This is a genomic window from Novosphingobium sp., from assembly GCF_041915465.1.
GTDB lineage: Bacteria > Pseudomonadota > Alphaproteobacteria > Sphingomonadales > Sphingomonadaceae > Novosphingobium.
This window is the reverse complement of record NZ_JAYSBK010000006.1, coordinates 1-55336: the sequence shown is the minus strand read 5'-3', so window position 1 is coordinate 55336 and position 55336 is coordinate 1. Positions and strand designations below refer to the sequence as shown.

Genomic DNA, 55336 nt, shown 5'->3' with positions numbered 1-55336 from the left:
GTCGCCTCGCTGCCGCTGATTTCGGTGCTGGGGATGATCTGGCTGTGGCGCGACCGGCCCGATGCCGCGAACATGGCCGCCCATGTCGAAGCCACCTTCTGGTTCGTGCTGCCTTCGCTGCCGATGTTCCTGCTGATCCCGGCACTGCTTAACCGCGGCGTCGGATTCTGGACGGCGCTGCTCGCGGGCTGCGCGCTGACGATCGCGCTCTACTTCCTGATGCTGGCAGTCGGTCCGCGCTTCGGGCTGCGGCTTTGATTCCCTAGCCCTTGAACCCCTGGGCGATCACGTACCATTCCGACGAATCCTTGCGGCTCGCTGGCGGCTTGGCGTGCTTCACGGTGGTAAAGTGCTGCTTCAGCAGGGCGAGCAGTTCAGTGTCGGTCCCGCCGGCCAGCACCTTGGCGATGAAGCCGCCGCCGGGGGCGAGCGTTTCGATCGCGAAATGCGCGGCGGTTTCAACCAGGCCCATCGTGCGCAGGTGATCGGTCTGCTTGTGGCCAACGGTGTTCGCGGCCATGTCCGAGATGACGAGATCGGGCGCGCCGCCCAGCGCCTCAATCAGCGCGTCAGGGGCCTCGTCGGCCATGAAGTCCATCTGGAAGATCGTCACGCCTTCCAGCGGATCGGTCGGCAAGAGGTCGATCCCCACGACCGCCGCCTTGGGCGCACGCTGGCGCACCACCTGGCTCCACCCGCCCGGCGCGATGCCAAGGTCCACCACCCGGTGCACGCCTTTCAGCAGGCCGAACTTGTCATCGAGTTCGATCAGCTTGAACGCCGCGCGGCTGCGCCAGCCTTCGGCCTTGGCCTTCTTCACATAAGGGTCGTTGAGCTGGCGGGTCAGCCAGCGCGCCGAACTGGTCGAGCGCTTCTTGGCCGTGCGCAGGCGCTCGTTCGGGTTCTTGCCGGACCGGGTCATGACTGGTTCCTTCGCGCCTGGCGCAAGGCTGCGCGGCTTTTTTCGGCGGCGTCGCCCGCGCTCATCAGGCTGCGCAGAATGCCTTCGCGAATGCCGCGATCGGCCACGCCGAGCCGGTCCGCCGGCCACAGGTCGAGGATTGTCTCAAGGATCGCGCAGCCCGCCACCACCAGGTCCGAGCGTTCGCGCCCGATGCAGGGCTGGGCTCGGCGTTCTTCTGGGCCAAGACCGGAAAGCCGGACCGAAATGTCGCGCATCGCGCTGGCTGGCACGATCAGGCCGTCGACCGCGCGCCGGTCGTATTGCGGCAGTTCCAGGTGCAGGCTGGCCAGCGTGGTGACCGTGCCGCTGGTACCGAGCAGGCGCAGCGGATGCGATTGCTCCGACCGCGCGAGATGTTCGGTTATGCGCTTGGCAAAGGGGGCCAGGCTATCGCGCACCAGGCCGCGCATTTTCGCATAACGCTCGGCCCGCGCGATTTCGCCTTCCGGCTCGTCCCCGCAGGTCTCGGTAAGCGAGACGACGCCCCAGGGCACGCTCTGCCAGTCATGGATGCGCGGGATCGTCCCGTGCTGGTTTTCGACCAGCACCAGTTCGGTCGAGCCACCGCCGATGTCAAAGATCATCGCCGGGCCTTCACCCTGTTCGAGCAGCAGATGGCAGCCGAGCACGGCGAGGCGGGCCTCTTCCTTGGCGCTGATGATGTCGAGCATGATGCCGGTCTTCTCGCGCACGCGCTCGATGAATTCGGGACCGTTCTCGGCCCGGCGGCAAGCCTCGGTCGCGACCGAGCGGGCGAGGTAGACGTTGCGGCGGCGCAGTTTGTCGGCACAGACCTGCAACGCGGAAAGCGCGCGGTCCATCGCCGCCTCGCTCAGCCGTCCGGTCTGGGCCAGGCCCTCACCCAGCCGAACCACGCGGCTGAAGGCGTCGATCACCACGAAGTTCTCGCCGCTCGGCCGCGCAATCAGCAGGCGGCAATTGTTCGTGCCGAGGTCGATGGCGGCGAAAGCCTGCCGATAACTGGACGTGTAGGGCTGGTGCTGGTTCTGCCGCTGGTCGGTGCGGTTCGCGTCTTCGCGCGATCCACGCTCTTCAGTGCGGCTGCCGGGCAGGCGCCGGGGGCTTGGCGTTGCGGTGCGGGAAGGCGAATCGCTGCGCTCCTCCTGCTGTCCGTTTCGCTCGTACTCAGCCTCCTTGCGCAATTCCGGCGGAAGTTCTTCCGCCATTACTCAATCACTCTTCTTATCGTTTTCCCGCCGAGCGCGGCGAGTACCTGACGCCGATGGTAGACCTGCTTGCGCAATCGGGCAAGAGCGCCGGGTTCACGCGCTAGCGCAGGGCGTAACTCCAGGCCTGTTCGCGGCGGAAGCGGCTGGGTTCACGCCCGGTGCGGGCCTTGAACAGGCGTGAGAAGTAGGCTGGATCGACAAAGCCCAGATCGTGCGCAACCTGGGCAACGCTGGCGGTTGAAAACATCAAGGCGCGCACGGCCTCGCGCAGCAGGCGATCCTGCGCGATCTCGCCAGGCGGCTTGCCCACCGCATAGCGGCAGGCGCGGGTCAGCGTCTGGGGTGTGGTGCCGAGCGCGCGGGCATAGTCGGCAACGCTGGGATGCTCGCGGAAGCGCCCTTCGACCATAGAGGTAAAGCGCCGCACCAAAGCGATCCGCCGATCCGGCGAGACGCTGCGGGCGGCCTGCTGCTGGCCTGCGATGCGTTCCGCCGCGGCGAGCAGCAGGGCCAGCGCGGTCAGCGCGAGCGGCCCGCCGCTGCCCGCCTCACCCGCCAGCAGCGCCATCAGCGGTTCGGTGAGTTCGCCAAGCGCGCCCGCCGGCAGCGACAGCTGGCGGGGCGATCCTTCACGCAGGGCCGCCGCCGCGCCCAGGCCGGCAATACGCGGATCGGCCAGCAACGCATCGGCAACCGAAAGCACCCACCCCTGCGCATCGGGCGGAAAGCGGAAGGCATGGACCGCGCCGCACGGAATGATCACCAGGCAGGGCGGATGGAGGGCCTGCCGCGCTTCGTCGGTGACCAGTTCGCTATCCCCGTCGCTCAGCAACAGGATCTGGAAGATGCCGGGATGAAGGTGCGGAGAAATGGTCCATTCATACAGGCTTGATCGTTCGGCAATCCGCTCCACATGAATGAATTCAGCGGCAACATTACGCTCTTCTTCGCCGTAAAGCGCGAAATTCGGCATATCCGGAGCGGGTGGGCGAGCCATTGCCGCATTGTGCCAGTTTGATCGAAAAGTGCAAATCATTGCGCGAAACGTGGATCGGCAAGGCGACCGGATTGGGCCATCATCGCGGCCATAAGTGCATTGGAGAGGAGGTGCGGCAATGTTCCGCTTCGATCCCTATGACCCGGCTTTCGATGCCGATCCGTTCCCGGCCTACAAGGTGCTGCGCGACGAATATCCCTGCTTCTGGTCGGAAGAAGCCGGGATGTGGGTGCTCTCGCGCTATGACGACGTCCTGAACGCGCTGACCAACTGGCGCACCTACAGCTCGGCCAAGGGCAACCTGATCGACGAGTTCCCGGGCCGCGCCGGCTCCACGCTGGGCAGCAGCGATCCGCCGCGTCACGACCGGCTGCGCTCGCTGATCCAGTCGGCCATGACCAAGCGCGCGCTTGACCATATCCTCGAACCCGCTCGCGCCGCCTGCCAGGCACACCTGGTCGAAATCCGCGACAAGGACGTGTTCGACTTCGTTGGCGATTACGGCTCCAAGGTTACGGTCGACCTCCTGTTCTACCTGTTCAACCTGCCGCGCGAAGGCGCCGAGCAGGTGCGCGACAATGCCGTGCTGATGGTCCAGACCGACGCCAAGACCCGGCAGAAGACCGAAGAGCACCTCGGCGCCTTCCGCTGGATGGCGGACTATGCAGAAAACCTGGTGCAGGAGCGCAAGAAGAACCCGGGCGATGACCTCCTCTCGAACTTCATCACGGCCGAGATCGACGGCGAAAAGCTGCTCGACAAGGAAGTGCAGTTGACCGTCACCACGCTGATCATGGCGGGGATCGAATCGCTTTCGGGCTTCCTCGGCATGTTCGCCTACAACCTCGCGAACGCGCACGATGCGCGCCGCGCAGTGTCGGCCGACCATGGGCTGATCCCCGATGCGATGGAAGAATCGCTGCGCTTCAACACCTCGGCCCAGCGCTTCAAGCGGTGCCTGCAGGTCGATACCGGGTTGCACGGGCAAACCATGAAAGAGGGTGACTTCGTGATGCTGTGCTATGGCAGCGCCAACCGCGACGAGCGGATGTTCGCCGATCCCGACAGCTATGACATCACGCGGCGGCCCAAGCGCCACCTGGGCTTTGGCGGCGGCGTCCATTCGTGCCTGGGGGCGATGCTGGCGCGCGTGGCGACCGAAGTGGTGTTCAGCGAATTCCTGAAAGCCGTGCCCGATTTCACCCGCGTCGATCAGACCTTGCCGTGGGTGCCATCGTCGAACTTCCGCAGCCCGCAAGTGCTGCGTCTCGCCCGCGCCTGACGCGCCGGGCAGGGGCCGGGCGGGCCCACCCGCTCCATGCCCGCCCGGCGCCATGCCCCAAACCGGCGAATCCCCCTTGACCCTCCGGGGAGCGGCGGTTAGAGGCGCCCCCTCATTGCCCCGTCGTCTAATGGCAAGACTACGGATTCTGATTCCGTCTATCGAGGTTCGAATCCTCGCGGGGCATCCACCTTACAATTCGGTTACTGTTTTGGGCGGCGCGTCATCATGGTGTCGCGCATCGCGGGCATCTGTGCCGCATGACCGACCAGCGCCTCGACTCGCCCTTCGACTTCAACCTCTGGCTGACCACGATTCCGGGCATTCCCGCGGATTGGGGCAGGCCCGCCAGCGACATGCCGCGGCGCATGGGCGGGCAGGCTTCGCTGCTGCGCCGCCATCGCGGTTTGCCCAAGGGCCGTTGAGATCGCTTTGCCGCCGTCCGCGCTGACCCTTTGACAGGCGGCGCGGGGAGGGGCAAGTAAGCGGAAATGACCGAAGAAGAACAGGAAAAGCGCCTGCATCGCCGCCGTTTCTACAAGGCGGAACAGGAAGCAGGCTTCGTCGAACGCTACGACCGCTCGACCCCGCAGACCCGCAGCCCGGCCTACAACCTCGCGTTCCGCGACACCGACTTCCTCCTGCGCGAGGAACTGCGCCCGGTGCGGTTCCAGCTGGAACTGCTGAAGTGCGAAATGCTGCTGGATGAAGCCAACATCGGCTCAACTCTGGTGTGCTATGGTTCGGCGCGCATTCCGTCTCCCGAACAGGCCGAGGAAATGGTCGCCAATGCCCCGCCCGAAGGCAAGGCCGTGGCCGAGCGGCTGGCCGCCAAGTCCAAGTATTACGAAGAGGCGCGCCGCCTGGCGCACATTGCCTCAAGTTGCGCGATCGTCGAACAGGGCAAGCGCCAGTTCGTGGTCTGCTCGGGCGGCGGTCCCTCGATCATGGAAGCCGCCAATCGCGGCGCGGTGGAAGCGGGGGCGGAAACCATCGGGCTCAACATCGTGCTGCCGCACGAACAGGCACCCAACCCCTATGTCACCCCGCGCCTGGCGTTCCAGTTCCACTACTTTGCGCTGCGCAAGATGCACTTCCTGCTGCGCGCCAAGGCCGTGGCGGTGTTCCCCGGCGGCTATGGCACGCTCGATGAATTCCTTGAGCTTCTCACCCTGATCCAGACCGGCAAGATGAAGCCGATCCCGATCCTGCTGTTCGGCAAGGAATTCTGGAGCCGCGTGATCAACTTCGAGGCGCTGGCCGAAGAAGGCGTGATCAACCCGGCCGACCTCAACTTGTTCCACTGGGTCGAAACGGCGGAACAGGCGTGGGACCGCGTGGTGGAATTCTACGACCTGGATTGAGTTCGGGTGCGTTGACCGCGTTTGGCAAAGCCGAAAGCTCGCGCGGCACCGGCCGTCAGGCGGACAAGGAACCTACCCGCGCGCCTCGGTATGTCCCAGCGGCCCTGAGCCTGCACCAAATCCCGGCGCGGCGCGCAGGGCGGAGCGCACGAACAGCCGCGCCCGATCAACCGCTTCGGGCAGCGGCAAGCCCTTGGCCAGCCAGGTCGCGATGGCGCTCGAAAGCGTGCAGCCGGTGCCGTGGGTGTGGCGCGTGTGGATGCGGGTTCCGGCCATGACGTGCGGCGCCTCGCCGGGGACGACCAGCACGTCTTCCACGCGCTCCCCTTCGGCGTCACCGCCCTTGGCGAGATAGGTCACGCCGCGCGCTGCCATCCCATCGTGTCCGCCAAGCGCCACCAGTTCCGGCACATTCGGGGTCGTGAGCGTGGCAAGCGCCATCAGCCGCTCGAAGGCAGCAATCGTCTCGTTGTCGGCCAGCGCCGCGCCGCTGGTGGCGATCATCACCGGATCGAACACGATCGGCACGGTCAGGGCCCCAAGCCGCTCGGCTACCACCGCCGCAATTTCAGCCGAGCCGAGCATCCCGATCTTGACCGCGTCCACACCGATATCGCTGACGCAGGCGTCGATCTGCGCCGCAACCATTGCCGGGCTGGCGGCCTCGACCATGGTGACGCCGAGCGTGTTCTGGGCGGTGAGCGCGGTGATCGCAGTCATCGCATAGCCGCCCAGCATGGTGATCGTCTTGATGTCGGCCTGAATACCCGCGCCGCCCGAGCTGTCCGACCCGGCAATGGAAAGGATGCGTGGCAAGGTCATTGGCGCGCCGCCATCAGCCCTTGAACTTGCGCTCGCCAGACGGCGGGAACTTGGCGTGGAGGGCCTTGGCCCGCGTCGGGCGGTCCATCAGTTCGCCGCTGCAGTTGGGGCAGCGTTCGTCGAGCGCATCGGCGCAGTCGGTACAAAAGGTGCACTCGAAGCTGCAGATGAACGCACCGGGCAGGTCGGCAGGAAGGTCCGCGCCGCACTTTTCGCAATCGGGGCGCATTTCAAGCATTGGCGGCTTCCTTGACGGCGTCGCAGATCGCATCGACGACCTGTTCGACCTCGGCCGCATCGTCGCCTTCGGCCATGACGCGGATCACCGGTTCGGTGCCCGATGGGCGGATGACGAGGCGGCCCTTGCCCGCGAGCTGCGCCTCGGCGGCGGCGATCACGGCCTGGACCTTCGCGTCCTCCAAGGGCTTGCCGCCAGCAAAGCGCACGTTCTTCAGAAGCTGCGGCACCGGATCGAACAGGTGGAGCAGTTCGCTCGCCTGCTTGCCCGATTTCACCAGCGCGGCCAGCACCTGCAGCGCGGCGACCGTGCCGTCGCCGGTGGTGCCGTGATCGAGCAGGATCATGTGGCCCGACTGTTCGCCGCCGACGTTATAGCCGCCCGCCTTCATCCCTTCGAGGACATAGCGGTCGCCCACCTTGGTACGGATCAGGTCCAGCCCCTTGCTGGCGAGGAAACGTTCGAGGCCAAGGTTCGACATCACCGTCGCCACCACCCCGCCGCCGCGCAGCTGTCCGCGCGCCGCGAGTTGCGTGCCGATCAGCGCCATCAGCTGGTCGCCATCGACCGTCTCGCCCTGTTCATCGACTACGATCAGCCGGTCCGCATCGCCATCGAGCGCGATCCCGATGTCCGCGCCGCTGGCGACCACGGTTTCCTTGACCAGTTCGAGGTGGGTCGAACCGCAGCGGTCGTTGATGTTGGTGCCATTGGGCGAAACGCCCACCGCGATCACTTCCGCGCCCAGTTCCCAGATCGCCGATGGGGCGACCTGGTAGGCCGCGCCATTGGCGCAATCGACCACGATCTTCAGCCCGTCGAGCCGCACGTCATCGGGCAGCGAGCTTTTGACCGCGTGGATATAGCGCCCGCGCGCGTCCTCGATCCGGCGCGCGCGGCCGATATGGGGCGAGGGGGCAAGCGGCAAGTCCTGGCTCAGCATCGCCTCGATCGCGAGTTCGTCCTCGTCCGAGAGCTTGAACCCGTCCGGGCCGAACAGCTTGATGCCGTTGTCCTCGTACGGGTTGTGGCTGGCCGAGATCATCACGCCGACGTCGGCGCGCAGTTCGCGGGTCAGCATGGCAATCGCCGGGGTGGGCAGCGGGCCGGTCAGCACCACATCCATGCCGACGCTGGTGAAGCCGGCAACCAGTGCGTTTTCAAGCATATAGCCCGACAGGCGGGTGTCCTTGCCGATCACCACGCGGTGGCGGTGTCCGCCGCGCAGGAAGCGCGTGCCGGCTGCCTGCCCCACTTTCATTGCGATTGCGGCGGTCATCACGCCGGCGTTGGTCTTGCCCCGGATCCCGTCGGTGCCGAAATATTGTCTTCCCATGCCTCTCTCGTAGCATGATTTTCCCGATGAATTGCTATGTCGCTTCACCGCGCTAATGTCACGCGATCATACGGCACTTCAGGAGCGAACATGGCAGAAGCGGGCAATTCCGGCGCGGGTACCTTTCCAGAGATTCGGGTACCTGCCGCGCTGACCTTTGCCGCGCTGCTGGTCGGGTTTGCCGTCGGGATCGCATTGCGCGGCTCGGCGCTGCTCGATCCGGTGCTGGCGGTGGCGGAGCCTGCGGGCAGCCTGTGGCTGCGCGCCCTGCAGCTGACCATCCTGCCGCTGGTGATCGGGCTGGTCGTGACCGGTATTTCCCAGACGCTGGCCGCGGCCGGAGGCGGCGCGCTGGCACGGCGCGCGGTGGGGCTGTTCGTGGCCGTGCTGCTCGCCTCGGGCATGATGGCGGCGTTGCTGGTTCCGGCGCTTCTCGCAATGTTCCCGGTGCCGCCCAGCGCGGCGCAGGCGCTCGCCGGTGGCGGCGTGCCCGATCCCGGCAAGGTGCCCGGTTTTGCCGACATCCTTTCGGCAATGATGCCCGAAAACATCTTCGCCGCCGCTGCCGAGGGCAAGATGCTGCCGGTGGTGGTCTTTGCCTCGCTGTTCGCGCTGGCGCTGACCCGGATCGGAGCCGAGCCGCGCGCGGTGATGACGCGCTTTTTCGAGGCGCTGGCGGCCGCGATGATGGTGATCGTCGGCTGGGTGCTGCTGCTCGCCCCGGTCGGGGTGCTGGGCCTCGCCATTTCGCTGGGCGCCCACACCGGGGCCGAAGCGATCGGCGCGCTGGCGCACTATATCGTGGTGGTGAGTTCGGCCGGACTGGTGGTGCTGATCGCCGGTTTCGCACTGGCGGCGGTGCTGGGCGGCCAGCGCATCGGCGACTTTGCCCGCGCGATGGTGCCGGTCTTCGCGGTGGCGATCTCCACCCAGTCCTCGCTTGCCAGCCTGCCGGCGATGCTCTCCGCCACCCGCCGCCTTGGCGTGCGCGATGCGACCGCCGATTTCGTGCTGCCGCTGGCCGTCGCGATCTTTCGCGGAACCAGCCCGGCGATGAACATGGGCGTGGCGATCTATGCCGCGCACCTCACCGGTACGCCGCTGTCCGCCGCCGCGCTGATGGCGGGGGTGTTCGTGGCCTTCCTCGTTTCGCTAAGCTCGGTCTCGCTACCCGGCACGCTCAGCTTCGTGATCTCGGTCGGGCCGATCGCCATGGCAATGGGCGTGCCGATTGCCCCGCTCGCGTTGCTGGTCGCAGTCGAAATGCTGCCCGACATCATGCGCACACTGGGCAATGTCACGATGGACGTGGCGGTAACCTCGGCGGTGGACCGGGGGCACGACTAGACCGGCTTACAGCGTCTTGGCGTAGATCCGGTATTCCTTGTTGACCTTGCTTTCGATCGCGTCGGCGATGGCGTTCATGCCCTGGTTGTCGTCGAGCACCCAGCCGATCTCGCCGCGCTGACCCTGATAGTTCGCCACGGCCGCGCGGCGGATATATTCGATCATCATGAAGGCCAGCTGGCTGGCAAGCCGGCTCGATTGCAGGCGCTTCCTGACCCCCATCAGCGGCACACGCATGTCGGCGTGCTTGGGCTTGAGAATCCACAGCCCCAGCTTGATCCAGCCGAGCAGCGAGGGCTTGCCGTTCTTGCCGACAACGCGCTTCTGGATCGAATTGAGATCGGGCAGGGTCATCATGAAGGCCACCGGCTCGCCTTCCAGTTCGGCGATCATGATCAGGTCTTCGCGCACCAGCGGTTTCAGCTTCTTGCCGGTGTGGGCGATTTCGGCGTCGGTGATCGGCACGAAGCCCCAGTTATCGGACCAAGCATCGTTGAGGATGTCGAGGATCGTCGCGGCTTCGGCGTCGAACTTCGACTTGTCCACCTTGCGCACGTTGATGCGCCCGTTCTTCTCGCCCGAGGAGACGATCCGCTGGATCAGCGGCGGGAACTCTTTCGTGATGTCGAGATCATAGGTGTAGAGCGTCTTGGCCTGTTCATAGCCGCGCGCCTCGATCCAGCCCTGGTAGTGCGGCTTGTGGTGGCCCATCATCACCATCGGCGGGTGATCGTGGCCCATCACCAAGAGACCCGGCTCTTCCCAGACCGAGAGGTTCATGGGCGCGAGCACGCGGGTCATGCCCTGGCTGCGCAGCCAGTCTTCGGCCGCGGCGATCAGAGCGGCGGCGGTGGCCTCGTCCTCGGCTTCGAGCGCGCCCCAGTTGCCGGTGCCGGGGCCCATGCCCTGCTCCACCGGCTGGGTCAGCGCCAGTTCGTCGATATGCGCCGAAATACGTCCCGTCACGCGCCCGCCCCGGCGCGCCAGCATCAGTTGGACGCGCGCATGTTCGAAGAAGGGATTACCCTTGGGCGTGAACTTGGCGACTTCTTCTGCGCGCAGCTGCGGCACATAATTGGGATCGTCGGCGTTCAGCCGATAGGCCAGATCGATGAAGGCGTCGAAATCGGCCTTGGTCGTGACCGGAGTGATGGAAATTTGGGATTGAGCCACGATCTTGCCTTTGTTCGGTTCTAGCGGGAGCGGGAAACGCGAAGTGCGTAACGCGGTGCTGTCTTGTCAAGCGGCGCAAGCTACGCCACTTCCATGGCAATAACCGCCGGAATGTTTTTCTGGTAGCGGGTCACACTGGAATATTTGCATGACTGTGCAGAACAAGATCGAGTCGGCCGAGGCGGCGAAAGCCAAGCTGGCGCGCATTCCCGACGATAAGGAAATGCTGCGTTCCGCGGTCGAACTGACCAAGGACATCGCCGAGGCGCGTGCCGACATCTACTGGCCGGATATGCTGGCATCGGCGCTGGTCGGCTATGTCGCGCTGGCCGGGGCGATCCTGGCCCAGAGCACGGGCGCGGCGATCGCCTGCGGCGTGGTTTCGGCGCTGGCGCTCTACCGCGCGCTGCTGTTCATTCACGAGCTGACCCATATCCACCGCAATGCCCTGCCGGGCTTTCGCTTCGTCTGGAACCTGCTGGTCGGGATCCCGCTGCTCACCCCATCGCTGATGTACGAAGGCGTCCACACTCTGCACCATGCGCGCACCCGCTATGGCACGGTGGAGGATCCCGAATACCTGCCGCTGGGGCTGATGAAGCCATGGTCGCTGCCGGTGTTCATCCTGCTGGCCGTGCTGCTGCCGGTGGGCCTCATCATCCGCTGCGCGATCCTCAATCCGCTGGGCGTCATCATTCCGCCGCTGCGCAAACTGGTGTGGGAACGCGCCTCGTCGTTGTCGATCAACCCCGATTTTCGTCGCCGCCCGCCCGAGGGTGACTTTGCGCGGATGGTGTTCTGGCAGGAACTGGGCGCGTCGCTCTGGGCGATCTTCCTGCTGGTCAGCGGCTATCTCTATGGCTGGCGGCCGCTGCTGATCGGGATTGCGGTGGTTTCGCTGGTGGCCGTGCTCAACCAGGTGCGCACCTTGGTCGCCCACCTGTGGGTCAATGATGGCGAGGCGATGACCGTGACGGGGCAATACCTCGATTCGGTCAACGTGCCGCCGCCGGGCATGCTTGCGCCGCTGTGGGCGCCGGTGGGACTGCGCTATCACGCGTTGCACCACCTGCTGCCCTCGATGCCGTACCACTCGCTGGGCGAGGCGCATCGCCGCCTGCTGGCGCACCTTGGCGGCGGATCGACCTATGACAGGGCGAACTATCCGGGCCTGCTGCCGCTGGTGGCAAGGCTTGCCAAGAGCACCATGACGAAGCGGTAAGCCCGCTACTCTTCAGTCCTGACCAGCACCGTTTCGCCCAGCAAGGCAAATAACAGGAACGGCGCCCAGGCCGCGATCATCGGCGGGTAGGCGCCGAAATTGCCCATCGCGAGGGCGGCATTGTCGACCACGAAATAGGCAAAGCCCAGCGCCATGCCGATCACCGCGCGGACCAGCAGCTGGCCCGACCGCGCGAGGCCGAAGGCCGCCACCGAGCCGAGCAGCGGCATCAATATTGCCGAAAGCGGGCCGGACAGCTTGTGCCACCACTTCCCGTCCAGTTCGCTGGTGCGCCGGCCCGAGGCATCGAGCGCGGCGATCGAGCGGCTGAGTTCGAAGATGTTCTGCCGGTCGGGATCGACCTTGGTGATCGCGACCTGCGCCGGGGTCACCCCCTGTGCCACGATCTGGGTGCCAAGCCTGGTCGTCTCGGTCTTGGCAACATCGAACCGGACCGGAGATTCAAGCTGCCAGCCGGGCGAGGCGTAGGTGGCCGAAGGACTGCGCACCTCGGCCAGAATGATGCCGGCGGCGTCGCGCTGATACCAGGTCACACCTTCCATCTTCGTGTCCTTGCCACTGCCGCTGACGGTAGCGGCGGCAAGGATGTGCGGGCCATCGGGCAGGTAGACGCTGTTCCTGACCGCCGGGTCCTTGGGTACCGGGCCATAGCCGGCGGCTTCCCAGGCCTTCAGGGTGCCCGTCGCGCGGGTTACCACGCGTTCGTTGAAGGCCAGGCTGAAGGCCGAGATCGCGAAGGCGGTCAACAGCAGCGGGGCCAGGATCTGGTGCGCCGAAAGTCCGGCCGCGCGCATCGCGATCACCTCGCTGTTGGTATTGAGCGGCCAGAAGGTGAACAGCGTCGCCAGCAGGACCGAATAGGGCAGGAACCGCGCGATCAGCTGCGGAATGCGCAGCGTCATATAGTGCCACAACTGCGCTTCGCCATTGCCCGGATAGGCCAGGATCTTGCCGCTTTCGGACAGCAGGTCGAGCATCTGCAGCACGATCACCAGCAGCAGCAGCACCCCCAGGATCCGGGTGACGAACAGCTTGGCGAGGTAGATCGCCAGGGTGCGCGAGGGGAAAAGTTCGATCCGCATCAGGCTACCTTCGCCGTCCGGTTGAAGCGCCGGGTCAGCGCCTTGCCCCACTTGCCAAGGTTCGCGGCAAAGCGCTCAAGCGCGCCGATTGCCTGGCCGCCGGGGACATAGGCGACGCGCCAGTACATCCACAGGATCAGCAAGGCGAAGACCACGAACGGCCCCCACAGCGCAACGATCGGCGAGATCCGCCCGAGCGCGGCCACAGCCTGGCCGTATTCGTTGACCTTGTGATAGGCCACCACCATCACGATCGAGACGAATACCCCAAGCGCCGAGGTCGATCGCTTGGGCGGTACGGCCAGCGATACGGCCAGTAGCGGCAAGAGCAGCATCATCACCACTTCGACGATGCGGTAATTGAAGCTGGCGCGGATTTCGTTGCGCTGTTCCACGCTGACATCCTTGGCCCAGCCGAATTTCAGCAGTTCGGGAAGGATATATTCGCGTTCCCTGCCGCCGCGCTGACGGAACTGTTCGATCGCGGGCAGGTCGATCGGCAGGTCATGGCTCGAGAACGAGAGGACGCGCGCGGTCTTGCCCGGTTGGTCCTGGATGATCTGGCCGTCGGTCAGGCGCAGGATGATCGTGTCTGGGCTGTCCTTCAGCGCCAGGAACCGCCCTTCGCGCGCGGAAATGGTCAGGACCTGGCCCTTTTCACTGGCGATGCGGGCGAAGATCCCGATCAGGCGGTGGCCGTTATCCTCACTCTCCTCGATCCGCAGCGCCATCTTGTCCTGCAGGGTGGTGAATTCGCCCACCTTGATCGACGCGCCCAGCGCGCCCGAGCGCAGTTCGAATTGCAGCTGTTCGTAGTAATAGCGCGAGAGCGGCTGGAGATAGCCCACGATCAGCAGGTTCACGGCGGCGAGCACCAGCGTGATCATGTAGGGCACGCGCAGCAGCCGGGTATAGGACAGGCCCACCGCGCGCATCACGTCGAGCTCGCTGCTGGTGGCAAGTTTGCGGAAGGCCAGCAGGATGCCCAGCATCAGCCCCAGCGGGATCGCGAGGCTGGCATATTCGGGCAACAGGTTGGCCAGCATCCGGAACACGACGCTTACCGGTCCGCCCTCGGTCGCCACGAAGTCGAACAGCTTGAGCATCTTGTCGAGCACGAGCAGCGACGCCGCGATCAGGAACACCGCGAACATCGGCATCAGCACGAGCCGCAGGATGTAACGATCGATGGCGGGAAGGGGTTTCACGAGGGGTGCGGGGTGCCGGTAATTGCTTGTCCAGGGTTCCATAACGGCCCTTCTGCGCACGCGAAAGGCGCAATTGCACTGGCGCGGCCGCGCGGCTGCGGGCAAGATGGGCGCAAGCTATCGAAAAAGGGGGGCAAATCATGGCGACTATCGCGGGAAAACCGGCAGAAACCCACGCGGTTGAGCGGATCGGCTGGCTGCGCGCGGCGGTGCTCGGCGCGAACGACGGGATCGTCTCGACTGCCAGCCTGATTGTTGGCGTCGCGGCCTCGGCGGCGGACAAGGCGCCGATCCTGGTTGCGGGCACGGCAGGCCTCGTGGCGGGAGCGCTGTCGATGGCGGCGGGTGAATATGTCTCCGTCTCAAGCCAGGCCGATACCGAAGCGGCGGACCTCGCGCGCGAAAAGTCAGAGCTGGCGACCATGCCGGAGCTGGAACTGCAGGAACTCGCCGGGATCTACCGCCAGCGCGGGCTGGACGAGGATCTGGCGATGCAAGTGGCCAAGGCGCTGACCGCGCACGATGCTCTGGCTACCCATGCGCGCGACGAACTGGGCCTGGCCGAAATGCACCGGGCGCGTCCGATCCAGGCGGCGCTGACCTCGGCAGCGACATTCGCCGTGGGTGCGGCGCTGCCGATGATCGCCGCGCTGCTGCTGCCGCTGGGCGAACTGGCACTGGGCGTATCTTTCGCGGCGCTTTGCTTCCTGATGCTGCTCGGCGCGATCGGCGCGGCGGCGGGCGGTGCGCCAGTGGTGAAGGGCGTGCTGCGCGTGGGGTTCTGGGGCGTGATCGCGATGGCCGCGACCTATGCGATCGGCAGCCTGTTCGGGACGTCGGTGGCTTAGGTTGGGCTAAGCCCACCCCGCTGCGACTAGCCGAACCTTCGGTTCAACAAGTCTCGCTCCCCTCTCGCAGGCGGGAGGGGCCGGGGGTGGGTTTTAGCCAATCGCTGATTCAGCCCGAACTACGCCTTTTCCAGCGTGCACTGCAGCGGGTGCTGGTTCTGGCGGGCGAAGTCCATCACCTGGTTCACCTTGGTTTCGGCGATTTCGTAGGGGAAGATCCCGCAGACGCCGACGCCCTTCTGGTGGACGTGCAGCATGACCCGCGTGGCCTGTTCCAGGTCCATGTGGAAGAAGCGCTTGAGCACCATCACCACGAATTCCATCGGGGTGTAATCGTCGTTCAACAGCAGCACCTTGAACTGGCTGGGCTTCTTCGGCTTGGCGCGGGTCTTGGTGGCAAGCCCGGTCTGTCCCTGACCGCCAGTGCCGCCGCCATGCGAATCGTCGCCCTCGTCCGCGGCGCGGGGCGCGCGGACTGCGTCATCGATGGGGACAAATTGGCTGTGCATGGCTGTGAAATATCGCATGGGAGGCATCGGCGGCAAGTCTTTCGCAGCCAGGCCTTACGAAATACCAAACGGGCCGACCAGTCCGAAGACCGATCGGCCCGCTCTGGGGACTCACTTTCCCGGCGAGGAGGAGAGGAGAGGGTGCCGGGAAAGCGAGGAGTTGGTGTACCGCTCAGGCGGCAGCCTTGACCTTTTCGATCGCCAGGCTGACGCGGGTCGAAATCGGGGCAAAGCTGTCATTGGCCAGCTTGACCAGCGCTTCCGAGTGCTTCGAACCGGTCGCGACGGCGGCATCGAAATTGCGGCGCAGGATTTCACCCTGCAGCTTGAAGAAGTCGGCCGGGGTGGCAGCGGCGGCGAGTTCCTTGGCATCGGCGGTCATGGTTTCGAAGGCCGACTTGCCTTCTTCGACATAACCCTTGCCCAGGTCCTGCACGCCGGCGGCAAAGATCTTGCCCGATTCGACGATGGCTTCGACGTTGCCCTTGCTGAATTCGCCAGCTTCGGAGACGAGCGCGGTGCCCTTTTCATAGGCGGCCTTGGCCTTGTCCTTGGCTTCGGTAGCGACTTCCTTGAGCTTGGCGGTAAAATCGGTGGTGGTCTTGGTCATGATAAGGTCCTTGATCTGCGAAACGGTGGTGAGCTTGGCCGGGGCGACCTTGGAGACGATGGTCTTGGCGACCTTCACCTTGGGCGCGGGGGCGGCCTTTGCGCTCTTCTTGATGACCGCCTTCTTGGGAGCGGCCTTGAGGGCAGTCTTCTTTGCCACCACCTTGGCCTTCACCGGCTTGGCAGCCTTGGGCAGGACAGCTGCCGCCACCGGGGCGGGAGCGGCCACCACTTCGGGCGCGGCCTTGGGCTTGGGAGCGGCCTTCTTCTTGGCCTTGGGGGCAGGAGCTGCTTCAGCTGTCACGGCGGGCACGGGTTCGATCGCTTCGGCTGCGGCGGCATAGGCCTGTTCCGCGGCCACTGCATCGAGCGCCTCGTCGATCTTGCTGTCAGTGGCTTCGGCCATCGCAAGGTTCCTTCGCAGTGTTCCGTCCCGACTGTCGGCACGGATCATGTTGCACTGCACAAAATAGGTTGTGCAGCTGCGAAGTCAAGTCAAAATTGTGCAGTGCAGCATAGACCTGCAAGAACCCTGTCGCTTCTATGCCTTACCGCGTCTTGACGTAGCTTCCGGGGGCGTCCTCGATCACCTTGTCCCCTTTACCGCCGGGCACGCGCTTGCCCTTGGCGGGGACTTTGGTGCTGTCCTGCGCGTTGAGCCATTCCAGCCAGTGCGGCCACCAGCTGCCGGGGGTCTCGTTCGCTCCGGCAACAAAGTCCTCGTAAGTGTCGACCGACCCCGGATTGGTCCAGTATTGGTACTTCTTGGCGGAAGGCGGGTTGACCACGCCGGCGATATGGCCCGACCCTGCCAGCAGGAACTGCCATGGACCGCGCAGGTGCCGGGTCAGCCGCCAGACGCTTTCCGCCGGTGCGATATGGTCCTCGCGGCCCGCCTGGATGAAGCACGGGGTCTCGATCCGGGTGAGGTCGATCGGGGTCCCGTCGGCGCTCAGCGCATCGGGCACCACCAGCTTGTTGTCGCGGTAGAGGTCTTTCAGATAGCTCTGGTGCCACTTGGCCGGCAGGTTGGTGACATCGCCATTCCAGTGGAGCAGATCAAAGGCTGGGTATTCATTACCCAGCAGGTAGTTGTTGACGACGTAGTTCCAGATCAGGTCGTTGCCGCGCAGCAGGTTGAATGTCGCCGCAAGATAGCGCCCGTCGAGATAGCCGTTTTCAGCGGAGAGCTTTTCCAGCGCTTCGAACTGCTGGTCGTCGATGAACACCTTGAGCTCGCCGGCCTTCTCGAAATCGACCTGGGCGGTGAAGAAGGTGGCGGACTTGACCTTGTCGGCCTCGCCCCGGCGGGCCAGGATCGCAAGCGTTGCGGCCAGAGTGGTCCCGGCCACGCAATAGCCGATGGTGTGGACGCTCTTCACGCCCAGCCGTTCACGCACGGTGTCGATCGCGTCGATCTCGGCGCGAATATAGTCGTCCCAGACGATGTCCGCGATCGAGGCGTCGGCCGACTTCCACGAGACGACGAACACGGTAATGCCTTGTTCGGTCGCCCAGCGGATGAAGCTCTTCTGCGGGGTGAGGTCGAGGATGTAGAAGCGGTTGATCCACGGCGGAAAGATCACCAGCGGCACTTCAAGCACGGTTTCGGTTGTCGGGCTGTATTGCACCAGCTGGAACAGTTCGGTCTGGTAGATCACTTTGCCCGGCGTTGCAGCCAGGTTTTCGCCCAGCTTGAAAGCTTCGGGATCGACGTGGGTGAGCTGCCCGCGCTTCAGGTCGGCCAGCAGGTGTTCCATCCCTTTGACCAGGCTTTCGCCCTTGGTCTCGACCGCCTTTTGCATCACCAGCGGGTTGGTCAGCGGGAAATGCGCGGGGCTGAGCGCCTCGACCAGGGTGCGGACCGCGAACTTCAGCTGGTCCTTGCGCGCGGGATCGCCGGCGTCGATTTCCTCGGCCATGGCCATGATCTGCTCGGCCAGCATCAGGTAGGTCTGGTGGACCAGCGCATAGAACGGCTGCTCGCGCCACCGGGGATCGGCAAAGCGGCGATCCTTGCGCGGCAACTGGGGGCCGTCCTCGCTGGCCGAAGCCGCCTTGGGGCCGATGCCGTACTGGCCCAGTACGCCTTCCCACAGGGCAAGGCTGTCTTCCCAGAGCTTTTTCTGGGTATCGGGATTGCTGAACGGCAGCGCCTTGAGCCAGCCCTGCATGATCCCGGCGAAATTGCCCGGATCGGAGAACACCTTGGGCAGGTTCGAAGTGGCCTGCGCGGCCTGTTGCTGCTGGAATTCGAACCACATTTGCTGCAGCCGCTGGGCCACGCCAGCCCACTGGGCCAGATCGGCCGCGCCCGAGGCGGCGCTTGCACCCTCACCAGCCATGAACTGACCGAACAACTGCTGGGGTGCCTTGAACATCGCATCGAACAGTGCGGTCTGGTCAGGTGTGGTCTTGCCGTTGTCGGCCATGCAGCGTTTCCCTTGCGGCGCAGGTAATGGTTTAATGGTTTGGGGCACTCTAACCCATTTGCATGCGCGGCATAAGCACCCTAGAGACGCTTCTCGCGGTAAACCTGCCGCGTGACCATATCATGAAAAGTCCTGAGCCAATGGAAGACGAGTTCTACCGCATCAAGCGCCTGCCGCCCTATGTCATCGCCGAAGTCAACGGCATGCGGGCCGCTGCACGCGCCGCCGGTAGGGACATCATCGACCTGGGCATGGGCAACCCCGATTTGCCGCCGCCCCAGCACGTTATCGACAAGCTGTGCGAAGTGGCGCAAAAGCCTGATGCGCACGGGTATTCCGCGTCCAAGGGGATTCCCGGCATCCGCAAGGCCCAGGCCAATTACTATGCCACCCGCTTCGGGGTCGAGGTCGATCCGGAAACCGAAGTGGTGATGACCATGGGCTCGAAAGAAGGTCTTGCCAGCCTCGCCACCGCGATCACCGCGCCGGGCGACGTGGTGCTGGCCCCCAACCCGAGCTACCCGATCCACACCTTCGGCTTCATCATCGCAGGCGCGACGATTCGCTCGGTCCCGACCACGCCCGACGAACGCTATTGGGCTTCGCTCGAACGCGCGATGGCCTTCACCGTGCCGCGCCCCTCGATCCTGATCGTCAACTATCCCTCGAACCCGACGGCCGAGACGGTCGACCTTGCGTTCTACGAACGGCTGGTGGCCTGGGCGAAGGAGAACAAGGTCTGGATCCTGTCCGACCTCGCCTATTCCGAGCTTTATTACGACGGTAACCCGACCCGCTCGATCCTCGAGGTCCCGGGGGCCAAGGACGTCGCGGTTGAATTCACCTCGATGTCGAAAACCTTTTCGATGGCCGGTTGGCGGGTCGGGTTCGCGGTCGGCAACAAGAAGCTGATCGCGGCGCTGACCAGGGTGAAGAGTTATCTCGATTATGGCGCTTTCACGCCCATCCAGGCGGCAGCCTGCGCCGCGCTCAACGGGCCGCAGGATATCGTCGAGGCGAACCGCAATCTCTACCAGAAGCGCCGCGACGTGATGGTCGAGGCGTTCGGTCGCGCCGGGTGGGAAATCCCCAGCCCCAAGGCCTCGATGTTCGCCTGGGCCCCGCTTCCCCCGGCGCTCAAGCACTTGGGAAGCCTTGAATTTTCCAAGCAGCTCCTCACCCAGGCCGAAGTCGCGGTCGCGCCCGGCGTTGGCTATGGCGAGGAAGGCGAAGGCTTCGTCCGCATCGCGATGGTCGAAAACGAGCAGCGCCTGCGCCAGGCCGCGCGCAATATCAAGCGCTACCTCTCCAGCATGGGGGTTAATGCCTCGGCCGCCTGAGGCCGGCCCGGTTCCGTCCTTTCCCGGGGTGCTAACGCATTGATCCAGTAGCATGACCGCTTGCGCCGGCGCGCGATTCGTGGCCACTGGCAGCCGGGCTAAGTCATGGCGGTCTGGGGGGTGGCTTGCGGGTATTTCGGTGGCTTGCGGGGGGGGGGCGATTCCGCAGCGTTATGATCTGCGGAAGCTGGGATGGCACTTGCAGGAGCACGGTCAAGTCGGCGCAAGGCCTGCGCTGCCGCAGTTGGCCTGCTATGCCGATTTGTCGCTGGGGCGATGGCTTGCGCTCGCCGGCGCAGCCTGGCCAGAGCGGCGATTGATGCTGCTGGTCGGAGTCGATGCGCCCGGTGAGCGGGCGCGGCTCCTGCGGTTGGGGTTCGGCGATGCGTTATCGTCGGAGAGCTCGCTTCACGAAATCGAAGTGCGTGCCTTGCGGGTGGTCGACCAGGCTGCGGTATTGCCGCGTCACCGTCAGCTGGGCGCGCTCACGCTCGATCTGGTGGCACGCGATGCGTTCGTCGCGGGGCGGGCGGTCGGGCTGCACCCGCGGGAGTTCGGCCTGCTCTGGCGGCTGGCCGAATCGCCCGGCGTTCCGGTGCGCCCGGAGGCCCTGCTCGCCGATGTCTGGCGATTGTCTTTCCGGCCCGAAACCAACACCCTGGCGGTTCATGTCAGCCGCCTCAGGGCCAAGCTGCGGCTGGCCGGGGTTGACGGCCTGATCCGGACCGGAGGCGATGGGTCCTATTGCGTGGTGGTAGGCCGTGCGGTCGCCTTGCCTGCAATTGGGCTCCAGGAACGGTTCGGACAATTCGGACTGGACGATCACGTTCGATTGGGCAAGGAACGCAGCCGAGACAGGATGCAGGCCAGCCAAGCGGCCGAACAAGAGGACAACGATCATGCAGCGTGAAGCCACTCCCGCCGGACGTGTCGCGATTTCGATGGAGCCGGGCGGCGTGGCGCAGGTGCGCCTGATCCGCGCCGACAAGATGAACGCGCTCGATCCCGACATGTTCGCTGCGCTGATCGACGCCGGACGCATCCTGCACGAAACCAAGGGCCTGCGCGCCGTTGTCCTGGCGGGCGAAGGACGCAGCTTCTGTGCCGGGCTTGACCTGACCTCGATGGCCAACACCGGGCGGCACGACCGCGTGCCGCTGACCGAACGCACCCACGGCGATTCCAACCATGCCCAGCAGGTCGCGATGCTGTGGCGCAAGCTGCCGGTGCCGGTGATCGCGGCGGTTCACGGGGTATGCTTCGGCGGCGGCCTGCAGGTGGCGAGCGGCGCTGACATCCGCGTGGTCGATCCCACCGCGCGCATGGCGGTGATGGAAATGAAGTGGGGCCTGGTGCCCGACATGGCCGGCTATGCCCTGTGGCGCGGATTGGTGCGCGACGACACCCTGCGCGAGCTGACCTACACCAACCGCGAATTCAACGGCGAGCAGGCCTTCGAATATGGCTTCGCGACCATCGTCGATGCCAACCCAGTCGCCCGCGCGACCGCGATTGCCCATGAGATCGCCAATCGCAATCCCCATGCTCAGCGCGCCGCCAAGCGCCTGTTCAACAAGTATCTTGAAGTCAGCACGGCCGAGATCCTGATGGCCGAAAGCGTCGAGCAACAGGCGCTGATCGGCAGCAAGAACCAGATCGAGGCGGTCACTAGCCAGATGGAAAAGCGCAAGGCCGACTTCGTCGATCCCTGATGCGGCGCGCCGGTTCAGGTTCCCGGTTGCGGCGGCAAGTCCAGCAGGTCTTCGAGGAAGCCCGCGATCAGGCCAGCCTGGCTGGCAACACCGGCCTTGGCATAGATCTGACTTAGCTGGGAGCGGATCGTACCCGCTGCGGAGTCCCGCAGACCCGCGATTTCGGCGATGCTGCATCCCTTGATCGCGAACAGGGCGACTTCGCCTTCACCCGGACTGAGGCCCCAATCGGCAAAGCGCCGTTCGACATGTTCGGCAAGTGCGCCGCGGGCCAGTTGCAGCGTCTGTTCGCTATGCCTGAGCCGGTTGAGCAAGGTGATCGCCTGGCGCGCGGCGAGCGCAACGCCGGTTGCCAGCGCAAGTGCCACAAGCCCTTCCATCATGATCTCGATATGAGCGGCACTGCCCTGGGTCTCGTGGAAATCGGCGATGCTGTCGAAGATGAAGTAGATCGCCGCAATCGCTTGCAACCCGAGCAGCGCAAAACTGCCAAGGCTGCTGGTCGTGAAGGGGCGTAATTTGCTGGTGCGGGCAATCGAAGCAGTATGAGGCATGAAAAACCTGCGTGGAAACGCGTTTTGAGCGGCTGCTTATAGGCATTGCCGCTTCAGGCGAATAGGTCCGACTGCGACCCGAGGCCGGGCGACGATTCCGATGGAGTGACCATTGACCGAACAACAACAGGCCGACTTGGCCAAGGTGCCAGCCGTTACACTGGGGTTCTGGATCATCAAGATCCTGGCCACCACTTTGGGCGAAACAGGCGGCGATACGCTCTCGATGACCTATGATTTCGGTTACCTGGTCAGCAGCGCGATCTTTATCGTGCCCCTGATCCTGCTGGTCTTCGCGCAGGTTCGGGCAAGCCGGTTCCACCCGTTCCTCTATTGGGCCACGATCATCGCCTCGACCACGGCGGGGACCACCATGGCCGACTTTGCCACCCGCTCACTGGGGATCGGGTATACCGGCGGATCGGCCCTGCTGCTTGGCTGCGTGCTGCTCTCGCTGGCGGCGTGGAAGGCGGTGACCGGTTCGATTGCGGTCGAGACCGTCAGCAGCACCCGTTCGGAGTTGTTCTACTGGCTGACCATCACCTTCTCGCAAACGCTTGGCACGGCGCTGGGCGACTGGGCGGCTGACGATGGCGGGCTGGGCTATCTGGGCGGCGCGCTGGTGTTTGGCGGTATCCTGCTGGCACTGGTGGCCCTGTGGCGGTTTGCCCGCGTCAGCCATGTCGCGCTGTTCTGGGCCGCCTTCATCCTGACCCGCCCGCTGGGCGCGACGGTGGGAGATTTCCTCGACAAGCCGCTCGACAAGGGCGGGCTCGATTTCAGCCGCCCGCTTGCGACCGGGGTGCTCGTCGCGGCAATCGTCCTGCTGGTGGCCGTGCTGCCCCAGCGCGCCGGGGGACACCCGCAGCGACGCTGAACCGCCCGTATCGGAGCGCTAAATTCCAGCTTTTCCGGCTCGCAGAAATTCTACCTGCTTGGTCGACTTTCCTGCGTTGAACCTCCGCGCACCCCATATTAGGTGAAGCTTATGTGAGCAGCCAAGCCCGGTCGCCCGCACGAAGATGCGCTACCCTGCATGGGATGCTCGTCGATCCAGTTCATTTTCCGACGGAGCAATTCATGCGCAAGTTCCTCACCTCTTCCGCCGCGCTTACGGCCCTGCTCCCTGCCGCCAACCCGGCCCACGCCACGGATGGCTATTTCCTCAACGGCATCGGCGCCAAGGCCAAGGGCTCGGCCGGCGTCGCCATCGCCCAGCCGCAGGACGCGCTGTCGATCGCGGCCAATCCAGCCGCTGCGACCGAGGTGGGCGAGCGGCTCGATGCGGGCGTCGAAATCTTCATTCCCAACCGCGGCGCGACGATCAGCGGGAACGGCGCGGGGCTGAACGGCACCTACAGCGGTAACGGCGCCAACCCCTTCGTGCTGCCCGAATTCGGCTATGTCCGCCCGCTGTCCGATAGCGTCGCGGTCGGGATCGCCGTCTATGGCAACGGCGGGATGAACACCCATTACAAGACCAATCCCTTTGCCAGCTTTGGCGCAACCGGTCCGGCCGGGGTCGATCTCAAGCAGATCTTCATCACCCCGACGCTCGCCGTCCGCGTGGCGCCGGGTCACAGCATTGGGGTTTCCCCGATCATCATGGTCCAGGGCTTCAGCGCCAGCGGCATCCAGCCGTTCAGCGCGGCTTCGCAGGATCCGGCCAACTTCACCAACCGCGGCACCGACTGGTCGGTCGGTACCGGGGTGCGGGTGGGCTATCTCGGCCACTTCGGCGATGCCTTCAGCTTCGGCGCGTTCTACCAGTCGAAGATCTGGTCGGGCCATTTCAACAAGTACGCGGGCCTGTTTGCGGGGAAGGGCGGGTTCGACGTGCCGGCCTCGTTCGGGGCAGGCATCGCGATCAAGCCGACCCCGGCGCTGACCCTGGCCGCCGATGTGAAGCACATCCAGTATTCGCAGGTTGCGTCGGTGGGTAATCCGCTGTCGGTGCTGTTCACCGGCAAGCCGCTGGGCAGCGAGAACGGCCCCGGCTTCGGCTGGCGCGACATCACCGCCGTGAAGGTTGGCCTGACCTATGTCGCGAGCGACCGCTGGACGCTGCGCACCGGCTATGGTCACTCGGAAAACCCGGTCCCGGCTTCGGAAACGCTGTTCAACGTGCTCGCGCCGGGCGTGGTAACGCACCACGTCACCGCTGGCGCGACCTATACCACCGCCTCGGGCCTTGAGCTGACCGGCTATGTCATGCACGCGCCCAAGCAGACCGTGCACGGCAGCGGCTCGATCCCCGCGCCCTATGGCGGCGGCGAGGCGGACGTGAGCCTTGGCGAAACCTCGTTCGGCCTGTCGGCCGGCGTGAAGTTTTAAGGCCGTGGCCTTCGCTTTAACCGACCTGATCGCGCCGCTGGCGGGCGGCGCCCTGATCGGGCTGTCCGCAGGGATGCTGCGGCTGGGGACCGGCCATATCGCCGGGATCAGCGGCATCCTGCGCCTTGGCATTCGCGGCCCGGATCGCGGCTGGCAGCTGGCGTTCCTCGCCGGTCTGCTGGCGGCGGGCGCTGCAGCGGCTTGGCACAGCGGGCCTGCACTGGCCGCCGGCCTTGAAAAGTCCTCGTTGCCGATGGTGGTCGCGGGCGGAGTGCTCGTGGGCCTTGGTACGGGCCTTGGCAACGGTTGCACCAGCGGTCACGGTATTTGCGGCCTGGCGCGCTTTTCCAAGCGTTCGCTGGCATCGGTCGCGATCTTCATGGTGACTGCCGCGCTGGTCGTGTTCCTGCGCCGGATCGGAGGTGGACTGTGAGACAGCTGATCGCACTCGCATCGGGCCTGGTGTTCGGGCTTGGCCTGGCCATTTCGGGCATGACCAGCCCCGACAAGGTGGTTGGCTTCCTTGACGTGACCGGCGCGTGGAACCCGGCGCTGGCCTTCGTGATGGGCGGCGCGCTGCTGGTGGCGACGCCGATCTACTGGCTGGCGGCGCGGCGCGGCACGGCGCTGTGCGGCGACGCGCTGGGCGAACCGGGGACCAGCGCGATCGACCGCAAGCTGGTGATCGGCTCGGTGCTGTTCGGCGCGGGCTGGGGACTGGTCGGGCTGTGCCCGGGACCGGCGTTGCTCGATTTCTTCGCGCAGCCCGTGGCGGGCGGCGTGTTCTGTGCCGCGATGATCGCCGGGCTGCTGCTCAGCCGCCGGGACTAAGCGCCGAGCCGATCAACCGCAGCCTTTGCAATCGGGTCCAGCCCCGAACGGTCACTGCCAAGGATCGCGGCCTTCATGCGCGGGTCCCAGAAGTCCCTGAGGTGCTGGGCGGTGGCCTCCACTGCCTGCGCCTCGCCCTGCATGGCAAGGTTGCGGGCGATCTGGTTGGCCATCTGGTAGAGGCGCGAAATGTCCATCGCCTTTACTCCGCCGGTTCCGCCACGATGCGGCGGCTCTTTTGCGACCAGCTGGCATAGGATTCCTGCCATTCGGTCGGGCCGTTGCTGGGCAGGACCTGTACGGCGGTGACCTTGTATTCGGGGCAGTTGGTGGCCCAGTCGGAATACTCGGTGGTGACGACATTGGCCTGCGTCGCGGGGTGGTGGAAGGTGGTATAGACCACGCCCGGTGCAACCCGGTCGGTCACCTTGACGCGCAGGGTGGTTTCGCCGGTCCGGCTGGCCAGGCGCGCCCAGTCTCCATCGTTCAGGCCCCGGTTCTCGGCATCGAGCGGGTGCATTTCCAGCAGGTCTTCCGGGTGCCACACGCTGTTGGCCGTGCGCCGGGTTTGCGCGCCGACGTTATACTGCGAGAGGATGCGGCCCGTGGTCAGCAGCAGCGGAAAGCGCGGCCCGGTCTTCTCGTCGGTCGGGACATAGTCCGTGACGATGAACTTGCCCTTGCCGCGCACGAAGCCGTCCACGTGCATGATCGGGCTGCCATCGGGATTTGCTTCATTGACCGGCCATTGCAGCGAGCCTTCGCGGTCAAGCCGGTCAAACGACACGCCCGCAAAGGTTGGCGTCAGGCGTGCAATCTCGTCCATGATCTGGCTCGGGTGGGTGTAGTTCCAGCCAAGATCGAGCGCATTGGCGAGCGCCTGGGTGACTTCCCAGTCCTGCAGGCCGTTCGCCGGTTCCATCACCTTGCGCACCAGCTGGATGCGGCGCTCGGCGTTGGTGAAGGTGCCGTCCTTTTCAAGGAACGTGCTGCCCGGCAGGAAGACGTGGGCATAATTCGCGGTTTCGTTGAGGAACAGGTCGTGGACGATCACGCAGTCCATCGCCTTCAGCCCCGCCGCGACGTGGTGAGTGTTGGGGTCGGACTGGAGGATGTCTTCGCCCTGGATGTAAAGCGCGCGGAAAGACCCGTCGATCGCGGCATCGAGCATGTTGTTGATCCGCAGGCCCGGCTCGGGATCGAGCGCCACGCCCCAGTCCGCCTCGAACTGGGCGCGCACGCCTTCGCCCGCGATGTGGCGATAGCCCGGCAGCTCGTGCGGGAAGCTGCCCATGTCGCAGGCGCCCTGCACGTTGTTCTGCCCGCGCAGCGGGTTCACGCCCACGCCCCGGCGGCCGATATTGCCGGTCGCCATGGCAAGGTTGGCGATCGCCATCACGGTGGAGCTGCCCTGGCTGTGCTCGGTCACGCCCAGGCCGTAATAGATCGCGCCGTTGCCGCCCGTGGCGAAGAGCCGCGCGGCTTCGCGCAAGGTATGTGCGGGCACGCGGGTGACGGGTTCGAGCGTTTCGGGGCTGTGGCGTTCCTGCGCCACGAACCGCGCACAGTCCTGGTATTCATCCCAGTCGCAGCGTTCGCGGATGAAGGCCTCGGCGGCGAGGCCCTCGGTCACGATCACATGGGCCATGGCGGTCAGCACGGCAACATTGGTGCCGGGTTGCAGCGGCAGGTGATAGGCGGCTTCGATATGAGGGCTGCGCACCAGATCGATCCGGCGGGGATCGATCACGATCAGCTTCGCGCCCTGGCGCAGCCGCTTCTTGAGGCGGCTGGCGAAGACCGGATGCCCGTCAGTCGGGTTCGCGCCGATCACCAGCACCACGTCGGCGTCCATCACGCTGTCGAAGTCCTGCGTGCCCGCGCTGGTGCCGAAGGTCTTGGACAGGCCATAGCCGGTGGGCGAATGGCACACCCGCGCGCAGGTATCGACATTGTTCGAGCCAAAGCCCGAGCGCACCAGCTTCTGCACCAGGAACGTCTCTTCGTTGGTGCAACGGCTGGAAGTTATCCCGCCCAGCGCCCGAGCGCCGTACTGCGCCTTGATCGCCTTGAGCTTGCCGGCGGTAAAGGCCAGCGCCTCGTCCCAGCTGACCTCGCGCCAGGGATCCTCGATGGACTCGCGGATCATGGGCGAAAGGATGCGGTCCTGGTGGTTGGCATAGCCCCAGGCGAAGCGGCCCTTGACGCAGGAGTGGCCACGGTTGGCCTTGCCGTCCTTCCACGGCACCATCCGCACCAGCTGTTCGCCCTTCATCTCCGCGCGGAAGGTGCAGCCGACCCCGCAATAGGCGCAGGTGGTAACCACCGCGCGTTCGGGCTTGCCGAGGTCCTTGACCGCCTTTTCCTGCAAGGTTGCGGTCGGGCAGGCGGCGACGCAAGCCCCGCACGATACGCATTCACTGGAAAGGAAATTGTCGCCCGCCTGTCCCGCGCTGACCTTGGAGGCAAAGCCGCGTCCGTCGATGGTGAGAGCAAGGGTGCCCTGCACTTCGTCGCAGGCGCGCACGCAGCGCGAACAGGCGATGCATTTGCTGGGATCGAAATCGAAGTAGGGGTTCGAGCTGTCGATCGCCGCGCCCAGGTGGTTAGCCCCGTCATAGCCATAGCGCACGTCGCGCAGGCCCACTTCGGCGGCGGTATCCTGCAATTCGCAGTCATTGTTGGCGCTGCAGGTCAGACAATCGAGCGGGTGGTCGGAGATGTAGAGCTCCATCACCCCCTTGCGCACGCGGGCGAGCCGCTCGGTCTGGGTGCGCACCACCATGCCTTCGGCGACCGGCGTGGTGCAACTCGCCGGAAGCCCGCGCGCACCCTCGATCTCGACCAGGCACATCCGGCACGAACCGAAGGCTTCGACGCTGTCGGTGGCGCAAAGGCTGGGGATCGAGCCGCCACAGGTTCCGGCGGCGCGCATCACGCTGGTCCCAGCCGGCACGGTGACCTGCCGTCCGTCGATGGTCAGGGTGACGGCAACGTCAGAGAGGACTTCGGGCGTGCCGAAATCGGCTTGGCGTTCATAGCCCACGGCGTTTCTCCGCTTCAGCAAGGTCTGCCGGTGTGTTAATATTATCAGGATTACGCGCCAGCTGCACGGCCCTTGCGCCAGTCCGTTCGGCGAGTGCGCGCAGCGAGTGCTTGCCATCGCTCTCAAGGATCGCGTCGACTGCCGCCGAGGCGCTGACCGGCCAGAGCGCGATCACCGGCTGGTCGGCGACATAGGCTGGGGCAGCGCCCAGTTGTTCGGGCAGGTCATCGGGTAGGCCTGCCGAATCGACGCCGCAGGTCAGCACTGCGTCATAGCCTTCGTCAGCCGCTAGATGCAGCGCGGCGGCGATCCCGCCGAGCGGCCCCATGTGGGGGCGCGGCCAATCGGGCAGGGTCGGGGCAGGGGCTTCCTCGCGCCCGACGACCACGACCTGTTCGCACCAGCCGGATAGGGCATCGACCGCGCGGGTCAGCAGCGACTGCCCGTCCAGCTTGGCCAGCGCCTTGTCGCTGCCGAACCGGGTCGATTGCCCGCCAGCGAGGACGCAGCCGAGGATCACTTCTCGAAGTCCTCGGGCCAGTGCTTGAGCGCGCTCATCACCGGATAGGGCGTGAAACCGCCGAGCGCGCAGAGCGAGCCGAACTTCATCGTCTCCGCCAGGTCCTCGAGCAGCTGCAGGTCTTCCTCGCGGCTGCGCCCGGCTTTGCGGGCGTTGTGCATCTGAGGAAGGGCTTCCACCGCGTCCGCCCCGGCCTTGCCGCCTGCCCGGATGCGGTCGATCAGTTCGACGCCGCGGGTCGATCCGATTCGGCACGGCGTGCACTTGCCGCAGCTTTCCGCCGCGCAGAATTCGAAGGCGAAGCGGGCCATGGCGCCCATATCGGCCGTGTCGTCGAACACGGTGATCCCGCCGTGGCCGATCAGGGCGTCAGCCCCGGCATAGGCTTCGTAATCGAAGGGCAGGTGGAACTGGCTCGGCGGGATATAGGCGCCGAGCGGCCCACCGACCTGTACCGCCTTGACCGGACGGCCCGAGGCTGTGCCGCCGCCGATCTGGTTGACCAGCGCATCGAGGCTGATCCCGAAGGCCGTTTCATAAAGCCCGCCGTGCCTGATGTTGCCCGCCAGCTGGATCGGCATCGTGCCCTTGGAACGGTCGATCCCGAGGCTGTCGTAAAGCGAGGCTCCGCCTTCGGTCAGGATGTGCGGGATCGCCGCGAGGGTCAGCACGTTGTTGACCACGGTCGGGCAGCCGAACAGGCCCTTGAGCGCCGGGAGTGGCGGCTTGGCGCGCACTTCGCCGCGCTTGCCCTCGATCGAATTGAGCAGCGAGGTTTCCTCGCCGCAGACATAGGCCCCCGCGCCGACGCGGACTTCGAGCACGAACGGCGCGATATGTTCTGCCGCCAGCGCGATGGCCGCGTTGAGCTTGGCAATGGCGTGGGGATATTCGCTGCGCACGTAGATGTAGCCACGGCCCGCGCCGACTGCGTGGGCGGCAATCGCCATGCCTTCGATCAGCTGGAAGGGATCGCCTTCGATCAGCATCCGGTCGGCAAAGGTGCCGCTGTCGCCCTCGTCGGCGTTGCAGACCACGAATTTGCGCGCCGCCACGGCATCGGCCACTGTGCGCCACTTGATCCCGGCGGGAAAGCCCGCGCCACCCCGGCCGCGCAGGCCCGAGCTCAGCACTTCCTCGACCACCTTGGCCGGGGCCATGCCCCGCGCGCGGGTCAGGCCAGCCCAGCCGCCGGTGGCGTGATAGTCTTCCAGGCTGAGCGGACGGGTAAGCCCGGCGCGGGCGAAGGTCAGACGCTGCTGGCTGGCAATGAAGGGATGCTGGGCAATCGGCCCGATCGCCTTGGGCGACGTGCCGGCAAGGATCGCGGCGACATCCGCGACGGTGGCGGGGCCGAACCCTTGTCCGTCAATCTCGACCAGCGGCTCCAGCCAGTGCATCCCCCAGCTCGAGGTGCGCTCGACTGTGCAGCCTGCCGCCGCGAAAGCGGCTGCCACCGGATCCGCGCCGCAGGCAAGCGCCAGCGCGTCATCCGAAATACGCACGACAGTCATAGCGACTTCACCAGCTCTACAAGGCCCGCCTCATCGAGCCGGGCATGGAGGCTGTCCCCCACCCGCGCGGCTGGGCCGGCACTGCACAGGCCGAGGCAGTAAACGGTCTTGATCTTCACCCGCTCGCCCGCCGCCGCTTGCGCGGCTGCAACCAACGCATCGACCCCGCGCGCCTGGCACGCCTCGGCCCGGCACAGTTCGACGCAGGGGCGCGGATCGGCCTCGGGGGTAAAGTCGTGATAGAAGCTCACCACGCCGTGGACTTCGGCGCGGCTGAGGTTGAGCGCATGGGCAATCGCGGCCTCGGCCGCCGCATCGACACAGCCGAAGGCCGCCTGCACCTCGTGCAAGATCGGCAGCAGCGCGCCTTCGACAGCGGCAAAATCGGCGAGGATCGCCTCAAGGCGCTCCTGACGGTTCATGCCTTCAGCTTCGCGGCGTGCCAGCGCACGTGCTCGGCCATGAAGGTCGAGATGAAATAGTACGAATGGTCATAGCCCGGCTGCATCCGGATCGTCGCCGGGATGCCCGCCTTCTTGCACGCCATGGTCAGCAGCCCGGTCTTGAGCTGTTCGTGGAGGAAATTGTCCGCCTCGCCCTGATCGACCAGCAGGTCCGGCAGGCGCGCGCCATCCTCGATCAGCGCGCAGGCGTCGTATTCGCGCCACGCCGTCTGATCCGCGCCGAGATAGCCGGTCAGTGCCTTTTCGCCCCAGGGGCAATTCATGGGGCTGACGATCGGCGAGAACGCGCTGACCGAGCGGAAGCGGTCAGGATTTCGAAGGCCGATGGTCAGCGCGCCGTGGCCGCCCATCGAATGGCCGGTGATCCCCTGGCGGCCCATGTGAATCGGAAAATGCTCGGCCACCAGGGCCGGCAGTTCCTGTTCGATATAGCTGCGCATCTTGAAATGCGCGGCCCACGGGGCCTGCGTCGCATCGACGTAAAAGCCCGCGCCCTTGCCGAAGTCATAGCCTTCGTCGTCGGGCACGTCGTCCCCGCGTGGGCTAGTGTCGGGCGCGATAAAGGCGATTCCCGCCTCGGCACAGGCCGCGCGGAATTCGCCCTTTTCGGTCACATTGGCATGGGTGCAGGTCAGCCCCGACAGATACCACAGCACCGGCAGCTTCGTGCCCGGTTCATGATCGGGCACGAAGACAGAGAAGGTCATCGGCGTACCGGTGACCTTGCTCTGGTGGGTATAGACCCCTTGCGTGCCGCCGTGGCTGCGGTTGGCGCTGACCTGTTCCATGCGCTGGTGCGTCCTTAGCCGGGCAGCTGGCAGAAGGCGCAGATCTTGTTGCCGACCGGATCGCGCAGGTAGGCGCCATAGGCATTGCCCGGAGCGTTCGGACGCGGCCCCGGCGCACCTTCGTCGGTGCCGCCAGCCGCGACGCCCGCCGCGTGGAATGCGTCGACAGTGGCGGCGTCCTTGGCTTCAAAGCCGATCGTGCCGCCGTTGGCGAAGGTCGCGGTGTTGCCATCGGCCGGGGTCATCACCAGCAGCTTGCCGGTTTCGGTGGCGTAGAGGCAGGTGCGGTCGTTGATCTGGCCGACGCTGGCAACGCCCAGCGCGCCCAGTGCGGCGTCATAGAACTTCTTCGACGCGGCCAGATCCTGCGCGGAAATGCAGATATGGGTAAACATTGAAATTCTCTCCCGTTGGAAACTTCAGAACACCACGACGCTGCGGATCGACTTGCCCGCGTGCATCAGGTCGAAAGCGGTGTTGATCTCTTCCAGACCCATCACGTGGGTGATCATCGGGTCGATCTCGATCTTGCCGTTCATGTACATGTCGACGATCTTTGGCACGTCGGTGCGGCCCTTGGCCCCGCCGAACGCCGTGCCGCGCCAGTTGCGGCCGGTCACCAGCTGGAACGGACGGGTGGCGATTTCCTTGCCCGCTTCGGCGACCCCGATGATGATCGAGGTGCCCCAGCCGCGATGGCAGGCTTCGAGCGCGGTGCGCATCACTTCGGTGTTGCCGGTGGCATCGAAGGTGTAGTCCGCGCCGCCGTCGGTCATCAGGACGATCTTGGCGACGATGTCCTCGCGGCTCATGCCACGCGTGTTGAGGAAGTCGGTCATGCCGAAGCGGCGGCCCCATTCCTCGCGGTCGGGGTTGATGTCGACGCCGATGATCTTGTTCGCGCCGGCCAGCCGCGCGCCCTGGATCACGTTGAGGCCGATCCCGCCGAGGCCGAACACCACCACGTTGTCACCCACCTGGACCTTGGCGGTGTTGACCACCGCGCCAACGCCCGTGGTCACGCCGCAGCCGATGTAACAGCTGGTCTTGAAGGGGGCGTCCTCGCGGATCTTGGCGACCGCGATTTCAGGCAGGACCGTGAAGTTCGAAAAGGTCGAGCAGCCCATGTAGTGGAAGATGGTCTGGCCCTTGTAGCTGAACCGGCTGGTGCCATCGGGCATCAGGCCCTGGCCTTGCGTCGCGCGGATCGCGGTGCACAGGTTGGTCTTGCCCGAGAGGCACGATTTGCACTGGCGGCATTCGGGCGTGTAGAGCGGGATCACGTGATCGCCCGGCTTCACGCTGGTTACGCCCGAACCCACTTCGCGCACGATGCCGGCGCCTTCGTGACCGAGGATCGAGGGGAAGATGCCTTCCGAATCGAACCCGTCGAGCGTGTAGGCGTCGGTGTGGCAGATGCCGGTCGCCATGATCTCGACCAGGACTTCGCCCGCCTTGGGGCCCTCAAGATCGACTTCGACGATTTCAAGCGGCTGCTTGGGCGCAAACGCAACGGCGGCGCGGGTCTTCATGGCAATCGTGCTCCTCTCCGGCTTCAGCCGAGATTTTGTAAGCGGTGCTTACTAAATGGATCGGCGGCGCGTCAATGCGTTTCCCGCCTCGGAAGCCCTTGAATACGCGCGCGGCAGAGCTTGGCAAGCGTGAGCAGGCGCGTTAGCCCAAGACCATGAAAGCCTTGCACGATCCCGATCGGTTGCTGGCGCAGGGTCTGGCAGAGATCCGCGCCCAGTTCCGCGTGCCCGAAGGGTTTCCCGCCGAAACGCTCGCAGCAGCACAAGAGTCGGCGCGGCGCGCGCCCGGCGCTCATGCCGATCGCACCGCGATGCCCTTTGTCACGCTCGATCCGGCCAGCTCGACCGATCTCGACCAGGCCTTTTCTATCGAGCGGTCGGGGGCGGACCTGTTGCTGCATTATGCGATCGCCGATGTCGCCTGGTTCGTCGACGAGGGCGGCGCGCTCAATCGCGAGGCCTGGGTGCGGGGCGAGACGACTTACCTGCCCGATGCCAAGGCCGGGCTTTATCCCCCGGTACTGGCCGAAGGCGCGGCCAGCCTGCTGCCCGATGGTCCGCGTCCGGCGGTGATCTTCACCACCCGCGTCGCGCCCGACGGCTCGGTCTGTCTCGACGGGGCCCAGCGCGCGCTGATCCGCAGCCGCGCCAAGCTTGCCTATGAAAGCGTTACGGCCGCTGACCTGCCCGCGGACTTCGAAGAACTGGCCCGCCGGATCGCGGCCGCCGAAGACCGGCGCGGCGCGGCGCGTGTCGATCCGCCAGAGCAGGAAGTCGAGCATGAGGCGGGCGGCGACGGCGCCGACGGCCACTTTGTGCTGCGCTCTCGCCCCATGTTGCCGTCGGAGACAGCCAACGCGGCGCTTTCGCTGGCGACAAACCTGGCCGTGGCCGATGCGCTGTACAAGGCCGGGACCGGGCTGTTCCGGGTCATGGCCGGGCCGGACGAATTTGCCGTTGGGCGGCTGCGCCATACCGCTCGGGCGTTTGGCCTGGCCTGGCCGGCACAAGCGAGCCTTGAACAGTTTGAACGCACACTCGATCCCGCCCGTCCGCGCGATGCCGCCTTCATGCTTGCCGTGCGCCGCGCGGGCGAAGGGGCAAGCTATGTCCCCTACCGGGCGGGCGAAGTGCCCTGGCACGCAGCGATGGCGGCAACCTATTGCCACGCCACCGCGCCGCTGCGCCGCCTGGCGGATCGCTATGTCGTGCGCGCGGCTCTGGCCGTGGCGAATGGCGCGCGAGTGCCAGATGAAGTCAGCGAGGCCTTCCAGCGGCTCCCCTCGGTGATGAGCAAGGCGGGCGCGCGTTCCGCCCAGGTTGAACGCGCGGTGGTCGACCTCGCTGAAGCTGCGATCCTGGCCGGGCGCGAGGGCGAGGATTTTGCCGCCGTCGTCACCGACGTCGGTGAAACCGGCGCACGTTTCCAGCTGTGCGAACTGCCCGTCGTCGCGCGCACCCAGGCGCACCGCGCGCCGCCGGGCACCCAGATCCGCGTGCGCCTCGTCGCCGCCGATCCGGCGCGCCGCATGGTGACTTTCGAACGCATCGCCTGAACATCGTCCGGGCTTGGGCGCACGAACCGCCTTGCGCCCGCGTCAAGCCTAAGCTAGTGGCGCGCTTCTTGCGGGCTTGCCCGCAGGGTGAGGCCCGATGGCGGAGTGGTTACGCACCGGACTGCAAATCCGTTTACGCCGGTTCGATTCCGGCTCGGGCCTCCAGTCATATATCCCTTTAAAAACAAGCACTTAGCTACTCTGAAGGGGAGGCCTGAATGGCGGGTTTCAGCGGAATGTTGGCCGCGTAAGCCGACATCAGAGACCGGGAAGAGAGCACTGGTCTAGCCGCAAATCGTGCCTGTTTGCCCCAGAGTCTCTGCACGCGAAAGAGCAGCGACGGTTTTGAATTTTCCGCCCGGACAACCTAGTAGAGCTGCCCGTGCCAGACGGTGACCGGGAAGGCTTCAGGCAATGACGATGCAGCAAAGAGGCACGCGCGAGCATGTGATTGCGGTGCTCGAAAAGGCGGCCGCCGAGATGGCAGAGCACCACCGTGGTCGGCATTACATGTTCTGGCGCCAGGGCAATGAACGAGAAATTGATGCCGCTCTCGCAAATGGCCCCCCTTTCGATCGCTATCGGCAAGTCTGGATCTTCACCGGTGATGGCGGAGGGGCGGTTACACAAGCTAGGTTCGGCAGCTGGGCGATCGACCGGCTGGTCTCAGGCGTTAGGCCGAAAGAGATCCTCTCGATTTTCGAGGCGGAGGCAGCAGAAAATATTGGCCGCTATACCGAGGTCTCGCCATTGTTTGGGGTGCAGATTGATGCCGATTGCCCTCTTGCTGAGGGGCTGTCAATCGAGCCGGAACGCGAAGGATTGTTCGCGCGATTGCTGCAGGCGAACCCGTTTCAGCGCCTAGGGCTGCCAACCGGCACTGCGATTCTGCGTCAATCCTACACCGTCGTTCCGGCGTACCGCGAGCAAACCGAACGAAATATCGAAGCCGATGCCAGCGTGACCAGTCCAGTCTGGGCGGACCGCGAGGCTACGCGCCGCCGGGTTCGCCTAGCGTGTCTTCTGGTTAGCGGCGGCGCCGTTGAACTGCCCCTATCGATACTCGAGCCGAAGCGCGACGCTTGCCTGGTGGCAGGCGAGGGCAATAGCGCTGGGCAACCGTTCCAAGCGCATCCGCTGGTCTCATTTCCGGTGCTGTCGAGCGAAGTGGGCAAGGCCTTTGCGCAGCTCGGTGAGTTCCGCGAATTCGACAGCCTCGCCCGCGCGATCGACCGGCTTGGTCGTGCCCGGCTCGCAGTGTCGGAAGTCGACAAGGCGCTCGAGCTCGGCATGGCAGCAGAGATTGCGCTGATGCACGACCATCGCAAATCCAACACCGAAATTCGTTACAAGATCAGCAATCGAGCGGCGTGGCTTGTCGGCTCCGACCCGGTCGAACGTGCGGCGGTGTTCGAAAAAATGCGCGACCTGTACGATGCGCGGTCGAGCGCCGTGCACACCGGATCGCTAAGTTCGAAGTCCAAGGTTGATCTGGCCAGCGCGGACGCGTTGATCGCGCGCATACTGAGCGCGATCCTTGCGCTCGGCCGCTTCCCGGACTGGTCGGCGCTCACAATGGGAGGTGAACTATGACGTGCCAGAAGAAGGCTGCGCTGCGCCGGCGACTGCCCTACATCGCTCACAAATTCGTCGTTTTCAGCTTTGGACAGCACACTGTAGAGCGCCACTGAGATCGGACCTGGGTTTTTCATCGAGAATTGCCCCAGGTGCTGGCGATGTCCCGCGGTGCGGGATTGCGGTCAAGCGGGTGATTTTTCCTTGCTGGTTTTGGGCCCTGCCGCGCTGGATCTGCATCGGAGACTGTCATTTAAGTATCAGTAAATGTTACGAAATAACAAATCCATATATGCTGGTTCGTTTCGTGAGCGTGCCTCCAACCGTTTCCGACAAAACCAGTCAATTTGGCAGCCCGCCTAAGGTGACGCAGTTCTGCGGGATTCAGCCAATGAACGGGCTGTCTCTGCGGTCTCTGGCTGTGGCTTCTTGCGGCAAATATGGCCCCGAGTGCCCCAAAGTCTCTGGGGCCAATTAAGCAGCGACGGAATTGGATTTCAGGCTTGCCTGGAATCGTTGAAGTAGCCGCCATTTGCGTTTCATTTGGGTATCCCGCCAGCTGGCCTGGGTTCACCAAGCTGTGTGCGACTGAGAACTACTGGCATTGTTCGGCCTGCAATCCAGCACACGGCTCACGGCTATTGCCAGGCTTGCGGGATTGGGTGGTATCGACTGCCGGGTGATCTTGACCATAACGGAGCGTTGGGCGCTCTGGCCGACAACACATCTGCGCTCAACATGACGACCGGCAAGCAACTCGGTGACCGACATGCACGCCGATCAGTAGCGACTCAGGCTTCACCAGTTTTGGCTAAAGCGTCCGCAAGCATTGCAGCCATGGTTTCCTCTGCACGGCTGCGTACAGCTTCATCCTTCGAGGCCAGATCCTGCCGAAGCCACTTTGGCGCGCGCTGTACAACCGCGTGGATGAGTGAGGTCAGGTCTACGCTCATGGGATGGCCTATGCAGCACAGGGCAACCGTTTGCAAATGCCCAGCTGAGCATCATGATTGTCCTCTCCAGTAGCCACTCGAAGACTGTTGGCGCTGACGCAGTTGCCGTTCGCGACCTTTAGCCCACCTGTCGAAAGCTGTCGTAGATTTCAGCTTGATTGTCTGCAAGAACGGGCAGCCGGAAGGATGAGCTAACTCATGGCACAAATTGATTGGAACAAGTTCGTCGACACGTACAAAACGGGTCACGGTGTTGGGATCCGCTCACTGTTGAAGTTAAAGCCTCTTGACCCGGAGGGAAAGAAGCCTGCCCCGGTGCGCTCGGTCCTTTTGAAAACCGTGGCGACAGCAGTCACAGGCGATTGGTCGGTTATGAGCTCCCCATCAAAAACCAAAATCGGCAGAAAGACGGTCGCAGGAACCGCCTATCACTTTATTTTCAAGACGACGGATGATCAGACCGCCGCCATGCGGGCGATCAGCGATTCATCGCATCAGACGGCGCCCACGCCACAAAAGCCCTTCGCCACATACAAATATCTGGGAGACTTAATGCCCGCTGGCTACGAAAGGATGGCTAAGGCCCTTTTGCAGCCAAAGACGCCTTAGAATATTTCGTGTGGGAACGGCATGGAACTGAAATGCAAGTTGTGCAAGCGAGGACGTTAGGCGCCGACATAGCTACCGTTCGACTGCTCGCTTTGCTTGCCTGAAAGCGGTCGGCTGTTCATGTGGACGCCGCACTGCATGCAAAAGGGTTACCGCGCCAGTTCCTTGGCTTTGGAGTTGCGCAGCGCGAGTGAGGAAGATCTCTCTCACGGCACCAGCGAGGCCGGATCGACGGGTACGTAGGCTTCCGACGGCCAGGGGCCGGCGTAGGCTGCGATCAGGCCGTCGGATGGAAGGTTCATTCCTGCCATTGCGGCCGCCGCGCCCAAACACCGGCTCAAGTGGCCGCGCAGCTGTTCCAGGGTATCGAAGTAGGTCTGTCGGACCTCGTTATCGCGATAGAATTCGTCACCTGGTTGCCGAGGGGCATTGTTTCTTGGAAGCCGCTGCTCGAAGGTCAAGAACTGACGGATCGCCGTAAGCATGAGTTCGACAAGTCCGGACAAGGCCCCTCGCTCGCTGGCCAGCGCAACGCGCGCATCAACCAAGCGCACACGGATTTCCTGCAACGAGGACAGCGCGGAGTCGATGCATCCGTCGCAGCACTCTTGCGCGTTCAGGACCCTCTTGTCGCCTAGGCGTAGAACGATCTCGGCGGCTACATCGCGCTCCTTCGCGCTCGGATGGACGTGGACGGTCAGAAACGGCAGGGCTAGCGCCTTCGCCCCAGGCCTGCTTTCGGCACCGCCCGCAAGATCCCGCAGTGCCGGTTCGATCTCAAACTGGAAAAGGTTAGCGCCGCTTCGCATCACGGCGAAGCTATCGCAGCAGCGGCGTGTCCGCAACATCGTGGATCATGCCCCTTGGTGAATCGAACCAGCATGTGGCAGCTAGCGTGAATGAAAAAGCAACAGTCGGTCGACAAATTGACCCGTCAACGCGAAGCCGCAAAGTCCCTGAGGTCAGGGAGCAGCAGTTCCCCCCAGTTCACCAAGTGGTACCGCGACACTGAGATCGCGATCGAGCGGATCTTCGGAACTCAGAGCCGCAATCTCACCGATTTCCAAGCCGTCAGCTTCTCGCTTTCCGTCTGGACGTCCTCGACGATGGACGCCGAGTGGCACGAGGCCTTCTTGCGAGGACTCGAGCATGCCGAGGCAGTCTTAAGTTCGATGATCGACGAGATCGAGGAGTACGGAGGCGACGAAGACACGGCGGAACTGGAGCCAGATCGGCTGAGCCTCATCGAGAAACTGTGCCTACGCTTCCATGCCGCAGCCCGGCAGCTGCAGTCGCGCCGTGCCGGCCGGACCACGATCACGATCGAGGACGAATACGACACGCAGGACCTGCTTCTCGCGATCCTACGCCTTCATTTCGACGACATCCGGGAGGAAGAGTGGACCCCAAGCTACGCTGGCGCTGCTTCGCGCGTCGATTTCCTGCTCAAGGCCGAGCAGATCGTCATCGAAGTCAAGAAGACCCGCGCATCGATGACGGCGAAGAAGCTCGGTGAGGAGCTCATAATCGATCGCGCGAGGTACGAGATGCATCCTGAATGCAAGATCCTCGTCTGCTTCGTCTACGATCCGGAGGGACGCATTGGGAACCCCGTCGGCATCGAACGCGACTTGGAAAGTCATGGAGGCAAACTAAAGGTTCGCGTGATCATCGCACCGAAAACCTGAAGTGCCGCCATTGTGGTCATTCAGCCCGCGCGGTACTGATATCGAAAGCAGCGGCCATTTGTTAAGATGAAACCGGATGCCCTGCGCTTAGTCCCGTTCGTCAAGGCGGGTGAACCGCACGTCCGGCGAACGGTGCTGGCCAGTCTACGCGATTGCTCTGCGTACATGACCAGCTTTAGGGGTAGCTATGACCAACGATATCGATCCGATCTGGGGACAGCCCGCATACAGCACGCAGATCGGATCGCTGCTGACTCAGTATAGCAGCGATCGCGCCGGGCGCTTCGCGACCTCGCCGGGTCTTACGGGGTTTTTGAAGGATTGGAGCGATCGTGAGAAAGCCAAGCTCACCAGCTGGATTCTTGACCATAATCGATTTGGTGATGTTCCGGTCACTCAGCCCCGTGACATGGCAACGATACGCGCACGGCGAAGCTTGGGATTCACAGAGAAGGTCGACCGGTTCCTACTGATGCTCGAGGCGGATAAGTTCCGGCCTGGCGATCTATTACCGTGGCGTGGGGGAGTCGAAACGCCTGAAACGGTTAAGGCCCGCCACCGTACGATGCTGTGGATTGAAGCGGCGACTGACAATGAATTCTATGCGTTTCGGCAGACTTTAATCGACGCGGCCATCCTCAAAAGCGATTCCGCCGAAGGAATGCCGCGGCTCGCTCCCCGCGCCTATGAGCGGCTTGATCAGCTGGCATCGGGGGCTGTGAATACCGATCAGGGCTTTGTCGCAATGTGGTTCGATGATTCGATTGCCGATGCCTACAATAGCGGTATCGAACCTGCACTGAGCGACGCTGGGTATCGCGCAATGCGCATCGATCGCAAGGAGCATAACAACAAGATCGACGATGAGATCCTAGCGGAAATCCGCCGCTCGCGCTTCGTCGTGGCAGACTTCACCTGTGGGATGATGACCGGCCAAGGCGGTGCGGTCGCAATCCCTCGCGGCGGTGTTTATTACGAAGCGGGGTTTGCACAGGGGCTTGGCATTCCCGTAATATGGTGCGTGCGGGCCGATCAGATCGGCGAGGTCCATTTCGACACCCGCCAATTCAATCACATTACCTGGTCGACACCCAATGAGTTGCGAGAAAGGCTCGCTGCTCGCATCGCAGCTTCGGTGGGTTGGGGGCGACATCTGACACGCTGACCGAGCTGTGTTAGTGACCGCCGCCATAGCGGCCGTTCGATTGCTCAAGAAAAATACTTGAAATCTGCCCCCCGTACATAGGAGCGGTGCGAGGAAGTGAGCGCTGGCTCTGGCGACATTTCGGTCGTTCCTCATGGTGATTACCAAAGGTGCCTCGACGAGCATTTACTTCTTGCCGTGGTCAGATATTGCCCTTCGTTGAAGTCAATGGGGAATAGAGTGACTACAACGGCGTCAGGGTTGGAACTCGCGGCAGATGAGTTTGCTTTTCATTTTGACAGCAATAATGGCGTGACAGCAACCGACCTAGGGCGTTTTCTGCAGCGCGCTGCGACAGTAGCCCGAGGCCAAGGTGCTGAGCTGCAGGTCGTAGGACTGCGAGATGGCAGCCTCAATGTATTGCTCAAGGCCGTAGCGAGATCTAGGTTCGCGAAAAACGCTAAGAAAGAATTTGAAAAGGCGCCGGTTGGCACAACTGCGGCAGGAGCCGCCCTTGTTGGTGCTGTGGTAAGTGCCCTCATCTTCGCAACAAGTTCGGGAAAGCCGACACCTTTGGCAAAATCGGCTGCCGATATAATCGAACAAACGACTGTCACGCAGATACAGGTGGTGACGGTTCACCAGAATGTCGTCATCATGGATATCGAAGGAGCCAAGCAAGTCCGGGCACTTGAATTTCCGTATACCGACGACGCTAAATTAGTGGCCGAAGCACCCCACCACGCGCGCTTGCCATCGCCGGAAATGCGGCGACTTTCGACCGAGATGGAGAAGGGTAACCTAACTGGCTGGATTGGGACGTTCGATGGCGAACTGCATTTCCGTCCTGACGGGTATCGATATTCGGCGCCTGTCGATTTGCGGTTCTCCAATGCGACAAGCCTTCCCGCCGGACGTTACAGGGTGAAGGGTGACCTTTTGCTGAAGGCGGGACGGCCCGATGAGTTCGTAATCCTCACAGCTGAACCCGAATAAGACGCCGGTTGGCTACTTACCGCTCTTAAGCCGACTATCGGTGATAGAAGACATTCGATCCGTTGCAGCGCCTGCGAAGCCGGTCGAAGAGTAGGGTCCTGCGAGGCGGCGAATCGCTGACATAGCCGACGTTCAGCGTTCCAAATCGGATACCAGATAGCTGCCTTTTGTTCATGTGAGCCTACTGATACCGCGAAGGCCGCGGAGCGTACTGGTGGATGTATCTCGCATTGCCAAAGACCGTGTGACCGATCATTGTATGAGGTAGGTGGGGGGCATGCTTTGAGCTTTTTATTCGACGAGGAGCTGGACAGTCTTCGCGTGGCACGCATGATTATTCATGTCGTGGGGCAGCGTGACGCCGATTTTGTTCCACAGCCGGAAATTGAGGTGCAGCAAGAGGGGTTCTTCCGCGCCCGAATCGTTTCTGAAGCTGGCGACGGTGTCCATACCTTCGCAGAGGACTCGCCGGTCAAGGCCATCCTGGAGTCAATGGCGCGCGATGAAGTCGCGTTTGAAGCGGGTGGACAGGTGCTGGCGCGGCGCTTCTGGGAGTTGCACGTCAGACAGAGCATCGCCGGCGCATTCTTCGTGATAGAGTTGCGATCCGATATCGACGGAACGCGGCTCTATGCGATGATCAAGTACGACTACCGCGAAGCAGTGGAACTGGCTGAGGCTGATGGGCGCAGCGTGTTGCGGGCGATCGTTCAGGCCTTCGTCAAGGAACGGCGCGCCATTCAGAAATTCTGCCTGGTCCGGCTGCGAGGCGGAGTGGCGGAGGCTGTCGTATCTGCTTCGGATCGGATGAAGGAAGCGCCGGATCTCACCGATTATTTCGAGCGCTATCTCGGCGTCGCGCGATCGCGCTCGAACGACGAATTGTCCGCAAAGCTCAACGAGGCCCTGCGCGGCGCGCTCGAAGACGTGAAACAGGATCTCCCGCGCGGCGATGTGGGCGGGGCAGTCGCGCGCGCCAAAGTCGCGCTACAGGGGCGTGCGACGGTCACGAACGACGACGTTGTCGACGCGGTGTTCCATGCCGCCGATCGCCCTGACGACGAGACGGTGCGAGCGCGCCTTGAGACTGCCACCCGCCGGCGGCTGCGAAAGCAAAATTTGCAGGATGTCGAGTTTCGTCCCAACCGCCGGACGCTGCAGGTCCAACCCCGGCGCGTCGTCAGGACTGCCGAAGAAGTCCGGCTCGAGTTCCCCGCCGAAGAGCTAGGCAACACCGTGATCCGTCAGGACACTCCCGACGGCGTCGTTTTCACGATCCGACCAAGCCGGCTGATCGAAGATGGCACCCTCCCAGATCGCACTCGCTGACGCGCTCAACGCGCTGGTCGACGCGGGGCGGGTCGTCGTCACCGAATCGCGCGCAACCCTGGCGGTCAATCAGCTCAACGGGATCGAAGCCGAGTCTATCGTCAACCTGCTCGAAGCCGATGGCTGGCACGACGTCGCAGCTGGCGACGCTGGCGGAGAGATACCGCGCAACCTGCTGGCCGGCAGCGGCGAGGGCGTGCGGGTCACTGCCGTGCGCATGCCGCTGCCCGACGGCGTCGATGCCGTCCTCACCAAATCAGGCTTCGGGGCGCTACTCGACCGCCCTACCTCGACCCCGGTGGTCTGGGTTCACGGCTTGCAGGCCCCCCTCGAAACCTGGTCGGTGCGATACGCGCCCTGGGCAAGCGAAGAGCCGTTCGTTGCGCTCGATGCGCCGGCAAATCCTGCCCGGGTCGTAAGGGTTCTTGGGCCGGGCGGCCCCGGCGAGCAGCTTGGCCGATGGCTGCTGCGAGCGGCCGATGCCAGTGCCGAGGCCCCAGCCATGGCACCATGGAAAGAGCGCGCGGCGAAGCGGCTGCTCGCGTCGTTGGCACAGGAGATCGAGCCCGACGGAAGGCTGCTGTTTCGCGGCCCGCCGCCGACACGCTTTTCCCCCACGCACGGGGACATTGATCAAGCCTCATTTGCGGCGCTTCAGGCTGCGACAGGCTGGGTGTACGAAAACAGTCGCGAACTCGACAATCGCCACGGCCTCGTCGCGGCCGAAGTGGCGCGGACATCGCTGCGCGACGGCATCTTGCGCGATCTCGCCGCCACCTTGCCGGCCGCGCTCGAAGGCGCCCGGATCGCCTACAATTTCGGGGTCACCCAGCAGAGCAAGGACACCCTGAAGGCACTCGGCGACCTGCGCAAAACGGTGTCCGACGACGCCGCCAAGCTGTCGGAAACGACTCGGTCGCTGGGCACGGCGGTCGTCGGCGCGGTGTTTGGCAACATCGGACTTATTGTTGCGCGGCTAACGCTGCCGGCGAACGGTGTTTTCATCGGCCCGGCGGCGATCCTTATCGGCGTGGTTTTGGCGATCTATGTTGGCGCCGTTGTCGCCAGCGGAGCACACTACATCGACATCCAGCGCGGCCTGCGAAGTGACTGGCGGACTAGGCTTTATCGTTTCCTCGGCGACGACGAATACAAGATGATGGTGACTCTGCCCGCAGAACGGGCCGAGCGCGCGTTCTGGACGACGGCGATTGTCGGAGCCGTGATGACAGTGCTTCTCTTGGTCGCCGTCTATTTCATCGCGGCTGCGCCGCCCGTGCCCGTCAAGAAGTCCGATGGCACGCCTTCGCCCGCGGCGGCTGCGACCTTGGATGCCGTCACCGAGGGAGCGACCGCCTCGCCCGCGTCTCACACTAAGTCCGCCGTGCCGCCCTCAGCATCACCGGTTACCTCCACTGCGCCGTCCGGATCAGGCGCAGCGACAGATGGCGCCAAGGGGCAGAATTGATCCGGCAAGCTATTCAGCGCGAAATGTTGTGATGATGGAACGAGAAAGCACATCGGGAAAAGCGTTTGTGCGCCATCGCCCATCTGACCCCATCGGCGACCGGCGACCTGTCGAGCGCCAAGGGGATCACGGCTCTGGCGCGCGACACGCAACATCGACCAATGGGGCGAGGTTTACTACTGGGATGGCCGCAGCCTCTACTCGGCTTGGAACGGCAAGCCCGCAGATTTCGATCTGGCTGACTGAGCGGTCGCTGGCCGCTTGCCGCCCAGCCGGATTGTCGTGCGTCAGAGGGTGGTTGTGTGTAGGTCTGCGCCATGCCGACGCAAAGCCACCAGAGTCCGATCATGGCCGCCCTCGAAAAGTTCGAGGCGACCGAGGCCAATCTGGTGAAACTCGAACGGCTCTGGAAGGAGCTCGAGGAGCTGACGCCCACCTCGATCCAGTTCGGCGGGTCGGACGAGCACGAGGACCGCGCCCGCTCCTATGCCGAGATTCTCCGCGCCCTCCCGGCCATCGATGGCTGGCGCCCCGACACCCAACCGATGACTCTCGACGAGGTCGCCCAGAATCGGCTCGATGCGATGGAACTGGGCGAGCCGCACATTTCAGCCTCGGTTGAAGCCGAGCTGGCGAAGCCCGGGCGCGAGCTGCGCGAATATCGCTTCCGACTGAACCAGAAGCGGCGCGCCTTGATCCGGGACGCCCTGGTCAGCCTGATCGATACGATCGATGAGGATGTCCGCGGTCTCAAGGCCTTTGCAGAAAGCTCCGAGCCTCTAGCGCCGCCGCCGACCGAGGACTGGGCGGTGCTTCTTGGTCACGTCCGGGAAATCGAGGTTTTGCTTGGGTCGAGCGTCCCCAAGCCGCCGCGTTGGGGCGATATGCTGCGGCATATCAAGTTTGCCGAACTCGGCGACTTGGACGACATCGACACGATGGATTGGCCGTCAGTCAAGAAAGGGCTGCGCAAAGACCTCTACGGCGAAAACGAGCCGCTACCCGTCGAGGTCGATGACCTAGGTGTCCTCGTCGCGGCCCGTCCGGGCGGCTCAGTCACGACCGAGCTTGCCTGGTCGAACCTCAACGACGACGGCTTCGAACGCCTGATCTTCTCCCTGATCAGCAACGAGCTGGGATACGAGAATCCTGAGTGGTTGATGCGCACTCGCGCTGCGGACCGCGGGCGCGATCTCTCCGTCACCCGCGTGACAGTGGATGGACTGTCGGGCACCCGCCGTCAGCGCGTGGTAATCCAATGCAAACACTGGCTGAGCAAAAGCGTCACTCTGACCGATGCGTCCGGAGCGCGCGACCAGATGGCGCTCTGGCCGAACCCGCCCGTCGATGTTCTGATCATCACCACTAGCGGCCGCTTCACCTCGGACGCGGTCGCCTGGATCGAGCAGCACAATCAGACCGGTATCCGGCCCAATATCGAGATGTGGCCGGAAAGCCACCTCGAACGCGTGCTTGCGTCGAGGCCGGCGCTCATCGCGGAAGCCAAGCTTCGCTAAGCCGAAGCCGGCCGTGGGCCTGGTTCGAGCCCGACGAGTCTCCGCCATTCGATGAGGACGTGGGCTGGATCGATCTGGAGCGCGTGCGGGGGGCAAGGCTGGAAGACCTCCGCCAGGTGCCGAAGCCGGACTGGATGCGATAGCGTCACGGCGGAGCGAGAACGCTTAGCTTTCTTCCTTGATGAAATCAGGGATCGTCACGGGGTTCTGGCGAAGGATGAGGTGGACGACCCCCTCGGTCATTCCGCGTTGAAGGGCTGCGTCGAAATGGGCGATGCTGCGAGTGATCTCAGGCGCCCGCAACTGCGTCCGCCAGTTGGTTGGCTCATCGACGGGCTTTTCCCAGGCAAGCAGTGCGACAAGCGCGCGGTGCGCAAATTCGATGCCCTCGGCTCCCACCGTGAAGCTTTGACGGATACGGGTGGGCGAATGGGTTTCCGAAGATTCGAGGTCCCATGTGGCGAAGAGCTGGGTGGTTTCGGGGTGAAGGTCGGTTCGGAGCTCGCCATCCTTGATGGTGAAATGCACGCCGGTCACGCGCATCTGCCACGTCTCTTCATAGCCATCTTCGGTCGGGCGAGTTTCGATCAACTCCTCCTTAGCTATGTCTAAATGCAGGCCAGACCCTTGCGCCAGTTTGAAGGCGACATCGCCGGCGAGGATGCCGAGAAGATTCTGCCGCATCGCCTCGCCGTGAGCGAGGTTGAAGTTCTTCTTGGCGAGCGCGAAATGGCGGACGTCCACCAGCGTCCACAGCGAATGGTGCTTCCATGCGATAAGCAGCGGCAGCCCCATCTTGTCCGCGTAGCTCAGGAGGCGCGCATAATAATCGGACTTGAGAGACAGCGTGCGATCGTTGCAGCGCTTCACCTCGATCAGAAACGGCCCTCCCGCCTCGAAAACCGCGAGGATGTCTGGAACTTGGAACTCAAATCGCGATCGGGCCGGTATCTGGTGCTGGTCGAGCTTGTGCAGAAGCCGCGTCCGCCCGAGCCAGGCGCAGATCGCGGCGAACTCGTCCTCGGCGGGGAGGCCATGGTTGAGTTTGCGGACGCGACGCGCAACGTCTGCGGCATCGGCGTCATAACCCGCCTCGGCAAGAACCTCCTGGATCAGGCGTTCGATATCGGGGGGTGTATCGGTCATGGGATCGGGTGGATGCCGGCCGCCCGCAGGACGTGATTCACCTCGCGGACGCAGCCGCGTCGCATGTCGTCCAGTTCGTGCGCGAGTCGGTGATCGCGGAAGTCGAGGAAGTTGTAGACTCGACGAATCTGGCCTTCATTAAGGCCCTGAGTTAGCCGGCTCCTGAACTCGCGGAGCCGCTTGTCGACTTCGCCCATCGCATCGCGCCAGCCTGAATTGCGGATCTCGCGCCAGCCGCCGATCGATTTGCGGATGACGTGCCGGGATTGCCGGTCGAGCAGTTCGCCGGTGCGCAGCGCGCGCTGCGTATCGCTTAGCGCCGCTAGAAACTCGTCGGTCGTTTCGCAGTGGAGCGGAACCTCGAAGGCCGGACGGTGAAAGGCGGTCGCGATGACCTGGAGAATCATCTCATCGAGGTCGCGCGCGTTGCGCACCTGAATGACGTCGCGATAGTACCATTGCTGGAGAGGCGGGAAGCTGTTGAGGTAGGAGATGCACTCGTCCCAGGACCAGACCATCGCCGTTCGGTCGTGCCCCGCCGCGGCCCAATCCTTGTTGAGCTCCTCGACAAAACCCTGAACCTTGGTGTCTCGCCGAGCGGTCGTCGCGAGAATCCAGAGCGATAGCGACGGCGAGAAAGCCAGCGATTCATCCGCAGCGTCGCGCAGGAACTTCCGGTTGACCGGACCACCTGGATATGGATTGCCGTTCTCGTCCAGGTCAGCGAGCCGCTTGCACTGGATGCCGATCATTCCGTAGCGCCGCGACTTGCCATAGACGTCGACGCCGTCCTGCGCCTGGCCGGGACGGCCATATTGCTGGGCGTTGGCGATGTCGTAAACCTCACGCAGCATACCTGCCGCGAGCTCCTCGAACTGCTGCCAGTAGAGCGGCGGCTGAAAGAACTGCGAAACCGTGCTCATCAATCTTCTCCCTTGCGGCCTCTCAGCCAATCTACCCGAGCCCCTCTTTCGGCGACCAGGTCACGATGTCGATCGGTCCCGGCCGAAACGGATGACGCAACAGCGCTAGACCGTCCCGGAACAGCGCAAAGTCATAGCCGGGGCGCTCGATCGTGCGCCGTAATTCTCTGCCGCCTTCGAGGTCGAAGCCTATCGGCTCAAGCGTGGGGAGCTCGAGTGGAACCCGTCGGGTGTCCCCTGCTCGGATCATGCCTGTCAGCCCGTCCAGAAAACTTAGGCCTGCCTTCTCTTCGATGACGAACCAGCCATAGTCCCCGCCCAGGTATCGTCGAAGAACTTCGCGGCGAATACTGGGCCGCCAGAATGTCGGGTCTTCCCAATAAATATCCCCGAACAGGTGCCGCAGCCAGGAAGGCCAGATCGACACCTCCACGCCGAGGAAGGTCAGTCCCCCATAGCGGAACCGCAGGAAGCGCGCGGGCGCCAGGTCTTCGGGGACCTCTGCGGCGCCGATCAGCCAGTCGATCCAGTCCACGACCTTGCCCGCGCCCATAAGCAGGAAGTTAGACCGGTGGGCGAAGAGTTCGATCGGCCCGCCGTCATCCGGGCGTCTGCCAGCCGGGCCGGCGGTTTTGGATGGAGGAGAAACCGGCGGCTTCTTCGCCTTAGGGATTCGCGTTTCCGCGACGCTGAGGAAGGCGCCGACCGAACCCGGCTGCGACCCGAATGCGATCGAATAGCCATGGATGACGTGTCCGAACGGCGAGGGGGTGTCGACATGGGGTTTGACCTGCCGGGCGTATTTTCGCCGTGCTGCGGCGGCAACCGACTTGCCGGTCGCCGAAGCCGCGAACGATCCGTGTGCCTCGGCGAGGACAACGCCGAGGCCCGACGCGTTGCCGCCATCGTAGAGAAAATCCGCATGCGGATCGAGCGCGTCCGAGAGGCAGGCGGCATTCGCCCGCCAGACATAGCCCAATGCATTCATGTAAAGGTCGGTGATGCCCGCGCCGCAACGTGCTGCGATCAGCGTGCGTTCGGTATCGGCAAGATCGCTAAAATCTTCGGTCAACTCGAAGGCGGTATTGTTCGATACGAGACATTCGAGTTGGGCAAGAGCGCTACGCTGAAGTCCGCTGAGGAGGCGCGGTCGGCCAGGACGGGTCGTCGCGGTTCGTGCGACGGCAGCGGCGAGTGCGACGGGTCCGAATGTCAGCCTGGCAGCGGGAGCTGGCGCGGCAAACGTCGGCGACACAGGACTCGGGACATGGTGATGTCGCGTGTGAGTGGTCAAAGCGACCGTGACATCCGTTTCCCAGACTTCATCTGTCATGATCAGCGTCGCCATCTGCTCCTCCACAGTTTCCCGTGTGGCTTGAGCTCTGGTCAAAGTCTAACTCAGATTTTAATCCTAGAATCTATCCTCCTACGTCAGCCGCTATTCAGCACGACTTGCTTGCAGATGAGGCTGAGCATCAATGGTGCCTATAGCTGTGGGGGTATCGTCGCATTATTCCAAATATGGATCAAATTGCGTCCTCGGTTTGGCCGCGTGCTCATGAACTATCATTGCCGGCTAGGCGAACGGACATGCTATTCTTTTCGAATCGTAGGGGGGATTTGGCGATGTCGCTTAACCGGGCGAATGTCCGCTTACCGCAATTGCCAGTCTAATTCCGGACAGTCGCCAAGGTCCCTAATCCCGGTCATTCGAACCCCAAGACTCGTCGCTGCTCTTCCCAGTCCAGCGGCAGATCGCCTGCAAGCAAGCGGCTCTCGTCGAGCCCTGTTGGTACTTTCCCGCGGAGGAGCGTCTTCTGGATATCGGGTGCGAGGAGCGCGACCGGAAACCGCTGCCGCACCCAAGCGGTGTCAGGCGCGCGCATCTCGCCGTGCAGCTCTGGCTCCAGTGGCGAGGCATTGAGGCTGGCCAGCTCGCGATGCGCCAATTGGATCAATTCGGCGACGACAGCAGCATCGGCAGCACCGTTCTGCGGTTTTGGCGGCTGCACTGAACGCCCCCTTCGAACGGGCTTGGCGTTAACGGCCAGCACCATGTGGTGACCATCGATCGCCGCCTCCGGATCAATCTCCCTGGCACGGTCCAGCATGGAGCGGCGCGAATGCCGATCTTCCGGCAAGGTATTCAAATCGAGCGTGAGCACTACCCTGTGCTCGCTCCAAACGGCGCGATCTACTGGTTCGAACAGGTCTTCCGCGATGGCGGACGAAGGCAGCATTGCGCTCAGCGCGGTTCCAATCACCCGCTCGATATGCGTCGCCGAGGCGCGTGAGCCACCCTTGTTGCCGCTACCTGCGGCCTTGCCCTGGGGGAGCAGCGTCTCGCTGACATAGTAGCGATAGATCTTGCACCCACGTCCATGTCCGAACGTCGGACGCATCGGCAGGCCTTGGGCATCGAACACCTTGCCCTGCAGCGGACACCCGGCCGCCCGGGTCTTACGGACAACCCTCGCATGGGTGTTGGCAGCGAGCTTTTCCTGCACCGCCTTGAACAGTTTGGCGGGCACGATCGCCTCGTGGTCACCTTTGTGGCTTTTGCCCTTGTGAACGACTTCGCCGAGGTAGATTCGGTTCTTGAGGATGTGGGCAATGCCGCCAAGGTGGAAACGCTGCCCGCCCTTCGCGAGCCCCGCCCGCGAAGTCCATTGCTTCGAGCGAATACCGTCGCGTTCCAGTTCCTGGGCCAATGCCGAGAGCGACCCCAGTTCAAGATAACGCGTGAACATGTGCCGGACCTGCTCGGCTTCGACCGGGTTCGGGAGCAGGATTCGCTCGCCCAGATCGTATCCCAAGGGGATGTTTCCGCCCATCCAGATCCCGCGGGCCTTGGATGCGGCGATCTTGTCGCGAATCCGCTCGGCGGTGACCTCGCGCTCGAATTGGGCAAATGAGAGCAGGACGTTGAGGGTCAGGCGCCCCATGGAGTTCGTGGTGTTGAACGCCTGTGTCACGCTGACAAAGGAGGTTTCATGCTTGTCGAAGGTCTCGACGATCCGAGCAAAATCCATCAAGCTGCGGGTCAGTCTGTCGACCTTGTAGACCACGACAATGTCGATCCGGCCGCGCTTGATTTCTTCCATCAGGGTCTTGAGGGCGGGGCGCTCCATGTTGCCGCCTGACCAGCCTCCATCGTCATAATGTTCAGGCAGGCATTCCCAGCCTTCGCCAGCCTGGCTCGCGATGTAGGCCTCGCATGCCGCACGCTGGGCGTCGAGGGTGTTGAAGGCCTGGTCGAGACCTTCCTCGGTGGACTTGCGGGTGTAGATCGCGCAGCGAAAGCGGGTCTTCTCTTTCGTCATCGCGCGTTCGCCTGCCGGAGCCCAAAGAACCGCGGTCCGTTCCAGCGCATCCCGGTAATATGGCGCGCGACCTCGGAGAGGCTGCGAAATTTGCGCTGTTCGAACAGCACCCCATCTTCGAGCACTATCACCTCATAGCGCCTTCCTTCCCATTCGCGGGCCAAACGCTCGCCGGGCGCAGCACTCGGCCTGACAGGATTGGGTCCATTCTCCAAGAGGCGCCGGGTTGGCGCATCGAACCCACCATGGATATCAGCCTGAATCCGCCAGGCGAGCACCCGGCGAAGCAGGTCGGCCGAGCGGTGGCGGGGAGCAGCGCCGTAGCGCCGCTCCCACTCGGTTCGGAGCTCGGCGAGGGACATCGCCGCGAGCGCGGCAACGTCGTCACGAACCCTGGCCTTGGCCTTCCTCACTTGGGAGCTCCGGCGATTGACCAGATGGTGGTGTTACCTTCGATCCCGCGCTTGATCTCATAACCACGCCTCTTGAGCCCGGTCAGGCTGGCGCGCACGGTGTGGGGCTGCCAGCCGGTCGCTTCGGTCATGTCCTCGAGGCTGGCGCCGCTACCGGTCTGGAGCAGGGCCAGCAGGCGATCGAGCTTGGTATGCTCGCGCGGCTTGCGGATATCGGTCATGGGGGGCATCTCCTTGCAATGGGAACGGCCCGATGCCGTCCCACCACCCAAAGCCCCGCACCTTGGCTAGGTCGGGGCTGGCAGCAGGCGCGCTGCGCTGGCTGCTGGTCACGGCGATGACCAATGCTTGGTGCGCCGGAGAAGTCGAATGCAAAGTTCGGGGTGGGCCAAGTTTCCTGAAGTTGCATCTGGACTTTGCCGTGCAAACCGGGCTTGCTGGCTCCCATGATCCTGGACGACGAGGACCTTGCGCAAATCCCGCACCGCCTGTTCGCCATGGCTGGCAGGCGGCTTGAAGGATCCGTCCGAATTGCAGGAACGGGCGAAAGCCGCGAGCAGGGCCAGCAAGCACTACAAGCGCTCGCTGGCGAGCTCTACGATTGCGGTCAGGACCTTATGACCATCGCGGATGCGATCGTTGCAGTAACGATGGCAAGGACGGCCCCGTGACCCGCCGCCTCGGTCTATCCAAGACCCGCATCGCCATGTTCGAACAATGTCCGAAGCGGCTGTGGTTGTCGGTCTGGCGGCCGGAACTTGCTCAGGAAGACGCCGGCATGCGCTCTGCGTTTGCCGCAGGCCATGAAGTTGGCGCAGCCGCCTGCCGACAGCACCCGGACGGCGTGATGATAGATGCTGATCACGGCTTCGCGGCAGCCGCAGAAGTTACCGCCAGGCTGCTGGCGTCTGGAAGCAAGCGCCCGCTGTTCGAAGCAACTTTTGCGCATGAAGGCGTCCTCATTCGCGCCGATATCATGGAGCCGCGTGGTGGCGGCTGGCACCTGGCCGAAGTCAAGAACACCACCGGGGTCAAGGCCTACCATCTTGGCGACATTGCCACGCAGCTCTGGGTCATGCGCGGGGCGGGCGTCGATGTTCGCTCCGCGGCGGTGCGCCATATCGATACCGCATTCACGCTGCAGCGCGAAGGCGACTACGCGGGCCTCTTCCGCGACAGCGAAGTCATGGCCTTAGTTGAACCCTTGGCAGAAAGCCGCGGCGAACTGGTCGCCGAGGCTCGCGCAGTGCTGGATGGAGCTGAGCCGATCCGTGAGCCTGGCGGCCACTGCAGCGAGCCGTTCACTTGCTCGTTCCAGGCCTATTGCGGCCGGCATCTGCCGCCTCCGCCGCGCTGGCCAGTCACCCTGCTCCCCGGCGCCGCGGGCAAGAACGTCGCAAGAGCGCTGCTGGAGCAAGGTTTGGCATGCCTTAGCGAGGTGCCCGAAGGCGCCATAACAGGGGCAACGCTCGCACGGGTTCACTCGGCGACGCTTACCGGGACGCCATACCTCGAGCGTGAAGCCATCCGGCAGGAAACCTCAGCCTGGGCTTATCCGCACACCTTTCTGGATTTTGAAGCGATCCAGTTCGCCGTGCCGCGCTGGATCGGAACGAAGCCCTACGCTCAGATCCCGTTCCAGTTTTCCGCGCATATCCGGGAAGAGGACGGCTCGCTGACCCACGCGGAGTTTCTGTCGATTGATGGAAGCGATCCGCGCCGACACTGCGCCGAGGCGCTGACCCGGCTGCCCGCGCAAGGCGCGGTGATCGCCTGGAGCATGTCGTTTGAGCGTGGGCGCTTGCTAGACCTTGCCGCAGCCTTCCCCGATCTCGCCCCCGCGCTCGAAAGCCTCGCGGCGCGCCTCGTCGATCTGCTCCCGGTGGTGCGCCGCCACTATTACCACCGCGATATGCGGGGCAGTTGGTCGATCAAGGCTGTGCTGCCAACGCTCGGGGCGATCGGGTACGATGACCTGGCCGAAGTCAAATCCGGAACCGACGCGCAGGCTGGCTACCTTGAGGCAATCGACCCCGCGACCACGCCCGAGAGGGCCGAACTGCTACGCGATGCGCTGCTTGGCTATTGCAAGCGCGATACCGAAGCGATGATCGCGGTGCTCGATGCGCTCACTGGTCGAGGCGAACCAACCGGGGGCGCAGGCTGTTGACGAACTGGTTGGCGGCGCGCGCCAGCCATTGGCGCTGCGCCGCCTCGGCATTGGCATCCCATGGGAGCGGTGCTGGCGCAGTGATGGCCAACATCGGCCGGCCGCTATCCTCACTCCATTCGGGAGCGGGAAGTCCCGCTGCGATAAACTCGGCCGCAATAGCATCCTGCTGCTCGATCAAGCTATCATGGACTGCCCGGCCTTCCGCGTCGCTGAAGCGCAGGAATGCTCCCATGTTGGCGCCTGGAGCAGAGCGATAGAGGGTGACATAGGCGGGCCCCGGCAAAGGCAGCCGCATCCAGTTATTGCCGCCGTAGCGCGGCGGCATCTGTGCCGGATCATCGAAGCTCACTTCATTGACGAATGCATCAACGAAAGCACGCCAGGTAACCTGGCTTGCCGATGGTCCGCTTGGCGAGCGTGATGCCCGCCCGGACGGAGAACTATCCCCCCCATCGACCTCACTCTCCACCACAATTCCAGGTATGTCGCTGCGGATCACGAACCGGTCGATGGTTGCGGTCCGGGCAAGCAGTCTGGGCTGAACGATCCGCCGCTCGGTGCTGGTCAGTGGGTCCGTGAAGCGATATTCAGCAATCTCGACCATTGCGAGGTCGAACGCGAGGCCGGCCTGCGCCGAGAGGTACTCACCGATCCGTTGTGCGCCTTCGGTAATTCCATCGCCCGCAATCACCAGCAGGAAGCGCCCGGCGGCTAAGTCCCGGCTGACCCGGTCAACAAACTGCGCTTCGCCCAGCATGCTGCCTGCGGCCGCTGCCAGATCGTGGAGGACATTTCCGCGCCGCCCGGTCCGCGCCGAGACAACGCGCTGGAGATCCTCATATCCGTACCGGGCCAGTTCCCTGGCATAGTCGAGGACTTGTCCCACCACCTCGCGCCGGGCTTGCGGGTTACGCCACAGCTTGCACTCAACCACGATAAGTCGGCCATGTTCGCTGACCAGCAAGACGTCGATGAACCCGGCGCCTGGCAGATTGACTTCGATTGCAACCGGGAGGACCTGGCCGATCTCCGGCTCGAGCTCAGCCAAGGGAAGGATTTCTGGATGGGCAAAGATCAGATCGCGTAACACTTGTTCGCGGCCGGCGCGGCCTTCTGGCACCCGCGTCACCACTGCGGCGCCGCCCGCTCCGGTATCATTATCATCATTCAGCAATACAAGGGTCATGGAACGAACTTTCCGTCTGTTCGAGGGAAGCGAGCCAATGCTTGCTTCAAACACGAAG

General features: G+C 64.1%; 54 protein-coding genes, 2 tRNA genes and 1 pseudogene (1 of these 57 cut by a window edge). 27 read left to right on the top strand and 30 right to left on the bottom strand.

Going from position 1 to position 55336, the window contains the following annotated elements; translation table 11 throughout:
• On the top strand, positions 1 to 258 hold the 3' portion of the coding sequence (locus ACE3SN_RS02550) for a DUF3147 family protein (protein ID WP_374527173.1). The gene continues 93 nt to the left of window position 1, outside the view; 258 of the gene's 351 nt are visible here — the last part of the coding sequence; the start codon falls outside the window, past its left edge; it ends in the stop codon at positions 256 to 258.
• A gap of 4 nt (positions 259 to 262) precedes the next feature.
• On the opposite strand, the gene ACE3SN_RS02545 is transcribed toward ACE3SN_RS02550, so the two are convergent.
• The 3 genes from ACE3SN_RS02545 to ACE3SN_RS02535 all read right to left on the bottom strand — a co-directional run bounded on the left by ACE3SN_RS02545 (position 263) and on the right by ACE3SN_RS02535 (position 3151).
• Complete coding sequence (locus tag ACE3SN_RS02545) at positions 263 to 922, bottom strand: RlmE family RNA methyltransferase (RefSeq protein WP_374527172.1); 660 nt, start codon at positions 920 to 922, stop codon at positions 263 to 265.
• Complete coding sequence (locus ACE3SN_RS02540; protein WP_374527171.1) at positions 919 to 2151, bottom strand: Ppx/GppA phosphatase family protein; 1233 nt, start codon at positions 2149 to 2151, stop codon at positions 919 to 921. Before ACE3SN_RS02540 ends, ACE3SN_RS02545 begins: the two co-directional genes overlap by 4 nt.
• A gap of 103 nt (positions 2152 to 2254) precedes the next feature.
• Positions 2255 to 3151, bottom strand: a complete 897-nt coding sequence (locus ACE3SN_RS02535; RefSeq protein ID WP_374527170.1) for a helix-turn-helix domain-containing protein — start codon at positions 3149 to 3151, stop codon at positions 2255 to 2257.
• A gap of 118 nt (positions 3152 to 3269) precedes the next feature.
• Here ACE3SN_RS02535 and ACE3SN_RS02530 point away from each other — a divergent pair, with 118 nt between their 5' ends.
• The 4 genes from ACE3SN_RS02530 (at position 3270) to ACE3SN_RS02515 (ending at position 5797) form a co-directional block, all read left to right on the top strand.
• Positions 3270 to 4433, top strand: coding sequence for a cytochrome P450 (locus ACE3SN_RS02530; protein ID WP_374527169.1), 1164 nt, complete (start codon positions 3270 to 3272; stop codon positions 4431 to 4433).
• Positions 4434 to 4549: 116 nt separating this feature from the next.
• Positions 4550 to 4623 (top strand) — tRNA-Gln (locus tag ACE3SN_RS02525).
• 70 nt (positions 4624 to 4693) lie between these two features.
• The gene (locus ACE3SN_RS02520; protein WP_374527168.1) at positions 4694 to 4858 is read left to right on the top strand and encodes a hypothetical protein; all 165 of its coding nucleotides are present in this window, start codon (positions 4694 to 4696) and stop codon (positions 4856 to 4858) included.
• Between the two features lie 66 nt (positions 4859 to 4924).
• Positions 4925 to 5797, top strand: coding sequence for an LOG family protein (locus tag ACE3SN_RS02515; protein ID WP_374527167.1), 873 nt, complete (start codon positions 4925 to 4927; stop codon positions 5795 to 5797).
• A 72-nt stretch (positions 5798 to 5869) separates the two neighbouring features.
• On the opposite strand, the gene thiD is transcribed toward ACE3SN_RS02515, so the two are convergent.
• The 3 genes from thiD to glmM are packed head-to-tail and all read right to left on the bottom strand — an operon-like array spanning position 5870 to position 8193.
• Positions 5870 to 6619: a bifunctional hydroxymethylpyrimidine kinase/phosphomethylpyrimidine kinase gene (gene thiD / locus ACE3SN_RS02510; RefSeq protein WP_374527166.1), complete on the bottom strand. Its 750-nt coding sequence runs from the start codon at positions 6617 to 6619 to the stop codon at positions 5870 to 5872.
• Positions 6620 to 6632: 13 nt separating this feature from the next.
• Positions 6633 to 6857: a DUF1272 domain-containing protein gene (locus ACE3SN_RS02505; protein ID WP_374527165.1), complete on the bottom strand. Its 225-nt coding sequence runs from the start codon at positions 6855 to 6857 to the stop codon at positions 6633 to 6635.
• Positions 6850 to 8193 (bottom strand): phosphoglucosamine mutase, encoded by a 1344-nt coding sequence (glmM, locus tag ACE3SN_RS02500; protein ID WP_374527164.1) that lies wholly within the window; start codon positions 8191 to 8193, stop codon positions 6850 to 6852. Before glmM ends, ACE3SN_RS02505 begins: the two co-directional genes overlap by 8 nt.
• Before the next feature lie 90 nt (positions 8194 to 8283).
• On the opposite strand from glmM, the gene ACE3SN_RS02495 reads away from it, so the two are divergent.
• Positions 8284 to 9540, top strand: a complete 1257-nt coding sequence (locus tag ACE3SN_RS02495; RefSeq protein ID WP_374527163.1) for a dicarboxylate/amino acid:cation symporter — start codon at positions 8284 to 8286, stop codon at positions 9538 to 9540.
• A 6-nt stretch (positions 9541 to 9546) separates the two neighbouring features.
• Here ACE3SN_RS02495 and ACE3SN_RS02490 read toward each other — a convergent pair whose 3' ends face one another.
• Positions 9547 to 10713 (bottom strand): N-acetyltransferase, encoded by a 1167-nt coding sequence (locus ACE3SN_RS02490; protein ID WP_374527162.1) that lies wholly within the window; start codon positions 10711 to 10713, stop codon positions 9547 to 9549.
• Between the two features lie 148 nt (positions 10714 to 10861).
• Between ACE3SN_RS02490 and ACE3SN_RS02485 the strand changes: the two genes are divergently transcribed.
• A complete protein-coding gene (locus tag ACE3SN_RS02485; RefSeq protein ID WP_374527161.1) occupies positions 10862 to 11935 on the top strand; it encodes a fatty acid desaturase in 1074 nt (357 codons plus the stop codon).
• A 5-nt stretch (positions 11936 to 11940) separates the two neighbouring features.
• Here the strand turns inward: ACE3SN_RS02485 and lptG are convergent, their stop codons facing one another.
• On the bottom strand, positions 11941 to 13038 hold the full coding sequence (gene lptG / locus ACE3SN_RS02480; RefSeq protein WP_374527160.1) for an LPS export ABC transporter permease LptG: 1098 nt from the start codon (positions 13036 to 13038) through the stop codon (positions 11941 to 11943).
• Positions 13038 to 14246 (bottom strand): LPS export ABC transporter permease LptF, encoded by a 1209-nt coding sequence (gene lptF / locus ACE3SN_RS02475; RefSeq protein ID WP_374527159.1) that lies wholly within the window; start codon positions 14244 to 14246, stop codon positions 13038 to 13040. The genes lptG and lptF overlap by 1 nt, the downstream gene beginning before the upstream one ends.
• A 140-nt stretch (positions 14247 to 14386) precedes the next feature.
• On the opposite strand from lptF, the gene ACE3SN_RS02470 reads away from it, so the two are divergent.
• Positions 14387 to 15094, top strand: a complete 708-nt coding sequence (locus ACE3SN_RS02470; RefSeq protein ID WP_374527158.1) for a VIT family protein — start codon at positions 14387 to 14389, stop codon at positions 15092 to 15094.
• A 119-nt stretch (positions 15095 to 15213) separates the two neighbouring features.
• Here the strand turns inward: ACE3SN_RS02470 and clpS are convergent, their stop codons facing one another.
• From clpS to ACE3SN_RS02455, 3 genes are all read right to left on the bottom strand, one after another.
• Positions 15214 to 15603 (bottom strand): ATP-dependent Clp protease adapter ClpS, encoded by a 390-nt coding sequence (gene clpS / locus ACE3SN_RS02465; protein ID WP_374527157.1) that lies wholly within the window; start codon positions 15601 to 15603, stop codon positions 15214 to 15216.
• Positions 15604 to 15775: 172 nt separating this feature from the next.
• A complete protein-coding gene (locus tag ACE3SN_RS02460) occupies positions 15776 to 16618 on the bottom strand; it encodes a phasin family protein (protein WP_374527155.1) in 843 nt (280 codons plus the stop codon).
• A 142-nt stretch (positions 16619 to 16760) separates the two neighbouring features.
• Positions 16761 to 18644 carry a PHA/PHB synthase family protein gene (locus tag ACE3SN_RS02455; RefSeq protein ID WP_374527154.1) on the bottom strand — a complete coding sequence of 628 codons (1884 nt, stop codon included), beginning with the start codon at positions 18642 to 18644 and terminating at the stop codon, positions 16761 to 16763.
• A 140-nt stretch (positions 18645 to 18784) separates the two neighbouring features.
• Here ACE3SN_RS02455 and ACE3SN_RS02450 point away from each other — a divergent pair, with 140 nt between their 5' ends.
• From ACE3SN_RS02450 to ACE3SN_RS02440, 3 genes are all read left to right on the top strand, one after another.
• Positions 18785 to 19984, top strand: a complete 1200-nt coding sequence (locus ACE3SN_RS02450) for an LL-diaminopimelate aminotransferase (protein ID WP_374527187.1) — start codon at positions 18785 to 18787, stop codon at positions 19982 to 19984.
• 319 nt (positions 19985 to 20303) lie between these two features.
• On the top strand, positions 20304 to 20894 hold the full coding sequence (locus tag ACE3SN_RS02445) for a winged helix-turn-helix domain-containing protein (RefSeq protein ID WP_374527186.1): 591 nt from the start codon (positions 20304 to 20306) through the stop codon (positions 20892 to 20894).
• Positions 20884 to 21696, top strand: coding sequence for a crotonase/enoyl-CoA hydratase family protein (locus tag ACE3SN_RS02440; protein ID WP_374527153.1), 813 nt, complete (start codon positions 20884 to 20886; stop codon positions 21694 to 21696). The genes ACE3SN_RS02445 and ACE3SN_RS02440 overlap by 11 nt, the downstream gene beginning before the upstream one ends.
• A 14-nt stretch (positions 21697 to 21710) precedes the next feature.
• Here the strand turns inward: ACE3SN_RS02440 and ACE3SN_RS02435 are convergent, their stop codons facing one another.
• Positions 21711 to 22250 carry a helix-turn-helix transcriptional regulator gene (locus ACE3SN_RS02435; RefSeq protein WP_374527152.1) on the bottom strand — a complete coding sequence of 180 codons (540 nt, stop codon included), beginning with the start codon at positions 22248 to 22250 and terminating at the stop codon, positions 21711 to 21713.
• A 112-nt stretch (positions 22251 to 22362) separates the two neighbouring features.
• Here ACE3SN_RS02435 and ACE3SN_RS02430 point away from each other — a divergent pair, with 112 nt between their 5' ends.
• The 4 genes from ACE3SN_RS02430 to ACE3SN_RS02415 all read left to right on the top strand — a co-directional run bounded on the left by ACE3SN_RS02430 (position 22363) and on the right by ACE3SN_RS02415 (position 25415).
• The gene (locus ACE3SN_RS02430; RefSeq protein WP_374527151.1) at positions 22363 to 23127 is read left to right on the top strand and encodes a hypothetical protein; all 765 of its coding nucleotides are present in this window, start codon (positions 22363 to 22365) and stop codon (positions 23125 to 23127) included.
• A 203-nt stretch (positions 23128 to 23330) separates the two neighbouring features.
• Positions 23331 to 24584: an OmpP1/FadL family transporter gene (locus ACE3SN_RS02425; RefSeq protein WP_374527150.1), complete on the top strand. Its 1254-nt coding sequence runs from the start codon at positions 23331 to 23333 to the stop codon at positions 24582 to 24584.
• 4 nt (positions 24585 to 24588) lie between these two features.
• The gene (locus tag ACE3SN_RS02420; protein ID WP_374527149.1) at positions 24589 to 25017 is read left to right on the top strand and encodes a YeeE/YedE family protein; all 429 of its coding nucleotides are present in this window, start codon (positions 24589 to 24591) and stop codon (positions 25015 to 25017) included.
• A complete protein-coding gene (locus tag ACE3SN_RS02415) occupies positions 25014 to 25415 on the top strand; it encodes a DUF6691 family protein (protein ID WP_374527148.1) in 402 nt (133 codons plus the stop codon). The genes ACE3SN_RS02420 and ACE3SN_RS02415 overlap by 4 nt, the downstream gene beginning before the upstream one ends.
• Here the strand turns inward: ACE3SN_RS02415 and ACE3SN_RS02410 are convergent.
• Genes ACE3SN_RS02410 through ACE3SN_RS02375 form a run of 8 tightly spaced genes read right to left on the bottom strand, consistent with a single transcriptional unit; the run spans position 25412 to position 33279 of the window.
• Entirely contained in the window at positions 25412 to 25612 is a 201-nt protein-coding gene (locus ACE3SN_RS02410) for a formate dehydrogenase subunit delta (protein WP_374527147.1), read from the bottom strand. The genes ACE3SN_RS02415 and ACE3SN_RS02410 overlap by 4 nt on opposite strands.
• Positions 25613 to 25617: 5 nt before the next feature.
• A complete protein-coding gene (fdhF, locus tag ACE3SN_RS02405; protein WP_374527146.1) occupies positions 25618 to 28461 on the bottom strand; it encodes a formate dehydrogenase subunit alpha in 2844 nt (947 codons plus the stop codon).
• Entirely contained in the window at positions 28451 to 28981 is a 531-nt protein-coding gene (locus tag ACE3SN_RS02400) for a molybdenum cofactor guanylyltransferase (RefSeq protein ID WP_374527145.1), read from the bottom strand. Before ACE3SN_RS02400 ends, fdhF begins: the two co-directional genes overlap by 11 nt.
• A complete protein-coding gene (locus ACE3SN_RS02395; RefSeq protein WP_374527144.1) occupies positions 28978 to 30495 on the bottom strand; it encodes an NADH-ubiquinone oxidoreductase-F iron-sulfur binding region domain-containing protein in 1518 nt (505 codons plus the stop codon). Before ACE3SN_RS02395 ends, ACE3SN_RS02400 begins: the two co-directional genes overlap by 4 nt.
• Positions 30492 to 30917, bottom strand: coding sequence for an NAD(P)H-dependent oxidoreductase subunit E (locus tag ACE3SN_RS02390; RefSeq protein WP_374527143.1), 426 nt, complete (start codon positions 30915 to 30917; stop codon positions 30492 to 30494). Before ACE3SN_RS02390 ends, ACE3SN_RS02395 begins: the two co-directional genes overlap by 4 nt.
• The gene (gene fghA, locus ACE3SN_RS02385) at positions 30914 to 31747 is read right to left on the bottom strand and encodes an S-formylglutathione hydrolase (protein WP_374527142.1); all 834 of its coding nucleotides are present in this window, start codon (positions 31745 to 31747) and stop codon (positions 30914 to 30916) included. The genes ACE3SN_RS02390 and fghA overlap by 4 nt, the downstream gene beginning before the upstream one ends.
• 14 nt (positions 31748 to 31761) lie before the next feature.
• A complete protein-coding gene (locus ACE3SN_RS02380; protein ID WP_374527141.1) occupies positions 31762 to 32142 on the bottom strand; it encodes a VOC family protein in 381 nt (126 codons plus the stop codon).
• A 24-nt stretch (positions 32143 to 32166) separates the two neighbouring features.
• Complete coding sequence (locus tag ACE3SN_RS02375; RefSeq protein ID WP_374527140.1) at positions 32167 to 33279, bottom strand: S-(hydroxymethyl)glutathione dehydrogenase/class III alcohol dehydrogenase; 1113 nt, start codon at positions 33277 to 33279, stop codon at positions 32167 to 32169.
• Between the two features lie 155 nt (positions 33280 to 33434).
• On the opposite strand from ACE3SN_RS02375, the gene ACE3SN_RS02370 reads away from it, so the two are divergent.
• The 3 genes from ACE3SN_RS02370 to ACE3SN_RS02360 all read left to right on the top strand — a co-directional run bounded on the left by ACE3SN_RS02370 (position 33435) and on the right by ACE3SN_RS02360 (position 36428).
• Complete coding sequence (locus ACE3SN_RS02370; protein WP_374527139.1) at positions 33435 to 34835, top strand: RNB domain-containing ribonuclease; 1401 nt, start codon at positions 33435 to 33437, stop codon at positions 34833 to 34835.
• A 91-nt stretch (positions 34836 to 34926) separates the two neighbouring features.
• A tRNA-Cys gene (locus ACE3SN_RS02365) sits at positions 34927 to 35000 on the top strand.
• Positions 35001 to 35249: 249 nt separating this feature from the next.
• Positions 35250 to 36428, top strand: coding sequence for a hypothetical protein (locus tag ACE3SN_RS02360; protein WP_374527138.1), 1179 nt, complete (start codon positions 35250 to 35252; stop codon positions 36426 to 36428).
• A 773-nt stretch (positions 36429 to 37201) separates the two neighbouring features.
• On the opposite strand, the gene ACE3SN_RS02355 is transcribed toward ACE3SN_RS02360, so the two are convergent.
• Entirely contained in the window at positions 37202 to 37363 is a 162-nt protein-coding gene (locus ACE3SN_RS02355) for a hypothetical protein (RefSeq protein ID WP_374527137.1), read from the bottom strand.
• Positions 37364 to 37561: 198 nt separating this feature from the next.
• Between ACE3SN_RS02355 and ACE3SN_RS02350 the strand changes: the two genes are divergently transcribed.
• On the top strand, positions 37562 to 37972 hold the full coding sequence (locus ACE3SN_RS02350) for a hypothetical protein (RefSeq protein ID WP_374527136.1): 411 nt from the start codon (positions 37562 to 37564) through the stop codon (positions 37970 to 37972).
• 206 nt (positions 37973 to 38178) lie between these two features.
• Here ACE3SN_RS02350 and ACE3SN_RS02345 read toward each other — a convergent pair whose 3' ends face one another.
• The gene (locus ACE3SN_RS02345) at positions 38179 to 38820 is read right to left on the bottom strand and encodes a hypothetical protein (RefSeq protein WP_374527135.1); all 642 of its coding nucleotides are present in this window, start codon (positions 38818 to 38820) and stop codon (positions 38179 to 38181) included.
• Between the two features lie 51 nt (positions 38821 to 38871).
• Between ACE3SN_RS02345 and ACE3SN_RS02340 the strand changes: the two genes are divergently transcribed.
• The 6 genes from ACE3SN_RS02340 to ACE3SN_RS02315 all read left to right on the top strand — a co-directional run bounded on the left by ACE3SN_RS02340 (position 38872) and on the right by ACE3SN_RS02315 (position 46114).
• A complete protein-coding gene (locus ACE3SN_RS02340) occupies positions 38872 to 39660 on the top strand; it encodes a hypothetical protein (protein ID WP_374527134.1) in 789 nt (262 codons plus the stop codon).
• A gap of 187 nt (positions 39661 to 39847) precedes the next feature.
• Positions 39848 to 40825 carry a hypothetical protein gene (locus ACE3SN_RS02335; RefSeq protein ID WP_374527133.1) on the top strand — a complete coding sequence of 326 codons (978 nt, stop codon included), beginning with the start codon at positions 39848 to 39850 and terminating at the stop codon, positions 40823 to 40825.
• Between the two features lie 219 nt (positions 40826 to 41044).
• On the top strand, positions 41045 to 41800 hold the full coding sequence (locus ACE3SN_RS02330) for a hypothetical protein (protein WP_374527132.1): 756 nt from the start codon (positions 41045 to 41047) through the stop codon (positions 41798 to 41800).
• 282 nt (positions 41801 to 42082) lie between these two features.
• A complete protein-coding gene (locus ACE3SN_RS02325) occupies positions 42083 to 43129 on the top strand; it encodes a hypothetical protein (RefSeq protein ID WP_374527131.1) in 1047 nt (348 codons plus the stop codon).
• Positions 43101 to 44597: a hypothetical protein gene (locus ACE3SN_RS02320; protein ID WP_374527130.1), complete on the top strand. Its 1497-nt coding sequence runs from the start codon at positions 43101 to 43103 to the stop codon at positions 44595 to 44597. The genes ACE3SN_RS02325 and ACE3SN_RS02320 overlap by 29 nt, the downstream gene beginning before the upstream one ends.
• Positions 44598 to 44944: 347 nt before the next feature.
• Positions 44945 to 46114: a restriction endonuclease gene (locus ACE3SN_RS02315; protein ID WP_374527129.1), complete on the top strand. Its 1170-nt coding sequence runs from the start codon at positions 44945 to 44947 to the stop codon at positions 46112 to 46114.
• Between the two features lie 165 nt (positions 46115 to 46279).
• Here ACE3SN_RS02315 and ACE3SN_RS02310 read toward each other — a convergent pair whose 3' ends face one another.
• From ACE3SN_RS02310 to ACE3SN_RS02285, 6 genes are all read right to left on the bottom strand, one after another.
• Positions 46280 to 47260: a hypothetical protein gene (locus ACE3SN_RS02310; protein ID WP_374527128.1), complete on the bottom strand. Its 981-nt coding sequence runs from the start codon at positions 47258 to 47260 to the stop codon at positions 46280 to 46282.
• Complete coding sequence (locus ACE3SN_RS02305; protein ID WP_374527127.1) at positions 47257 to 48183, bottom strand: hypothetical protein; 927 nt, start codon at positions 48181 to 48183, stop codon at positions 47257 to 47259. The genes ACE3SN_RS02310 and ACE3SN_RS02305 overlap by 4 nt, the downstream gene beginning before the upstream one ends.
• A gap of 31 nt (positions 48184 to 48214) precedes the next feature.
• Positions 48215 to 49531, bottom strand: a complete 1317-nt coding sequence (locus tag ACE3SN_RS02300) for a hypothetical protein (RefSeq protein WP_374527126.1) — start codon at positions 49529 to 49531, stop codon at positions 48215 to 48217.
• Between the two features lie 358 nt (positions 49532 to 49889).
• On the bottom strand, positions 49890 to 51506 hold the full coding sequence (locus tag ACE3SN_RS02295) for a recombinase family protein (RefSeq protein WP_374527125.1): 1617 nt from the start codon (positions 51504 to 51506) through the stop codon (positions 49890 to 49892).
• On the bottom strand, positions 51503 to 51919 hold the full coding sequence (locus ACE3SN_RS02290; protein ID WP_374527124.1) for a DUF2924 domain-containing protein: 417 nt from the start codon (positions 51917 to 51919) through the stop codon (positions 51503 to 51505). The genes ACE3SN_RS02295 and ACE3SN_RS02290 overlap by 4 nt, the downstream gene beginning before the upstream one ends.
• Complete coding sequence (locus ACE3SN_RS02285; protein ID WP_374527123.1) at positions 51916 to 52140, bottom strand: DUF3489 domain-containing protein; 225 nt, start codon at positions 52138 to 52140, stop codon at positions 51916 to 51918. The genes ACE3SN_RS02290 and ACE3SN_RS02285 overlap by 4 nt, the downstream gene beginning before the upstream one ends.
• A 225-nt stretch (positions 52141 to 52365) precedes the next feature.
• Between ACE3SN_RS02285 and ACE3SN_RS02280 the strand changes: the two genes are divergently transcribed.
• Positions 52366 to 52590 (top strand): hypothetical protein, encoded by a 225-nt coding sequence (locus ACE3SN_RS02280; RefSeq protein ID WP_374527122.1) that lies wholly within the window; start codon positions 52366 to 52368, stop codon positions 52588 to 52590.
• A complete protein-coding gene (locus ACE3SN_RS02275; RefSeq protein WP_374527121.1) occupies positions 52587 to 54089 on the top strand; it encodes a DUF2779 domain-containing protein in 1503 nt (500 codons plus the stop codon). Before ACE3SN_RS02280 ends, ACE3SN_RS02275 begins: the two co-directional genes overlap by 4 nt.
• Here ACE3SN_RS02275 and ACE3SN_RS02270 read toward each other — a convergent pair.
• A pseudogene (locus tag ACE3SN_RS02270) lies at positions 54049 to 55336 on the bottom strand (hypothetical protein); the annotation flags it as partial. The gene ACE3SN_RS02275 and the pseudogene ACE3SN_RS02270 sit on opposite strands and share 41 nt — an antisense overlap.

Coding starts and splice junctions, on each gene's coding strand:
- ACE3SN_RS02545 (WP_374527172.1), bottom strand. CDS start 922: ATGACCCGGTCCGGCAAGAACCCGAACGAGCGCCTGCGCACGGCCAAG.
- ACE3SN_RS02540 (WP_374527171.1), bottom strand. CDS start 2,151: ATGGCGGAAGAACTTCCGCCGGAATTGCGCAAGGAGGCTGAGTACGAG.
- ACE3SN_RS02535 (WP_374527170.1), bottom strand. CDS start 3,151: ATGGCTCGCCCACCCGCTCCGGATATGCCGAATTTCGCGCTTTACGGC.
- ACE3SN_RS02530 (WP_374527169.1), top strand. CDS start 3,270: ATGTTCCGCTTCGATCCCTATGACCCGGCTTTCGATGCCGATCCGTTC.
- ACE3SN_RS02520 (WP_374527168.1), top strand. CDS start 4,694: ATGACCGACCAGCGCCTCGACTCGCCCTTCGACTTCAACCTCTGGCTG.
- ACE3SN_RS02515 (WP_374527167.1), top strand. CDS start 4,925: ATGACCGAAGAAGAACAGGAAAAGCGCCTGCATCGCCGCCGTTTCTAC.
- thiD (WP_374527166.1), bottom strand. CDS start 6,619: ATGACCTTGCCACGCATCCTTTCCATTGCCGGGTCGGACAGCTCGGGC.
- ACE3SN_RS02505 (WP_374527165.1), bottom strand. CDS start 6,857: ATGCTTGAAATGCGCCCCGATTGCGAAAAGTGCGGCGCGGACCTTCCT.
- glmM (WP_374527164.1), bottom strand. CDS start 8,193: ATGGGAAGACAATATTTCGGCACCGACGGGATCCGGGGCAAGACCAAC.
- ACE3SN_RS02495 (WP_374527163.1), top strand. CDS start 8,284: ATGGCAGAAGCGGGCAATTCCGGCGCGGGTACCTTTCCAGAGATTCGG.
- ACE3SN_RS02485 (WP_374527161.1), top strand. CDS start 10,862: ATGACTGTGCAGAACAAGATCGAGTCGGCCGAGGCGGCGAAAGCCAAG.
- lptG (WP_374527160.1), bottom strand. CDS start 13,038: ATGCGGATCGAACTTTTCCCCTCGCGCACCCTGGCGATCTACCTCGCC.
- ACE3SN_RS02470 (WP_374527158.1), top strand. CDS start 14,387: ATGGCGACTATCGCGGGAAAACCGGCAGAAACCCACGCGGTTGAGCGG.
- clpS (WP_374527157.1), bottom strand. CDS start 15,603: ATGCACAGCCAATTTGTCCCCATCGATGACGCAGTCCGCGCGCCCCGC.
- ACE3SN_RS02460 (WP_374527155.1), bottom strand. CDS start 16,618: ATGGCCGAAGCCACTGACAGCAAGATCGACGAGGCGCTCGATGCAGTG.
- ACE3SN_RS02455 (WP_374527154.1), bottom strand. CDS start 18,644: ATGGCCGACAACGGCAAGACCACACCTGACCAGACCGCACTGTTCGAT.
- ACE3SN_RS02450 (WP_374527187.1), top strand. CDS start 18,785: ATGGAAGACGAGTTCTACCGCATCAAGCGCCTGCCGCCCTATGTCATC.
- ACE3SN_RS02445 (WP_374527186.1), top strand. CDS start 20,304: ATGCTGCTGGTCGGAGTCGATGCGCCCGGTGAGCGGGCGCGGCTCCTG.
- ACE3SN_RS02440 (WP_374527153.1), top strand. CDS start 20,884: ATGCAGCGTGAAGCCACTCCCGCCGGACGTGTCGCGATTTCGATGGAG.
- ACE3SN_RS02435 (WP_374527152.1), bottom strand. CDS start 22,250: ATGCCTCATACTGCTTCGATTGCCCGCACCAGCAAATTACGCCCCTTC.
- ACE3SN_RS02425 (WP_374527150.1), top strand. CDS start 23,331: ATGCGCAAGTTCCTCACCTCTTCCGCCGCGCTTACGGCCCTGCTCCCT.
- ACE3SN_RS02410 (WP_374527147.1), bottom strand. CDS start 25,612: ATGGACATTTCGCGCCTCTACCAGATGGCCAACCAGATCGCCCGCAAC.
- ACE3SN_RS02395 (WP_374527144.1), bottom strand. CDS start 30,495: ATGACTGTCGTGCGTATTTCGGATGACGCGCTGGCGCTTGCCTGCGGC.
- ACE3SN_RS02390 (WP_374527143.1), bottom strand. CDS start 30,917: ATGAACCGTCAGGAGCGCCTTGAGGCGATCCTCGCCGATTTTGCCGCT.
- fghA (WP_374527142.1), bottom strand. CDS start 31,747: ATGGAACAGGTCAGCGCCAACCGCAGCCACGGCGGCACGCAAGGGGTC.
- ACE3SN_RS02380 (WP_374527141.1), bottom strand. CDS start 32,142: ATGTTTACCCATATCTGCATTTCCGCGCAGGATCTGGCCGCGTCGAAG.
- ACE3SN_RS02375 (WP_374527140.1), bottom strand. CDS start 33,279: ATGAAGACCCGCGCCGCCGTTGCGTTTGCGCCCAAGCAGCCGCTTGAA.
- ACE3SN_RS02370 (WP_374527139.1), top strand. CDS start 33,435: ATGAAAGCCTTGCACGATCCCGATCGGTTGCTGGCGCAGGGTCTGGCA.
- ACE3SN_RS02360 (WP_374527138.1), top strand. CDS start 35,250: ATGACGATGCAGCAAAGAGGCACGCGCGAGCATGTGATTGCGGTGCTC.
- ACE3SN_RS02355 (WP_374527137.1), bottom strand. CDS start 37,363: ATGAGCGTAGACCTGACCTCACTCATCCACGCGGTTGTACAGCGCGCG.
- ACE3SN_RS02350 (WP_374527136.1), top strand. CDS start 37,562: ATGGCACAAATTGATTGGAACAAGTTCGTCGACACGTACAAAACGGGT.
- ACE3SN_RS02345 (WP_374527135.1), bottom strand. CDS start 38,820: ATGTTGCGGACACGCCGCTGCTGCGATAGCTTCGCCGTGATGCGAAGC.
- ACE3SN_RS02340 (WP_374527134.1), top strand. CDS start 38,872: ATGAAAAAGCAACAGTCGGTCGACAAATTGACCCGTCAACGCGAAGCC.
- ACE3SN_RS02335 (WP_374527133.1), top strand. CDS start 39,848: ATGACCAACGATATCGATCCGATCTGGGGACAGCCCGCATACAGCACG.
- ACE3SN_RS02320 (WP_374527130.1), top strand. CDS start 43,101: ATGGCACCCTCCCAGATCGCACTCGCTGACGCGCTCAACGCGCTGGTC.
- ACE3SN_RS02315 (WP_374527129.1), top strand. CDS start 44,945: ATGGCCGCCCTCGAAAAGTTCGAGGCGACCGAGGCCAATCTGGTGAAA.
- ACE3SN_RS02310 (WP_374527128.1), bottom strand. CDS start 47,260: ATGACCGATACACCCCCCGATATCGAACGCCTGATCCAGGAGGTTCTT.
- ACE3SN_RS02305 (WP_374527127.1), bottom strand. CDS start 48,183: ATGAGCACGGTTTCGCAGTTCTTTCAGCCGCCGCTCTACTGGCAGCAG.
- ACE3SN_RS02300 (WP_374527126.1), bottom strand. CDS start 49,531: ATGGCGACGCTGATCATGACAGATGAAGTCTGGGAAACGGATGTCACG.
- ACE3SN_RS02295 (WP_374527125.1), bottom strand. CDS start 51,506: ATGACGAAAGAGAAGACCCGCTTTCGCTGCGCGATCTACACCCGCAAG.
- ACE3SN_RS02285 (WP_374527123.1), bottom strand. CDS start 52,140: ATGACCGATATCCGCAAGCCGCGCGAGCATACCAAGCTCGATCGCCTG.
- ACE3SN_RS02280 (WP_374527122.1), top strand. CDS start 52,366: ATGATCCTGGACGACGAGGACCTTGCGCAAATCCCGCACCGCCTGTTC.